The following is a 47,648-nucleotide window of genomic DNA, read 5'->3' as shown; positions in this document are numbered from 1 at the left end:
AGCAGTCGTTTCCAACTGTTATCCCCCTCGACTGGGCAGATCCCTAGGCATTACTCACCCGTCCGCCGCTCGTCAGCGAATTAGCAAGCTAATTCCTGTTACCGCTCGACTTGCATGTGTTAGGCCTGCCGCCAGCGTTCAATCTGAGCCATGATCAAACTCTTCAATTAAAGTTTTGTTGAAACAACCACTCTTATAAATAAAAGCTTCGTTTCGGCTCAATGAATTCTGATTTCGATTTAAAGACTCGGAAGAATCTCTAAAACGTTTGTTACATATTGCTATGAACACTCATCGTTACATTGAGTAATAATTTTGATTGCTTCACTCTTTACGAGAAAGAATGAGCAATTTCGATTAACTCAACACCTGTGAGTGTCCACACAGATTACTTGATAAATTGTTAAAGAGCGTGGAATCAATTTTTCAGACTCCGCCGTTAGACGCTAGGTCGTTGGCTTGGGATGCGTATTTTACGCAATTCCTTTTTCGCGTCAAGTCATTTTTAAACTTATTTAAAAACAATTTTCAGCGTCACTTTACAGTGAACTGATTTGGCGTGTAACCCATGCTACTGCGTGGTTTGCCGTGTCAGTGGATGCGCATTATAGGCAGATTCTGAATTGGTGCAAGGGCTTTTTAAAAGTTTTTCGCATTATTTGCGATCTTTTTTATTAATCACACGTTACCCAGATTTTATCCCCAGTGTTATCCACAAAAACACTTGAGGCGACTGTTTTTTATACTATTTATTAGGTACAAAAAAGGCAGCTAAAAATAGCTGCCTTTTAAATTATTAAATATTGCGGTGTTTTAGGTCAGTTTACCGTGACACTGCTTGTACTTCTTACCTGAGCCACATGGACAAGGGTCATTACGGCCAACTTTCTCACCGTCTCTAATCACAGTTCTTGGCGTTGCTGCTTCAGCTTCTTTATTCTCTGTTAGCGATTCTGATGCTGCATGCTGGTATTCGCGTTGGATCTTGGCTTCTTCGTCACGACGACGCTGCTCCATATCATCAACATCTGATTGTGCTTGAACCTGTACCTTAGAGAGTACACTGATGACATCGTGTTTTAGTGACTCCAACATTTGTTGGAATAACTCAAATGATTCACGTTTATACTCTTGCTTTGGATTCTTTTGTGCGTAACCACGTAAATGAATACCTTGTCGCAAGTGATCCATTGCTGCTAAATGCTCTTTCCACAGACCATCTAATGTTTGTAGCATGACTGCTTTTTCGAACTGACGTAGCACTTGCTCACCAACCATCTGCTCTTTAGCTTTATATGCTTCGCTCCAGCTTGATACAATACGCTCACGTAAAGTTTCTTCGTGAAGGTCATCTTCTGTATCTAACCATTGTTGAATGGTTAGTTGAAGACCAAACTCTTGGGCAAGACGCTGCTCTAGACCTGGTACGTCCCACAATTCTTCTACAGACTGCTGTGGAATATATTGATCAATCACACCACTAACGACATCTTGTTCAATATTTGAAATGGTGTCTTCAATGCTTTCTGCGTCCATTAACTCATTGCGCTGAGAATAAACAACTTGGCGTTGATCGTTAGCGACATCATCATATTCAAGTAATTGCTTACGAATATCGAAGTTACGCGCTTCTACTTTACGTTGCGCATTTTCAATTGCACGAGATACCCAAGGATGTTCGATGGCTTCGCCTTCTTCCATACCCAGTTTTTTCATCATGCCAGATACTTTTTCAGATGCGAAGATACGCATTAAGCTATCTTCCATTGAAAGATAAAAGCGCGATGAACCCGCATCACCTTGACGGCCTGCACGACCACGAAGCTGATTATCGATACGACGTGACTCGTGACGCTCGGTGCCTAAAATGTGTAAACCACCCGAAGCAATAACTGCATCATGACGAACTTGCCATTCTGCTTTAATGCGAGCGATTTGATCTTCAGTTGGATCCTTTAATGCATCAACTTCAACTTTCCAGTTGCCACCTAACACGATATCGGTACCACGACCGGCCATGTTAGTTGCGATAGTCACTACTCCAGCGCTACCTGCTTGAGCAACAATGTCTGCTTCTTTTTCATGGAACTTGGCGTTCAATACTGAATGTGGGATCTTAGCTTGCTTTAATAAGGTCGCTAATAATTCTGATTGCTCGATTGATACCGTACCCACAAGCACAGGCTGACCACGTTCGCGACAACCTTTAATGTCTTCAATGATGGCATTGTATTTTTCTGTTGCTGTAAGATAAACCAAATCAGGCATATCATTACGTACCATTGGCTTATTAGTTGGTACCACGACGGTATCAAGTCCATAAATATGTTGGAACTCGAATGCTTCAGTGTCAGCTGTACCTGTCATCCCTGCTAGCTTCTCATATTGACGGAAGTAGTTCTGGAATGTGATTGACGCTAATGTTTGGTTTTCATTTTGAATGTTGACTGCTTCTTTTGCTTCAACAGCTTGATGTAAACCTTCTGACCAGCGACGACCTGGCATGGTACGGCCAGTATGTTCATCAACAATAATCACTTCACCGTCTTGAACAATGTAATCAACATCACGTTCAAATAAGGTATGCGCTCTTAATGCTGCATTTACGTGATGCAGTAATGAGATGTTAGCTGCTGAATACAGTGAATCACCTTCATTGAGCACACCTAGCTCAACTAACAGTAATTCAACTTTTTCTTGGCCACGCTCTGTAAAATGAACTTGTTTGGCTTTTTCATCGATACTGAAATCACCTTCACCAATCTCATCTTCTGTATCTTCTTTCTCTTGAACGATAAGGTTAGGAATAAGGGTGTTTACTTTGATATATAGCTCAGAGCTATTTTCTGCTGCACCAGAGATAATCAATGGTGTACGCGCTTCATCAATTAAGATTGAATCAACTTCATCAATCAGTGCGTAATGCAGCGGACGTTGAACTCGCTCTTGAGGAGAGAACGCCATGTTGTCACGCAGGTAATCGAAACCAAACTCGTTGTTAGTCCCGTAGGTAATATCAGAGTTATACGCTTCTTTCTTTTCTGCTTGACCAAGGCCTGCCACGTTAATACCAACGCTAAGCCCTAGGAATTCAAATAATGGACGGTTATTTTCCGCATCACGACGTGCAAGGTAATCATTCACGGTAATGACGTGGACGCCTTTACCAGTAATACCATTTAAATATGCTGGCAGAGTTGCGGTTAAGGTTTTACCTTCACCGGTTCTCATTTCAGCGATGCGGTTACTATCAAGTACCATACCACCGAGTAATTGCACATCGAAGTGGCGCATTTCGAAAACACGTTTAGATGCTTCACGCACTGTGGCAAATACTTCTGCCATAAGCGCATCTAAGGTTTCACCATTTTCAATACGCTGACGGAACTCGTCTGTTTTTGCTTTTAGTTGTTCATCTGTCAGCTTTTCATATTCAGCTTCTAATGCATTAATTTTAGTTACAACTTTACCTAAACCTTTCAAGGTACGGTCGTTACGACTGCCGAATACTTTTGTCAGTAATTTGCCTAACATCTTAATCACTTATCTCTTGTAGGTTGAGCTCAAATGAGCGACTTAACCGAAAATGTTATTAACTCGCTTTGCGATAGACGAACTTTCTTGGATCTATTTGCTGTCCGTTTCGCAAAACTTCGTAATGCACGTGGGGACCAGTTGAACGGCCTGTGCTTCCCATACTGGCAATTTTATCGCCTTTGGCAACGACGTCACCTAGGTTTACTGACATAGATTTGTTGTGTCCATAGCGGGTTCGAAGACCATTTCCATGATCAATTTCGACTAACCCACCATATCCAAGCATATTTCCAGACCACGTTACTACACCTGCAGCAGTTGCAATAACATCGCCGCCTTCAGTGCCCGCAAAATCAATACCTTTATGCATTGTTCTACGACCATTAAAAGGGTCATTCCGTAAACCGTAGGGCGAAGATAACCAACCTTTTACGATTGGCCGCCCTGATATATAACGTTCTTCATCTATATGGAGATTAGTTGACACTGTTTCAAGTAGAGACAGCTGAACATTATTATTATCAATTCTTGATACCAACTGGGTCATATCATTTAACAGTTGGTTTATTTCCACGCCTGTGCCTATTTCACTCAATCCTCCGACACCCACTTCTGTGGCAAAGTCGAATTGATCTTCGAGTAAATTATTTTCAGCAACTTGCTGACCGAGGGCTTCGAGGCGGGTAATTTTTGCTTGCATAGAGGCGACATGAGTCACCAATGTGGCTAATTGGGTTTCTGTTGCTTGTTTGAGGCTAATGACTTGCTGCTTTTGTTGCTCGCGCAACTTTTTATTTTCATCAACTTTGGTTTGTTGCTCAGCAAAACGATCGGCACTTTGTTGATAGATGCCGGTTCCCGCTACAACTAATAGGATAGGTAGAAGTAACCAACGCTTGCTAGGATGCCAGCGAGTTACTCCGTTTCGACCTTGGATAAAAACTGTTACACTCATAGCCTAACTCAGCCATCTTATTATCATATGAAAAAGTCCCCGCAAGATCTCAGTAGCTTACTACATCAATCTGGACAATTACCGGCATTGGCTGAAAAAGCAGAACTATTAAATCAACTTAATAATTACGTAAAGCAGAGTTTAACAGGTCCTGTTGTTGAACAGCTTAAAGTCGCTAATCTTCGGCAGGGTGTTCTTGTAATTGAAACTACATCGGCTGCTTGGGCTGCTAGAATAAACTTCCAAAAGACCAAATTACTGCAACAACTTAAGGAAGAAACCCTTCCAATGCTTACCGCTATAGAGGTTAAAGTTAACCCAGGGTTAGCAATATCACCAAGCAAAAACTCAACTAATTACGCAACTATTAGCCCTGTCGCGGCAGAACATTTACAAACGTTGGCTGATCATGTTGAAGGGTCACTAGGTGAAAAACTAAAACGGCTGGCTGCATTGGCCAGCCGTAATAGGCAATCTTAACTATATTATGCGAAAGACGCTGCGCCGGGTACCATAAAGCTTAACGGTACATCGACTTCATTTTCAAAGCTGACTAACTCCCACGCTTCTTGTTGGGCTAATAACGCTCTAACCAATTGGTTATTTAAAGCATGACCCGTTTTATACGCACAGAACTCACCAACAATGGCATGCCCTGCGACATATAAATCACCAAAAGCATCAAGAATTTTGTGCTTAACAAATTCGTCCTCATAACGCAGACCATCAGGGTTAAGGACACGATATTCATCAAGCACGACGGCATTTTCCATGCTGCCACCCAGTGCTAAGTTATTGGCTCGAAGATATTCAATATCTCGCATAAAACCAAATGTTCTTGCACGGCTGATATCTTTCACAAATGCAGATGTTGAAAAATCCATAACCATATGCTGTTGACTACGAGAGATTTCTGGGTGATTAAAGTCGATTTTAAAATCCACTCTAAAGCCTTTAAATGGCTTTAACTCTGCCCATTTATCGCCGTCTTCAACACGCACAGTTTTATTGATTTTGATATATTTTTTAGCGACTGCTTGCTCTTTAATACCTGCACTTTGCAGTAAAAAAACAAACGGACTTGCACTGCCATCCATAATCGGGATTTCAGGAGCATCAACTTCAATAACTGCGTTATCAATGCCAAGGCCTGCAAGTGCTGCAAATAAATGTTCGATAGTTGAAATGCGAACACCTTCATCATTAACTAATGCCGTACACATAGTTGTTTCACGCACAAGATGAGCCTTAGCAGGAATTTCCACTGCAGGGCTTAAATCTGTACGACGAAGTACGATACCAGTATTGACAGGTGCGGGCATAATGCACAGAGTGACCTTGTTGCCGGAATGAAGCCCGACACCAGTACTCTTCACCATCTTTTGAACAGTTCTTTGAAAAATCATTCAGTTACCCGTTTTAATCACTTTAAAATAAACATTCATGCGCTATATATACTGAGTTTACCCAGCAAGCTGAGGCGGTATACTACCATAAAATTGCCTTTTCACAAAAAAAGTACCATTTAGTGGTTTTTAATACGCCTCTACTTACACAAGCAACATTTTATCAACATCTTATGCATTCAACATTCTAACTTTACTACCAAACTGTAATTAATCAGCTTGTTTACGTAAAAATGCTGGGATATCTAAATAGTCACCATCTGCGCGAGCTGTTGGCTGTGCTACTGGTTGCTGAGCAGGAACAGCATTACCTGTTGGTGCAACATAATTTGTTGCCGCAACTTGCTCTTCAACTGGCTCAGCTTTAACTTCAATTGGTGCAGGCTCTGGGCGTGAAACTGGTTTTGTCACTAATTGAATATCAGGCTTTTTCTCTGCGCCGATACCTGTAGCAACTACAGTTACGCGTAGCTCTTCGCTCATTTCAGGATCAATTACTGCACCGACTACTACTGTTGCGTTATCAGATGCATAAGCTTTAACGTGGTTACCCACTGTTTCTAGCTCTTCAATACTGATATCTAAACCAGCGGTGATATTCACCAATACGCCACGAGCGCCAGCAAGATCAATATCTTCTAGTAATGGACTAGCCACAGCAGCTTCTGCCGCTTCTTCAGCGCGATCATCACCAGTTGCAACGCCTGTACCCATCATGGCATTACCCATTTCAGACATAACCGTTTTAACGTCGGCGAAATCCACGTTGATTAAACCAGGACGAGTAATTAACTCAGCAATACCCTGCACTGCGCCTAGCAATACGTTATTAGCTGCAGCAAATGCATCTAATAATGATGTACCACGGCCCAATACTTTCAATAACTTTTCGTTAGGTATAGTAATCAATGAATCAACATGCTTTGCCAGCTCTGCAATACCTTGCTCAGCAAATAACATGCGTTTTTTGCCTTCAAATGGAAAAGGCTTTGTGACTACAGCAACGGTTAAAATGCCTTCTTCACGGGCAATTTCAGCCACAACAGGGGCTGCACCAGTACCGGTACCACCGCCCATACCTGCGGCAATAAAGATCATGTCAGATCCTTTGATTGCTGCACGAATGTTTTCTTTATCTTCTTCTGCCGCTTGACGACCAACATCAGGGTTTGCTCCAGCACCTAAACCTTTGGTGACATCACGCCCCAATTGAATAGTTGAACCAGCACCTGACTTACGTAATGCCTGAGCATCCGTGTTAGTTACGATAAATTCAACACCTTCGATGCTGTGCTTTACCATATGTTCGACTGCGTTACCGCCGCCACCACCGACGCCGATGACTTTAATCACCGCTTCGTCGTTATGAGTGTCCATGATCTCAAACATAGTCTGATCTCCGTTTGTCTGCGTTATTAAAATTCACCCTTAAACCAGCTTTTGACCCGATTCAAAAGACTGGTAACCCCTTGACGTTCAGGACGTTCGAACTGACGTTCGATTACGCGTCTGGCGCCGTAATGAAGCAAACCTATTCCTGTAGCGTAAATAGGTTGATCTACATATTCATTTAATCCTTTAACTGGTAGCGGTGATGCAACCCTTACTGGCATGCCAAATGTTGCTTCAGCAATATCCACCGCGCCGGTAATCATTGATGTACCGCCTGTTAACACGATCCCTGCAGCAATTTGATCTTCTAAACCACTGTCAGTTAATTCTTTAAGCACTAATTCAAATAGCTCTTGATACCTTGGCTCGACAACCTCTGCTAACGTATGACGTGACATACTGCGAGAAGGTCTGCCACCAACTGAGGGGACTTCAATGCTATCTTCGCGACTAACCATAGCGCTTCTGGCGCTGGCAAACTGTACTTTGATTTGCTCTGCATGGGTCAGCGGTGTTCTAAATATTTTAGCTATGTCACTACTGACTTGATTGCCTGCGACTGATATCACTGCGCAATGCCTTAGTGCACCGTTGGTATAAACCGCAATATCTGTGGTGCCACCACCGATATCAACAATACACACGCCTAAATCTTTTTCATCATTGGTCAGCACTGAGTCAGCTGATGCAATACCTGCAAACACCAAGTCATCAACAGTTAGGCCGCAGCGCTCAACGCTCTTAGTGATATTTTTCGCCATGTCGTTAGCACAAGTAACGATGTGCGCTTTGGCTTCCATTCGCATACCCGACATACCAATTGGGCTTTTTATCCCGTCTTGAACGTCAATTGAGTATTCCTGTGGTAACACATGCAAAATTCTTCGCTCTGTCGGGATTTTCACCGAACGAGCTGTATGGATGACATTGTCCACATCTTCTTGGGTAACTTCTTCGTCATTAATTGACACCATGCCGTTTTCGTTTTGGCAGGCGATATGTTTACCTGAAATACTTAAATACACTGATGATACTTGGCAATCGGCCATCAATTCAGCTTGGTCTAATGCACGTTGTACACTTCTTACAATCGAATCCAGATCATTTACGCCGCCCTTGTCCATACCACGAGAAGGGTGATTACCTAAACCAACCACGCTTATCTCGCCATCTGGCAGTACTTCGCCAATAATAACTGCGACCTTAGATGTACCGATATCTAAGCCTACGATAAGATTTCTTTCCTGATTCTTGGTCATTAATGTCGACTCTCTGTTTTAGTATCATCCCAGCCAACTGCGACACCTGTGTCATAGCGCAAATCAATTGTCGCTATTGGCTTTTTATTTTGTATTATTTCAGGGTAAACATTTATAAATCTTTGTATTCTAGACATCTTATCTTCTCGACCTAATTCAAGAAGAATGCCGTTATCTAATGTTGCATGCCAAGCATGGCGTGGGCTTAAACTTAAACTTGCTAAGGTAAAGCCATTAATACTTAATAAATCTGCTAATTGCTGATAGCTAGTTAACACTTCAGCTGACATATCCTCAGGACCTGACAACATAGGCAAGGCATTAATCATGGGATGGGCCTGGGCTTTAAACGCTTCACCGTCCACATTAAGCCAATCATTGCCATTCCAATGCGCTACCGCTTGTTGCTCTTGCAAGTTCACTTTCAACTTAGCTGGCCATTCGCGTCTGACTGAGGCGCGATATACCCAAGGTAAAGCCTCTAAAGCGTGCTGCACTTCAACCACATCGGCACTAAAAAAGCTGCTCTGCATCAAGGCCTGTAGCGCCGCTTGAATATCTGCGTCACTGGTATATAAACGCTCGCCGTGAATTGCTACGGCCTCAATGGGCAAGGCATCTGCATCATTAAGCAGCGTATTTAACTTTAAACTGGCCCAGACAATGGTCATTAACACCATGAGCAAAAACAATAACCCGGTATACAAGTACCAGTTGATTTCACTCAAATGGCTTCGTAACTGACGGGCTTTATCACTCCACGCCACGGTTACTGTAACTCCACAATGTACAATGTCACTTTCATTGGCCAATTCACCATTATATCTAGCATACCGATTGTAATAAAGTATCTATTTTACAATCATTTATAGTGCAAAAATTACTCACCACTTTTAGCATTGTTTAAATTATCAAAACCTAAATTGGTTGTAGCTAGCAATTTGGACAAAGCGCCGATATTACCTGCACCTTGGGTTAGCAATAAATCACCCTCTTGCAATACGTCAGGCAATACATCGGTTAATAGCTCAGGTGAAGCCACAAATATCGGTTCCACTTGACCTCTTAAACGGATAGAGCGACATAAAGCGCGTCCATCTGCACCAGGAATGACACTTTCGCCAGCGGCATAGACATCCAGTAATAGCAGTCCATCTACCTGTGACAGCACCTCGATAAAGTCATCATATAAGTCGCGAGTACGGCTGTAACGATGAGGCTGATAGGCCATCACTAAACGCTTATCTGGCCAACCTGCTCTAGCGGCTTTAATCGTTGCCAATACTTCACTTGGGTGATGACCGTAATCATCAACTAGCATCACCTTGCCATTAGCGGTATCAAACTCGCCAAGATGCTGAAAACGTCTCCCAATGCCTTCAAAGTCAGCAAGGGCTGTTACAATCGCTTCATCATCTATTTCATCTTCTGATGCCACTGCAATAGCAGCAAGCGCATTAAGTACATTGTGTTCGCCAGGTAGATTTAACACGATATCTAAATCATCACGGTTTTTACGGCGCACGCTAAATTGGCTTTGATGACCAACTTGCTTAAAGTTAAGCGCCTGTACATCTGCTTGCTCACTGAAACCGTAAGTCACAACCTGACGGCCAACTCTTGGCATAATCTCTTGGATCACTTCATCATCAATACACATCACCGCAACACCATAAAAAGGCAGGTTATGTAAAAAGTCGACAAAGGTTGTTTTCAATTTTTCAAAATCGCCGCCATAGGTATCCATATGATCAGCTTCAATATTGGTGATTACACTCACCATTGGCTGCAAATGCAGAAAGCTGGCATCACTTTCATCGGCTTCTGCAATCAAATAACGACTAGTGCCTAAACGCGCATTAGTACCAGCACTATTTAATAAGCCGCCAATCACAAATGTCGGATCGCGCTCAGCTTGGCCATAAACACTGGCAATTAAGCTAGTTGTAGTGGTTTTACCGTGCGTGCCTGCAATGGCTACACCATGGCGATAACGCATTAACTCAGCAAGCATTTCAGCACGGCGCACTATAGGAATGCGGCGCTGCTTCGCTTCAATGATTTCTGGGTTCTCGTTGTTAATAGCCGTTGACACGACCACCACATCCACATCAACCACGCTTTGCGCCTGATGGCCAATAATAATCTTAGCGCCTAAACTGGCTAACCTTTGTGTCACTGTGTTTTCAGCGATGTCAGATCCACTGATGTGGTAGCCTTCATTCACTAATACTTCTGCAATTCCACCCATACCAGCACCGCCAATACCGACGAAATGGATTTTCTTAATCCGTCGCATTTCTGGGATCATGGTGCGTAATTGGGCGTACTTTTCAGTCTTGGTCATGTCAATCCTTTCGTGCTAATTCAGCACAAATACTCGCGACTCGTTGGGTTGCATCTAATACAGCAACACTTCTGGCTTGATGTGCCATCTGTGAAACAACTTGTCGGTTTTCAGCAAAGAGGGTTAACTTCTCAGCTAAATTATCTGCATTTAATATGGTTTGCGGTAATAAAAATGCCGCTCCCGCTTCAACTAATACTGAAGCATTTTTAGTTTGGTGATCATCCACAGCATGTGGATAAGGCACCAAGATACTGCCGCGTCCTACGGCTGCCAGCTCTGATACGGTTAATGCACCAGAACGGCAAACAACCACATCTGCCCAGCGATAAGCCGCTTCCATATCATCAATAAACTCAGCTACATTGACGCTAGCAGCTTGACCTTTATCTTGATAAAGCGCTTTTACTTTCGCTTCATTGCCTTTGCCCACCTGATGCCAAACGGTCACCGAATGATGCAGGCTAATATGCGCCACAACAGCTGGCATAACATCGTTAAAAATTTTGGCGCCTAAACTGCCGCCCACCACTAATACTTTTAAGGCTTCATCTTCAGCAAATTTGGCGCTTTGTCCTAACTCAAGTAACTCTTGACGAATAGGGTTACCGACCACCTCCGCTTTAACTGCGGGCAAAAATGTATTGGGAAATGCACACAATACTTTGCTGGCAATCTTAGATAACAACTTGTTGGTCATTCCTGGGATGGCATTTTGCTCATGCAGCACCAGTGGAATGCCTGATAATTTAGCCGCAACCCCGCCAGGGCCACTGGCAAAGCCACCCATGCCTAAAATAACATCGGGCTTATATTCATTAATAAAGGCTTTTGCCTGAATGATTGAACGTAAAATTTTAAAAGGCGCGGCTAATTTTCGAATAATGCCATTGCCTCGCACCCCTTTAATATCGATAAACTCAATATCAAACCCATGCTGAGGCACTAACCTTGCCTCCATTCTGTCGGCCGTCCCTAACCAACGAACTTGCCAACCTTTATCTGCTAACGCTTTAGCTACCGCTAATGCAGGGAACACATGTCCACCTGTACCGCCCGCCATTACCAATAATTTCGGTGCGTTGGTCATATTAGGGCTCATTTTTTTACTCTCCCTTGCACCGCTTGAATCAAACTTATTCGCCGTTCATGGTCGATGCGGATCAATAACATCGCTGCCGCTGTCATCACCCACAAACTACTGCCACCATAACTAATAAAAGGTAACGTCAAGCCTTTAGTCGGTAACATACCGATACTGGCGCCAACGTTAACCACTGTTTGGAAACAAATCCAAATACCAATACCGTAGGCTAAATAACTTTCAAACGGGCGTTGAATACTCAAACATAAATTGCCCAATCGAATGGCTCTAAATGCCACAAAAAACAATACTGTTAATACACAAACAATACCTACGAAGCCTAACTCTTCACCAATCACGGCAAAGATAAAGTCGGTATGCGCTTCAGGCAGGTAAGATAATTTTTGAATACTATTACCTAAACCTTGACCGAATAAGTCACCACGGCCATAAGCCATTAATGACTGAGTCAACTGATATCCGCTACCAAATGGGTCTTCCCACGGGTCCATAAATGAGGTTACCCGCCGCATCCGGTAAGGCTCAAAAATCACCAAAAAGATAAACGAGCCAATACCAAAAAACATCAACACTAAAAAGTCTAAAATCCGTGCACCAGCAAGAAATAACAGACTTACAGTGCAGACGAACAATACCACTACGGTACCTAAATCTGGTTGCGCTAAAATCAATACTGCGAATAAGGTAAATACGATAATAGGCTTAATAAAACCCCTACTGTTCTCCCTTAATTCACCATGACGACGGACTAAATATCCCGCCATGTAAACAATAAACACAAACTTTGCGATTTCAGCCACTTGAATTCGCACCGGTCCAACACTTAACCAGCGCGTCGCGCCATTAACTGTGGTTCCGACAATCAAGACTGCAACCAGCATCAGTAACACAGCCAGCACCAAATACGCGCTATAGCGTTCCCAGGTTTTCATTTCTATATTGAGCACAGCGTAAGCAATCACGCCACAACCCATTAAATACGCCACATGACGATAAATAAAATGAAATGGGTTATCTGTCAGTTTTTGCGCTTCTGGCATTGAGGCAGACATCACCATCACAAAACCAAATGCAATCAAGCCCATTACCGCAACCAATAAACTGCGGTCATATAGCTGCTCACTAGGCCCACTCTCAGACAAGATATTAGGCCACGGCCGCTTGAGGACTTGTTGGAATAAGCTAAGTTGCTGCTCAGCCTTCGCCATCGGCAATTTGCTCCACTAATTGCTTAAAGTCATTGCCGCGTTCCATAAAGTTTTTGTACATATCAGTACTCGCACAAGCTGGTGACAACAATACGATATCGCCTGAGAACGTTATTTCTACGGCTTTATTGACCGCTGCAGCAAGATCGCTGACCTGAATACTATCAGCCTTTAAAGCTGCGATTTTTGCACCATCTTTACCAAAGGTAATTAATTGAGTGACGTTATTGAGCGACTCCCTCAGCTCTTTAAAGTCTGAGCCTTTACCGTCTCCGCCAGCAATCAGTACTAAGTCACCTAAATGATCACTTAAGCCATTTAATGCCGCTACAGTTGCACCAACATTAGTCGCCTTAGAGTCATTTATATAGGTAACGCCTTGCTTAATACCCGCCATTTCACAACGATGTTCAAGACCTTTAAAGTTGCTGGCAACCTCGGTCATAAACTTTTTATCAATACCGCAAGCATCGGTTAGTGCCATAGCAGCAAGTAAATTGGCGTGATTATGACTGCCGATTAAACTGACCTCATGCAGATTCATGATTTCACTTTCACCGTGGAAAATCTTGCCATCAGCAATCCCCCAAGCATCGCCTTCAGGTACACCTAAACCAAAGGTATTTTGGTTTGTTGGCTCATCAGGAAATGTCAGTGGGTCATCACGGTTAAACATCACAAAGCGGCTTTGTGGATATAAGCGTAACTTAGCTTCTCTATAAGCATGCAGATCATGATATCTATCCATATGATCTTCACTAATATTAAGGCAGGTTGCCGCCACACAATTTAAGCTAAAAGTGGTTTCCAGCTGAAAGCTAGATAGCTCCAATACAAAAATATCCGCATCGGTTGCCAGTAAATCTAATACAGGAATACCAATATTGCCGCCAACAGCGACCTTTTTACCGGCTGCTTTTAATATGTCGTAAACCAAGGTAGTCACAGTGGTTTTACCATTTGAGCCAGTAATCGCTACCACGCAAGGTGACTTTTCAGCAACCGCACGGGCAAACAGCTCCACATCGCCAATCACTTCAATACCCATGTCCATCGCCGCGCGAATTTCCGGCGTATCAATAGCGATGCCTGGACTGACAATAATTTGCTGCGCCTGCACTAAAGAGCGGCACATAAAGCCACCAGTAATTAGTTCAACCTCAGGGAACTCTGCTGCCAGAGTATCGCTTCCAGGCGGCGTTCTGCGGCTATCCATCACCAGTGGGGTAATACCTTGGGACATTAAGTAGCGCACAACAGAAATACCTGTTGCGCCTAATCCCAATACGATGTGTGAATAGCATGTTTGCATTGCTAACTACCTTAACTTAAGCGTTGCCAGCCCTAGCATGACTAGGAATAGTGAAATAATCCAAAAGCGCACAATCACTCTTGGCTCCGGCCAACCTTTTAATTCGTAATGGTGGTGAATAGGTGCCATTCTAAAAATCCGCTGACCGCGCAATTTATATGAACCCACCTGTAAAATCACCGACACCGTTTCCATCACAAAAACGCCGCCCATAATCACCAATAACACTTCTTGGCGGACTAACACTGCAATGGCGCCCAATCCTGCACCTAATGCTAATGAGCCTACATCACCCATAAACACTTGCGCTGGGTAGGTGTTAAACCATAAAAACCCTAAACCAGCCCCGACTATCGCGGTACATACAATCACTAGTTCACCAGCATCCGGCAAGTGTGGAATATGTAAATAACTCGCAAACTGTGCATGACCTGATAAATAGGCAATCAATGCAAATGCAGCTGCTACCATAACAGTTGGCATGATAGCTAAACCATCAAGACCATCGGTTAAGTTAACCGCGTTACTGGCACCCACTATGGTGAAGTACGCAAGGACAATATAAAGCAGTCCAAGTTGCGGCATCACATCTTTTAAAAATGGCACCACTAGCTGGGTTTCACCCGGCAGCGTTGCCGAGCTATATAAATAGATGGCTACCGCTAATGCCGCTATGGATTGCGATGCATATTTCCAGCGAGCAATCAGACCTTTAGAGTCTTTTTTTACCACTTTCAAATAATCATCTAAGAAACCAATCGCGCCAAAAGTACCTAATACAAATAGCATGACGATGACATATCGATTTGATAAATCACCCCATAATAAAACACTGACAAATATGCCTGCCAAGATCAGCAAACCACCCATTGTAGGGGTGCCACGCTTACTAAAATGTGACTCTGGGCCGTCATTTCTGACCACTTGGCCAATTTGTAATAACTGCAAACGTTCGATCAATTTAGGACCAAACCACAAGCTGAAAATAAGCCCTGTCATCAAACCTAAGATCGCTCTAAACGTTACATATGAAAAAACATTAAACCCGCTATAAAATTGGGTTAAATACTCAGCTAAATAAGCCAGCATCTACACAAACTCCCCACGCCCATTGGCATCCAACAACACTTCGACTACAGTTTCCATTGCTGCGCTTCGTGAACCTTTAACTAAAATAGTTACCTCACCCGATAACTGATTTACTTTTTTAATCATTGCCTGCGCGACGGATTTTGAATCACTAAAGTGTTCAGAACCAAAGGCTTTGCTGGTTTCAGCGCTTAGCTGTCCGCAACAAAACAAGGCATCAATACCCGCTGATTTGGCTTGTTGGCCGACCTCGGCATGCAAAAGGGCGCTATTGTCGCCCAATTCACCCAAATCTCCCAGCACTAAACATCGAAAACCTCGAGTTTGTTTTAACCAGTTAATCGCAGCGTCCACTGATGTTGGGTTGGCATTGTAACTATCATCAACCAGTAAAATACGCCCCAGCTTGTGCGGCACCATTCGCCCTTTTACTGGCGTTAGGCTTGAAAGCCCGTTAATAATATCTTTGAGGGCGACGCCTAATGCAGTACAAATGGCGCTGGCAGCTAAAGCATTACTGACCTGATGCTCTCCTGCTAAAGGAAGCTGCACAAAATGGGACTGGCCAGAAACTTCTAAATTAAAGGCATAACAACCACTTGCATCAGCTTTAAGCGCTAATGCTTTAATATCTGCATCTGTGGTGGCTACTTTAGAAAAACGCAGCTGCTTAAATGCGGCTGATTTTTGCGCCATAAACTCAGCAAAGTCATCATCGGCATTGATAATGGCGGTGCCATCTGCGCTGAGGTGGTTAAAGATTTCCGACTTGGCGTGAGCCACGCCTTCAATTGAACCAAAACCTTCTAGGTGTGCATGGCCGATATTATTTACCAGCGCCACCTGAGGCATCACCAAAGATGAAGTATAGTTAATCTCGCCTTGATGATTGGCGCCCAGTTCAAAAACGCCATATTCATGCTCTTGGGTTAATCGCAATAAGGTTAACGGTACCCCGATTTCATTATTAAAATTACCGGCGGTATAAAGCACGCTATGATGCTGGCTTAAAATAGCTGCCACCATTTCTTTTACTGTAGTTTTGCCATTTGAGCCCGTCAAAGCGATGGCTTTAGGGTTTACTTTAGCGCGCACTAACGCGCCGATTTCGCCCATGGCTATTTGGCTATTTGCCACTAAAATTTGCGGAATATCAAGCTCAAGCTGACGTTCAACCAATAAGGCTTTAGCGCCATTATCAATGGCGGTTTTTGCAAAGCTATGGCCATCAAAACGTAAGCCTTTTAACGCCACAAATAAGGTATTGGCTTGCATCGCTCGGCTATCACTGCTGACATCATCAATACAAATGTCATCGCCCACGAGCTTGCCACTAAGGGTTTGCGCCAACTGTGAAAGCATCAGGGCAATCATAAGCGCTCCTTTAATGCCATGTTAGACGTTGGCTGAGTGAGTTCGATAGCCAGTGCTCTTTCATCATATTCAGTTCTGATGCCATTGGCCTCTTGATAGGTTTCATGGCCTTTACCTGCAAGCAACACAATATCGCCTGTTTGAGCCAGTGAAGCCACGGTGTTAATTGCCTTAATGCGATCAACTTGTGTGAGTGCACGCTCAGGAAATGCCAAACCCGCTAATACATCCTCAATAATGGCCGCAGGATCTTCACTACGAGCATTGTCACTGGTGACCATCACAGTATCAGCAAACTGCTCGGCCGCTTGGGCCATTAAAGGCCGCTTGCCTTTATCTCTATCACCGCCACAACCAAAGACACACCAAAGCTTGCCTTTACAATGAATCCGCAGCGCTTTTAACGCTTGTTCGATAGCATCCGGAGTATGGGCATAATCAACTACCAAGGTGGGCCCCTTTGGCTGATTAAAGCGCTCCATGCGACCAGCAACGGGCGTTAATAGTGGCACTAATTCAAGTAACTCTTGCATGTCATAACCTTGCAAATACAAGCCACTTAGGGCTGCCACAAGGTTTGCTAAGTTAAAGTCACCCAATAAAGGCGAAACAATGCGTCCGCGTAGTGCTAAAGTCGTTTTTTGGCCGCTGTGATTATCCAGGTGTGGGTAAACAAAATCACACTGCACACCAGCATCATTGAACTGCATATTGTCAGTATAAAATTGCGCCGTTTTATTGGCGCTAATGCTAAAGCCATAGATGGAATCTGTTGTTAGCTCATCGAACCATTGCTGACCAACACCATCATCAAGATTAATCAAACCATTTTTGACGCAGGAAAAGGTGAACAGACGCTTTTTAGCTGCGCCATAAGCATCCATATCACCATGGTAATCAAGGTGATCACGACTTAAATTAGTAAAAATAGCAGTATCAAAAGGCACGGCTTCCACTCGGCCTTGCACTAAGCCATGACTGGAGACTTCAATGGCGCACACATTGACCCGTTCGGCTTGAAATTGGTGTAATTGACGGATCAAAGTAATGGCATCAGCAGTGGTATTGCCACTATCGATTAATTGACCCCAAACACCATTGCCCAATGTACCCATGACTGCAGCTTTTTGCTGTTTAAGTGATACCAATTGCGCAATAAGCTGGCTAACAGAAGTTTTACCATTAGTTCCCGTAACCCCAATAATCGCCATTGGTGAATGATTAACCGGATACAACTGCGCTGCAACAGCCGAAAGCTGCCGAGTTAATTGAAAAAACGATATCAGCACCGCGCCATTATCTTGGTATTCAACTTGACCATGTTCATCAGGGTTATCGGTATGAATTAACGCCCCCACTGCACCACTTTCAATGGCTTTACTGATAAATTTACGGCCATCAACCTTGTGGCCTGGCAAGGCGACAAATAAACCACCTTGGGATACTTGGCGGCTATCAAGGCTCAGCGTATCCACTGACTCAACGCCAGCATAATGAAACCAGGGTGCTAATAAATCACTAAGCAGCATTATTCAGCCCTCTTAGCAATGGCGGCCAATTTAACTTTTTCTTGTTCATTTAATGGTTCTACATTCAGCATCTGTAACGCACCAGACATAATTTTTGCAAATACGGGGCCTGCCACATCGCCACCGTGATAACGGTCGCCTTTGGGTTCATTAACCACAATAGAAATAGCTAAACGGGGATTATGCACTGGCGCAACCCCGGCAAACAGTGCGACATAATCATCACCGTAACCACCGGCGACAGACTTACGACTAGTACCCGTTTTACCCGCAATAGGATAACCATCAATATGGGCTTTGGTGGCGGTGCCGCCACGTTCAGTTACCCCTAGCATCATTTCCATGACATCTTGGGCGACTTGCTGTGAAATAACTTGTTCACCTTTAGGTGCTTGTTTTAGCTTTAAAATTGATACTGGATACAAGACACCGCCGCTACCTAAAGTGGCATACATTCTGGCTAATTGCAGTGGGGTGGCCGTTAAACCATAGCCATAAGATAAGGTCGCGCGTTCAAAGTCAGACCAACGACGACGATCATGGATAAGGCCGGCGCTTTCACCTGCTAAGTTAATTCCTGAATAATTACCCAAGCCCATTGACTGGTAAGTCCCCAATAATTCTTGCACGGGCATCGATAAAGAGACTTTACTGATCCCCACGTTACTAGACTTAACCAAGATTTTATCTAAGGTCATATTGCCGTAATTAACCGTATCACGCACTTGACGGCCACCAACACGCATCCAGCCTGGTGAGGTGTTAATCATATCATCACGTTCAACAGTGCCCGCTTGCAGCGCAGCTGCGACCACAAAAGGTTTTACAGTGGAGCCCGGCTCAAAAGTATCGGTTAAGGCGCGGTTGCGCATGCGGTGAGATTGTAAGTTTTCTCGAGAATTGGGGTTATATGACGGTGTATTCACCATCGCCAGTACTTCGCCGGTGTGTACATCAAGTACCACCACTGAGCCTGAAGTGGCTTGGTTTATTTCTGTGGCGCGTTTTAATTCGCGATAAGCTAGCTGCTGAATGCGTTGATCGATACTCAAGACTAAATCATTTGAGCTCTCGCCTTCTTCCACCATATCTAAACGCTGTACTACTTTACCATCGCGGGATTTACGGACTTTTTGTTTTGAAGGGGTACCAGTAAGCCAGCTATCGTAAGCACTTTCGATGCCTTCAATGCCTACATCATCAATATTAGTTAAACCCACTAGCTGGGCGGCAGTTTCACCTGCGGGATAATAGCGGCGTGATTCAGACTTTAAATAGATGCCAGCAATTTTCAGTTGCTTGATGTATTCCGCTACCGCAGGGGTCACTTGACGCTTAAGGTAAATAAAGCGCCTTTTAGGGTCGCGCTGCACCTTACTCACAATCTCATCAACTGGCTCATGTAAAATATCTGCCAGCGCTTTCCAGCGGCGCATATCTTTAAATGCATCTTTATCGTGGGAAATTTTAGGATCAGCCCACACAGCTCGTACTGGCACACTCACTGCCAGCATTTCACCATTTCTGTCGGTGATTAGGCCGCGCTGTACTTGATTACTGGTGGTGCGTAAGGTGCGCATGTCACTTTCGTGACGTAGTTTTTCAGGCTCAATAATTTGAATATAGGCGGCACGGGCAATTAACGCAGTAAACAGCAGCAGCACAAAACCCACCACAACGAATAGTCGCCATGGGATCAGTTCAGGGTTTAATTTACGTTTAGCTTGTCTGCTCATTATTCCTTTCTCATTGCAGCCTTATAACCACTTCTTCTTTAGGTAGTGGTCGCACCATTTTTAAATCTTTAGTGGCGATCCTTGTCACTCGACTGTGTTCTGACTTAGATTGCTCTTCCAGCAACAAGTTGCGCCATTCAATATCTAAACGATCACGTTCTTGTAATAGCTGATCTAATTGCGAGGTCTGTTTTCGGGTCGCATAGCTGGTATACACCACACTCATCGCATTGCCGACTACAATTAGCGTCAGCAATAATATCCACTTGTGCTGCCAAATATCGGCTAACACAATGCGGGATAAATTGATTGATGACGGTGCCAATATAACCTCAGTAATTAATAATCAAGTCGCTGCGCAACGCGCAACACCGAGCTTCTTGCTCGTGGGTTTTGTTCAATTTCGACATCAGAAGGCTTCATCGCCTTACCAATGGCTTTTAACTTTTTAGATTTATTAATTTCAGCTTCAGTGATGGGCAAGCCATGAGGTACGCTTTCACCTTGGCTATGGCGACGAATAAAGCGCTTCACCATACGATCTTCTAATGAATGGAAACTGATCACCGATAAACGCCCTTCTGGGGCCAGTACCGACACAGCACCTTCAAGGGCTTGATCAATTTGCTCTAATTCACTATTGATATAAATTCTAATCGCCTGGAACACCCGCGTTGCAGGATGCTTATTACGCTCTTTATTTTTAGTAATTCGGGCAATAAGGTCAGCTAAATCTTTGGTTCTTAAAAAGGGTTTTTCATCTCGATCAGCAGCAATACAGCGAGCGATGTGACGCGAGTTTTTCTCTTCGCCATAGGTTTTAAATACCCAAGCCATATCTTCAATTTCAGCTCTCGCTAACCACTGAGCGGCCGTTTGACCCTGGCTGTTATCCATACGCATATCCAATGGACCATCACGTAAAAAACTAAAACCACGCTCAGCATCATCTAATTGCGGTGAAGACACACCTAAATCCAATAACACGCCATTGATTTTGCCTTTCAAACCTAACTCAGTAACGTATTCGGCCAACTGACCAAAGCCACCATGCACAATTTGAAAGCGAGGATCATCGGCGAACTGTTTAGCCGCTTCAATGGCTTGCGGATCTCTATCGATGGCAATCAAGCGGCCGTTTTCACCGAGCTGACTCAGCACATGCCTTGAATGACCACCACGACCAAAGGTGCCATCAATATAGATGCCATCCGCTTGGATATTTAAACCATCAACGGTTTCTTGTAGCAGTACAGATAAATGGGCAAATTCTTGGCTCATCAGACTCTTCTTAATTAATTATTTATAATGAAAAATTAGCTAATCTTTCATGGCTAGTGAGATCTTCTGCTTGAATTAGCTGATGACTTTCGTCCATCTGCAACTGCCAAGCGGCTTCATCCCACAACTCAAACTTATTCAGCAAACCCACCAGCATGGTTTTCTTTTGCAGGCTGGCAAATTGTCTTAATGCGGGGGGAACGAGCGCACGACCATTACCATCTAACTCACATTCATGAGCGTGGCCTAATAATCTTCGTTTCATGGATCGTTCAATGTGATTGGTGTCTGACAGCTGCATTAGTTTTGCTTCTATCAGTTCCCATTCATGGATTGGATAAATCAATAAACAAGCTGATTGGATATCAACGGTGATGACGACAATGCCACTGTGCTCAACACGCAAGGATTCTCGGTATCGCATTGGTATTGCGATCCGTCCTTTTGCATCCATATTTATCGCACTGGCGCCCCGAAACACGATCATTAATCCCTATGATTTGTTATTAAAATTCCCACAAAAATCCACAATTCCCCACAACCCTTAAGTTTAGGGACACAACACAAGTATTGTCAAGGGATGAGAAGATTAATTAAATCCAGTTCTGAAGCGGGTTCGCAGCAAATTTGATTTAATTTGTTCTAGGTGGAGGAAAGTGGATTTTATGGGGCTAAATGAACGAAACCATACACATAACAACGACTCTATCGAGTAAAATGTGACTAAAATGTGCTAAAAATTGACCATTATCATCTTAAAATGACAATGCCCACTGTATCAAAGTTATATCTTGTATAATAAATATTCGCTCACGATGTGAGAAAAACCAGTTCAACAAATTTTATTGCTGCCTTGCGCTTTTAAACCTAAGCAAATTCCAAACTTTTAATATTGCCTTTACGCTAAAACATCCTCAAACAAGGATGACTGCTGGCGTCATATATTCAAACCAATAGCCGCTCAATTTACAATCAAAACGGCCGATAACAAGATATACTGAATACAGCCTTGAAGGAGGTAATAATGAACCTAGATATTCTCTATGCTGTGACTGCCAGACCGCCAAGGCAGGTTACCACGCCTAAAAAAGAGGTGAAAAAAGTCACTGACTCAGCTGTTATCAGTGCTGATAGCCATGAAGCGCCGCAAGCACAATTGCCACCAGCACCATTAACCAGAAAACAGCAGGCCCAAGCTAGCACCAGCGCTGATGCAAAGCAGGCCACTAGTGACAATACCAACTTCACACATATTGATATTGAAATTTAATCGTTTACCAGTGATTTAAAAATGCCCTTTAGCCGATGGTTTTCCTCACCGCCTTTTTCCATCCGCGATACAAATCCTGACGACAGCTATCATCCATTGCTGGTGAAAAATGCTTATCAGCCACGGCAATGTTTTGTAACTCTTCTGTAGACTGCCAAAAGTTAACCGCAAGACCTGCTAAAAAGGCTGCTCCCATGGCTGTGGTTTCAGTCACTTGCGGACGGATCACATCAACATTGCTGATGTCGGCTTGGAACTGCATTAAAAACTCATTTGCCACTGCGCCACCATCAACGCGGATTTGTTTAAGTTCGACCCCTGAGTCTTGTATCATTGCCTCGAGTAAATCCTTGCTTTGATATGCAATGGCTTCTAACGCTGCGCGAATAATATGGCTACGATTAACCCCGCGGCTAAGTCCGACAATCGCGCCTCTGGCATCCGCTTCCCAATACGGAGCGCCCAAGCCGACAAAGGCTGGTACTAAATATACCCCATTGGTGTCGTCCACTTTATTGGCAAAGTATTCAGTGTCATGAGCATCTTGGATCAAGCCCATTTCGTCCCGCAGCCATTGGATCACCGCGCCGCCCATAAATACTGCCCCTTCAAGGGCATAGTTAACCTTTAAATCAGCGCCTATAGCAATGGTGGTTAATAGGCCATGATCCGATACCACTGCCTTATCACCGGTGTTCATCAGTAAAAAACAGCCTGTGCCATAGGTATTTTTGGCCATTCCAGGTTCAAAACATAATTGACCAAATAATGCCGATTGCTGATCCCCTGCCATACCCGCCACGGTAATATCGCCACCGACAATGCTGGTTGAACCGTAGACCGCACAAGAGGGTTTCACTTCAGGTAACATCGAAGCCGGAATACCAAAGGCCGTTAATAACTTGTCATCCCACTGCTGCTGATGGATGTTAAACAACATGGTCCGTGAGGCGTTGGTGGGTTCAGTAACATGTACTTTGCCTTTTGTGAGCTTCCACACCAGCCAGGTATCTATGGTGCCAAATAACAACTCACCGGCCTCGGCCTTTTCTCTTGCACCTTCAACATTATCTAGAATCCACTTGATTTTTGAGGCGGAAAAGTACGGGTCGAGCACCAAGCCTGTGGCGGATTTAATATAAGCTTCATAACCATCGGCTTTGAGTTGCTGGCATATACTTTGGCTGCGACGACACTGCCACACAATGGCGTTATAAATCGGCTTGCCGGTTTTTTTATCCCACACTACGGTGGTTTCACGTTGGTTGGTGATGCCCATAGCGGCAACATCATCACCGCTAATACCTGCTCGAGATAGCACTTCAATCAATGATGAACTTTGAGATGACCAAATCTCCATTGGATCATGCTCGACCCAACCGGCCTGAGGATAAATCTGGGTAAACTCACGCTGCGCTACCGCAACCATGTTGGCTTTATGGTCAAATACAATGGCACGAGAGCTGGTTGTGCCTTGATCTAATGCAATAATGTATTTCTTAGCTTGCATATCACTATCTCATATTATTTATTTTAGTTTGTTCACATAAACTGAAAGTAGTGAATCAACTACCCGTTTATTTATGTGATTTATCATGCTTTACATTGCAATGCTTGTGCTGTCATCACAGTTATAAGGGTTTATTCTACCTAGACATGCTATGTCACTTTGGGGTAAAGCCAGTAAGCACCTAATAACTTAGCATATGACGATGGCTTTACTTCATACTTTGGCTTGTCAAATATAGCTGGCGTATCGATATTAGTCTTATGATTTTCAAATAACAAAAAGCCCCGCAATTGCGAGGCTTTAAATGTATTAATAATACTGTCGACTACATTTTGTAGCTAAACTGCACACCTGCTAACCACACATCGGCTTCAACATCACCGCTGTAGTTCACAGACGCTAAACCTAATAAGTCTTGAGTCTCATCAATTGGTGCATCACCAATGCCTTTGATGTAAGTGATGGCAAAATCAACCGTAAGGTTTTTACTGGCTTGATAACCCGCACCGGCACTAAACCATAAACGATCTGAATCTGGGATTGTTGTTGAACGGTATTCGTCTTGCGCAGCACCTTGATCTAGTGCCATACCGCCACGAACTAACCACTTGTCGTTAAGTTGGTATGTAGTACCGACAGCAAAGCGCCAGTTATCTTTGAAGTTTTCTTCTTTAACTAAATCAGACTCCAATGGTAAACCCGTTGTTGAGTCAATTGGCTTAGTTTCGCCAGGGAAGTATGCTACCAACTCATCAAAAACACTCCACTGAGTCCAGTTAACGCTGGCGTGCATGGCCCAGTTTTCAGTTAATTGGTGATGAGATGCAAGCTCTGCAAATGCAGGGATCTCAATCGGTAAGTAACCTTCAATACTAACATTTTGACCACCGTCATAAAGTAGCCCAGACGCATGGCCGTCCAGTTCTAGCTCTACCCCACTGTGATAAGCAAAACCTAAACGGTGCTTGTCATTAATCTGCCAGCTAGAACCAATTTTCCAACCGATGGCGATATCATCACCTTCCATGTATTTAAGACTTGTGCCAGCAGCCGGAAGCATAGGTGCTAAATCAGGCAACTGAGCTTTAATACCATCAATCCAACCTGGCATTGATGCGCCAACATTACCTTCACCGTAAACAATACGCAGACCCGCACCAATGCTAACCGCATCATTGATTTTATAGCCAATGTTTGGGTTAAATTCTACGGTGGTGATTGCAGTATCATCACCAAATATCGCTGCTGAATGAGTTGCATCCAATTCTGTCGCTAAGCCGTAATTTGAATGAAAAGCCAGGCCCCAAGTCCAGTTATCGTTTAACTGATTCGAGTAATAAAAATTTGGGATAAGCGCATCACCGGCAAAATCGATGGCGTTGCTTGGGATAACAATTGGATCAGCCCCTAATAAAGGCGATGAAATACTGGTTTCACCCAGCACATCAACATTAGGCATAATATAAATAGCACCTGCAGACAATTGGCGACCTTCAAGGTAAGTCAACATGGCAGGGTTTTTAGTTTGGGCGCCAGCATTATCCGCCATCGCAGCTTCACCAGCAAAAGCACGGCCTAAACCTGTAGAAGAATATTCAGCTAATTGAAAGCCTGCTGCACTTACTTGAGTCGTTGCCCCTAACAGCATGGCGCTTACTGCCACGGTTAATAATTTCTTTTTCATCATTTGTCCCCGGGTATGCAAATTTATTATTTGCTTAATCTCTTACATCATTAGAGCAATAGCTCAATTTGAAATCGGGGCAAGTGTACTGATGCAGAATATATTTACAACTAAATGCCTAAAAACAGAAGAAATAACTACCTTTTCGGTGTTTGCAATATTTTTAAGTGATAAGGATCACACACCAAGCGAGAAAAAAGCGTCAATTACACTAATTGATTCGCTGAAGCATATTAAAAATAGTTAACCAAAATATTTTTAATATTGATATTCAATAACTTACTAAAGAATATATAACTCACAAACCTGCGCTGAATTTTATAGTTTTTTTAACTACCGATATAAACCGCCAAATCTTATGAATAAATAAACCAATAAATACAATGTGATATATAGTAAATTATTATTGAGACACATAAAAAAGCCTTCTAGGGTTAGCTAGAAGGCTTTATTTAATACCACGTTGGTACAAGTGTAAGCTTAAATGTTAATCGCCAATGTTGAACTTACAATTGACTCGTCACTCTTACATCAGCCACGCCAAGCAGGAATATTGGCTTCATAGTCGCTAATTGCCGCAGCAAATTCCAGCGTTAAGCCGATGGCATCTAAACCATTAAGCAGCTTGTGCCTTGCTGACTCTGCCAATGAAAAGCTAAATGTACTGCCTTGTGGTGACGTTACAGTAAGAGCTTGCAAATCAACACTGATTTCAGCTCCTTCTTGAGCATCAACTTCACCCATTAATTGGCTCACTTCCGCTGCGGTTAACTTCACAGGTAATAAGCCATTGTTAATGGAGTTACCGTAAAAAATATCTGCAAAACTTGGCGCGATAATCACCCGTAGCCCAAAGTCAGCTAATGCCCACGGTGCATGTTCTCGACTTGATCCACAGCCAAAGTTTTCTTGTGCTAGCAATATAGACGCGCCTTTATAGCGCGGTAAGTTAAGTGAAAAAGTCGGGTTAGGTTGCTCGCCCGCATCATCTAAATAACGCCAATCATGAAATAAGTGCACTCCAAAACCATCACGAGTGACCTTTGATAAAAACTGCTTAGGGATAATTTGGTCGGTATCAATATTTGCGCTATCTATTGCAACCGCTAAGCCCGTATGTGCTGTAAAAGCTTGCATCTGTTTCTCCTAGTGGGTTGGCAATTAATAAGGCTTACGGATATCAACAAAGTGACCGGCAATGGCAGCAGCTGCTGCCATAGCTGGGCTCACTAAGTGAGTTCGGCTACCACGCCCTTGGCGACCTTCGAAGTTACGATTACTGGTAGATGCACAGCGATCGCCAGCCTCTAGTCGGTCATCGTTCATTGCAAGGCACATTGAGCAACCAGGCAAACGCCATTCAAAACCTGCGTCTAGGAATATCTTATCTAATCCTTCCGCTTCTGCTTGCAGCTTCACCTGTCCAGAACCTGGTACCACAATCGCGACAACACCCTCTGCCACTTTACGGTCTTTAGCATGATGGGCTGCTGCACGTAAATCTTCGATACGAGAGTTAGTACATGAACCAATGAAGACTTTGTTGATGGGAATATCAACCATGTTTGTCCCAGAAGTCAGTCCGATATATTCAAGCGCTTTTTCGATACTGCCACGCACGGTTGGATTGGACTCAGACTCAGGGCTAGGTACTTGTGCATCAATGGAAACCACTTGGCCTGGATTGGTGCCCCAGGTTAACTGAGGTGCAATATCTGCAGCTTCAAGTACCACTTCTGCATCAAAAGTTGCTTCAGCATCGGTTTTAAGTGCGGTCCAATCTGCAACTGCTTGCGTCCAAGCATCAGCTTTAGGGGCAAATTCACGCCCTTCAAGATAATCAAATGTGGTTTGATCTGGTGCTACCATGCCGGCTTTAGCACCCATTTCAATGGCCATATTACACAAGGTCATACGACCTTCCATTGATAATGCTTCAATGGCTTCACCGCAAAACTCAACTACGTAACCGGTACCGCCATCCATACCTAAACGGCCGATGATAGCCAATACGATATCTTTAGCCGTAATGCCTTCAGCAACATGTCCACGCACTTCAATTTTCATGTTTTTTGCTTTTAGCTGACGTAAAGTCTGGGTGGCTAAAACATGTTCAACTTCAGAGGTGCCAATACCAAATGCTAACGCGCCAAATGCGCCATGGGTTGCTGTATGTGAATCACCACAAACAATCACAGTGCCGGGTAAGGTAATACCCAGTTCAGGCCCCATTACATGGACAATACCTTGGTTAGGATGATGAATATCATATAGCTTTACGCCAAATTCTTTACAATTTTGCGCTAAGGTTTCCACCTGAATACGCGCCATTGGGCTCATTGCATCAAGGCTTGCACTCAAAGTTGAAATGTTATGATCCATGGTCGCAAAGGTTTTTTCAGGGGCACGTAATTTACGGCCTGCTGTTTTCAAACCGCTAAACGCTTGCGGCGAAGTCACTTCATGGACTAAATGACGGTCAACATAAATAATCGGCGCTTCTGAGTCAGGTGATGCGACAATATGTGCATCCCATACTTTTTCATATAACGTTTTTGCTGCCATTAGACACCTTCCTTAATAGCATTAGCGATATAGTCACCCATTTCACTGGTTGATTTCGCGTTATGACGCTCATCGCTACTTAATAGCTCACCAGTTAAGTAACCCGCTGACAAGGCTTTACCCACTGCGCGCTCTATCGCACTAGCGGCATCTTCAAGTTTTAAGCTATGACGCAGTAATAAGGCTGCAGATAGAATTTGCGCCACAGGGTTAGCAATGCCTTGGCCTGCGATATCAGGTGCACTACCACCAGCAGGTTCATACATACCAAAACCGCTGCTGTTAAGGCTTGCTGAAGATAATAGCCCCATTGAGCCGGTTAACATGGCAATTTCATCTGACACTATGTCACCAAATAGGTTCGAACACAGCATCACATCAAATTCATTTGGACGACGTAATAACTGCATGGTCGCGTTGTCGATGTAGATATGTTCAAGTTCTACATCAGCGTAGTCTTTAGCCACCTCTTCAACCACTTCACGCCATAACACTGAACAGGCTAATACGTTAGCTTTATCCACTGAAGTGACTTTTTTACTGCGACCTTGAGCCGACTGAAAAGCAATATGGGCAATACGTTCGATTTCACGGCGGCTATAGCGCATGGTATCAAAGGCTTCTTCATCCTGGCCTTCGCCTTGACGACCCTTTGGCTTACCAAAGTAAATGCCGCCAGTTAATTCACGTACACACAACACATCAAAGCCACGCGAAGAAATATCACTTCGCAATGGTGACATATGTTCAAGCCCTGCGTGTAATTTTGCCGGACGTAAATTACAAAACAGTTCAAAGTGACCACGTAGCGGTAATAATGCGCCACGCTCTGGCTGATCATTGGGGGCTAAGTTTTCCCACTTAGGCCCGCCAACACTGCCGAATAAAATGGCATCTGAGGCTTCACAGCCTTTTAAGGTTGCATCAGGCAGCGGGCAACCATGGTTATCAATGGCAATACCACCCACATCGTACTCAGCATATTCAATGTCGAGAGCAAATCGGGCTTCAACTTCATTAAGCACTTTACGTGCCTCAGCCATGACTTCTGGCCCAATACCATCTCCGGCCAATACAGCTATTTGATAACTCATACTCCACCTAACTCCCTTTCTTTATGAATCTGTTGTTTAAAATCAGCCACTTTATCGGCGCGATAGGTTAAGTTCATTACATGAACTAACGCTTGAGCCGATGACTCGACAACATCTGTTGCCAAGCCGACACCATGGAATGTTTGCTGATTGTATTCAGCTGTAATATCCACTTGGCCTAAGGCGTTTTGCCCTTCGCCTTTAGCGCTTAATTTGTAATTAGTAATATTGATGCTGCGACCAGTTGCACGGGCAATAGCATTGTATGCCGCATCGACTGGGCCATTACCGGTTGCCGCTTCGGTTATTTCTTTGTCATCAACCACTATACGCACCGTGGCAGTGGCTACACCTTCAGTTGAATCTGAGTGCACCATTAAATGTTGCAGTGAGTACTTATCATCATCTTGAGATTGCGCTTCGATAAACACTAAGGCTTCAAGATCATAATCAAATACCTGGCCTTTTTTATCTGCCAATTTCAAAAACTGATCGTAAAGACTATCCATATCATAATCGGTTTCTTTATAGCCCATTTCTTCCATGCGGTGCTTAATCACGTGGCGACCTGAGCGCGAAGTCATATTCAAGTTATTACGATTAAGGCCAATGCTTTCAGGCGTCATGATCTCATAGGTATTTTTAGCTTTTAGCATGCCATCTTGGTGAATACCCGATGAATGCGAAAATGCATTAGTCCCCACTACCGCTTTATTAGCCTGAATCGGCATATTACATAGCTGGCTTACAAGGGATGAAGTGCGGTGAATTTCTTTGGCATTAATGTTGTTTTCAAGCCCGAGTAAATTCTTGCGGGTTGCCAAAATCATCGCTATTTCTTCTAATGAACAATTACCAGCGCGCTCACCAATACCATTAACCGTACATTCAATCTGGCGAGCACCATGCTCAACAGCAGTAATTGAGTTCGCTACCGATAAACCTAAATCATCATGACAATGCACCGAAATCACCGCTTGATCGATATTCGGCACTCGGTTAAATAAGGTTTGAATAATGCCGCCAAACTCACTTGGGACGGTGTAACCCACGGTATCTGGGATATTAATGGTTCTAGCACCCGCTTTAATAGCTTCTTCTACCATACGGCAAAGGTTATCAATGGGGGTACGCCCAGCATCTTCACAAGAGAACTCAACATCGTCAGTAAAGCGGCGGGCATATTTAACCGCACTCACTGCCATTTCTAATACGTCATCAAATGAACGCTTTAATTTGCTTTCAACGTGAATGGTTGAGGTTGAAATAAAGGTATGAATTCGAAACTGATCAGCAACAGATAATGCTTGCGCTGCGGCATCGATATCTTTTTCTAATGCACGAGATAAGGCACACACTCGGCTATTTTTAATGGTTTTTGCAATGGTTTGCACTGACTGAAAATCACCAGGCGATGACACAGGAAAGCCCACTTCCATAACATCAACACCTAAACGCTCAAGAGCCAATGCAATTTGCAGCTTTTCTTTAACCGTTAAACTGGCTGCTAACGCCTGCTCGCCGTCTCTTAATGTGGTATCAAATATTATGACTCTATCGGACATCTTTTTCTCCATCGAACCTGGTTATTCACGTTAAAGTTTGTTCGCTTTGCTAATGGATTTGAGTGCTTTGCTCATTTAGTTCATTAGACTTTTTGTTTGTTATATAAATCAATCAGAGGCAGAAACAAAAAACCCCGCGGCTATTAGCGCGGGGTTTGTGAATACTAGTAAACTTATTTAGCTTGTAACACAAAGGACTCCGCGCAAATATTGCGTAAGAGAAGAAGGAGACCCAGTAAAATGTTACCACTATAAATATTCATTTTATTTAACTAATTATTCTGCGATTAATTTATCTATACCCACTTTTTATCCTGACCAGCTGGCTGTGTCAACCCCAATTTATTCATCTTTTGTGCAACACTGCAGCTTAAAAGCCTGATTTACTCATCGCTTTTAAGCACAAATAAATCCCCACATGCCCGTACACTGCTGTTTACACGTAATTTATCGTTTATTTTTGACTTTATTAATATGCAAAAAAATGGATTTGAAATTTCTAATATTAATCTGTTTAAAGGAAGGCTTTAGTTATATCTAAGCACAAAGAAGCTTAGCTCTTTACGAGGCTAAGCGAGGAAGATAAACCATGACATGCTTGTTTTAAAATGCAAACAGACTAGGGCAATCAAAGCCATCAAATGATTAGGTAGGAGTGTTTATAAGGAACTAGAACCAGCATTAGCGGCTAAGTAGTCACCGCCAATGCTGCAGATAAGCAGGTTAAGCTAAAGCAATTAACATAGCCTTGAAGGCGAGTGAGTTAATTCTCAATCAAATACTGACTAATTTCATCAAGAAAATCACCGCCGAAGCGACTTAGCTTTCGCTCACCGACACCATTTACTGCCAGCATTTCACCGGCACTGGTGGGCACCATCGCCGCCATTTCCGCTAAGGTGGCATCATTGAACACCAAGTATGGTGGCACATCATGTTTTTCAGCCAGTTCACGGCGCAGTAGCTTGAGCCTGGCAAACAATTTACGATCATATTGCTGCGGTGCACGTGATGAACTGGTGCGGCGCTTAGTAGTCACTAATTGAATGCGAGGTTCAGCTAGCTGTAAGCTGGCTTCCCCGCGTAATATTGGTCGTGCTGATTCATTTAGCTTTACTGAAGAGCCGCGAGTAATATCTTGGCTAGCTAAACCTAAATGAATAAGTTGCCTAATCACACTGAGCCAATATTCATGACTGTGATCTTTACCAATGCCCCAAGTGGACAGCTTGTTATGGCCGCGATCCATCACGTTGGCAGCTTTTGAGCCCCGCAATACATCAATGACTTGGTTAACACCGAAATATTGATTGAGTCTAAAAATGCACGACAGCACTTTTTTGGCATCTTCGCTGCCATCATAACGCTTAGGAGGGTCGAGACAAATATCACAGTTACCACAAGGTTTTGAGCCACTTTCATCAAAGTAATGCAGTAATACTTGTCGACGGCAGGTTTGCGCTTCAGCAAAGGCTGCCATGGTATTCATTTTATGTAATTCAACGTCTTGCTGTGGGCCAGGTTCTGATTGCTCAATCAAGTGCTTAACGCGGCCTATATCGGCAGGATCAAACAACATATAAGCTTCGGCATCTAAACCATCACGGCCGGCACGGCCTGTTTCTTGATAATAAGACTCTACACTTTTGGGGATATCGTAATGCACCACAAAGCGGACGTTGGATTTGTTAATCCCCATACCAAATGCCACAGTGGCGACCACAATATCGATTTTGTCTTTTAAAAACTTATCTTGAATCGCGCCGCGCTCTTCTTGGGTCATCCCCGCATGATACGCCGCTGCACTAAAGCCTTGCAGTTTTAAGCGATCGGCAACTTCATCGACTCGCCTACGGCTACTACAATAAATGATGCCATTACTGCCCTTTTGCAATTGTAAAAACTGTTTGAGCTGGTTAGCGGCATTAAGTTTTTCAACCACGGTATAGCGAATATTGGGACGGTCAAAACTGGAGAGTAAACAAAAAGGACTGATTTGAAGGCGCTGACAAATACTTTCACGGGTGGCCTGATCGGCCGTCGCGGTTAACGCCATCAGTGGCACATACGGGAACAACTGTTTCAGTTGGCCAAGGGCGGCATATTCAGGTCTAAAATCATGACCCCATTGACTAATACAGTGAGCCTCATCAATGGCAAAAAGTGAGATTTGTAACTCATGCATCCGCTCGATAAAGTCAGGCCGCAGCAAACGCTCTGGTGATACATAAAGCAGTTTAATTTCGCCTTTGTGTAAGCGTTTTAAAATCTCAACGGTTTCATCGCGGGGTAAAGAGGAATTCAAATATGCGGCGGCAACACCTGACTGAGTCAAGCTATCAACTTGATCTTTCATTAACGAAATCAGCGGCGAGACCACAATGGTTAATCCCGGGAGGATCAATGCTGGCAACTGATAACACATACTCTTACCGCCACCGGTTGGCATAATCACTAGGGTATCTTGGCCACTTAAGGTCTGCTCAATGATCTCACGCTGACCTTCGCGAAAGTCACGATAACCAAAGATTTGCTGTAATTGCTGTCCAAGCACATCTTCCACAACTGGGGTTGCTGAGACAATCGCTTGCGCTGGAACTTGAGACTCGACTGGGCTAGAAATAAGATTATCCATTAATAGGGCTTGAGATCAGATGCAGCATTTTAAAGCACTGAGGCGAAGATGTCTGCACACAAACCGCAACAGCTCAAATATGCAGCATTGATTTTACCAAAGGGATTAGGCTAGATTAAATGCTCTACAATAATAACGATAGAAATTAGGCTGCATATGACTACGGATGTCCAACTACAAGCATTAAAGCAAGTCGCTGAAATATTTGACCAACATGTGCCATTTCATAATTTACTCGGCTTAGAGATAAAGCGCTATGACGAAAATGGTGTCGAAGTGGTGATAAAAATGAAGCCTGAGCTTATTGGTAATATTCATCAAAATATTTTACACGGCGGAGTGACGGCAACCTTGCTCGATGTAGTTGGCGGGCTGACCTGTTTTGCCGGATTAGTATCAAGCAGAGACGACTGGACCTTGGAGCAATTACAACAACGTCTAACCACCTTAGGCACCATTGATATGCGGGTTGATTTTTTGCGCCCTGGACGTGGAGAAATATTTACTGGCACTGGCTGCGTCATTCGTTCAGGTAATCGGGTGTCAGTCTGTCGCATGGAATTACATAACGAACAAGGTACCCATATCGCCTTCGGTACTGGGACCTATATGGTAGGTTAACTCATTAGGACTAAATCCATAAAAACCAACACAAACATAAACTTAAAACATCTTAGTTTGCCGCTTTATACCAACTGCGATAATGCTGAGGCTAATTAGTGGATCTTATTGAAAAATGATCCAGCGATTAGCTTGAGAGATCGACAAAGGCAACCTACAATCGCCCTCTCTTTGTCAGTTGTTTGTGGAAATTCATGCAAGATATTGAAACACGTAAAGGCATTATCCTCGCCATTTGTGCTTATTGCTTATGGGGCATAGCACCACTGTATTTTAAATTACTGGCTGATGTGTCAGCCTTCGAAATCTTGGCTCACCGCGTGGTGTGGTCCTTTATCTTTATCATCATTTTAATGCAGTTTATTGGCGGATTTTCACGCCTAACACTGTTATTGAAAAAGCCAAAACAATTACTGGTGTTGGCGCTGACCTCGGTACTGATTGCACTTAATTGGCTGATTTTCATTTGGGCGATCAACAACGGCCACATGCTCGATGCCAGTTTAGGTTATTTCATTAATCCACTATTTAACGTATTGCTTGGAATGGTATTTTTATCTGAGCGGTTACGAAAATTACAGTGGTTTGCGGTGGCGCTTGCCTGTATCGGGGTGCTCATCCAGCTCATCTCCTTTGGCTCTATCCCATTGGTGTCTTTAGCGCTGGCAGCATCATTTGGTTTTTATGGTTTATTACGTAAAAAAGTCAACATTGATGCTAAAGCGGGTTTATTGGTTGAAACCGCTATTTTACTGCCTGTGGCATTAGCTTATTTAGCCCTAACGCTTGATACCGCATCGGCAAATATGCTCACTAACGATATTGGAATGAACTTAACCTTAGTGGCCGCAGGTATTGTTACCACCATTCCACTATTGTGCTTTGCAGGGGCAGCCATTCGTATCCCATTATCCATGCTAGGTTTTTTCCAGTATATTGGCCCAAGTATCATGTTCATGTTGGCAATATTTTTATTCAAAGAGCCTTTTGATATTGAAAAAGGGGTCACATTTGGCTTTATTTGGAGTGCATTAGTGTTGTTTACCGCTGATATGGCGCTGCAGCGCCGTCGCCGTTTAAAGCAAAGCTAATAGCTATCGCCTTTTCAATGCTTCATTGCCGCAATGGCTTTCATTGCGGCCTCGTTATCCTCTAGGGTTACTAGCATTACATAGCCTCTAGTGGTTGGCAGTAGCAAGGCATCGTCCCTTGTGAGTGACACCAGCGCCTTATCGCCGTTTTTAAGGGTAAACCATCCTAGTGAGTATCCGGCAATGCCTATGCCGTTTGTACGCCACTGTGGCGTTAATTCTAATTCAGTTGTTAAGTCCACTACTCTCGCTTGCTGCCAAAGTAATTCATCCGTGTTGAAATCCTGACTGTAAAGGGGGATCGATAACGTCAAAGGCTTATTGTCAGGCTTTAGCGTCAACTGGCTATTATTGGTTTGATACAGGGTCCATGAGAACAGCATAAACAGGAATAAAATAATCCCGTAGCTAACATACAACGCAGTGCTCGGTAATTTCTTTACCCAAATCAGCGCCGTTAGCCCTACTAACCCAACCAGCACCCCGACAAAATTGAACATGCCGTGACTGCTTAATCCTGCTAATGCTATTTCAGTCATTTTTCCTACTTAGTGATGTGTTTTTATAAGGATACATCTTTATTCATTTTTCAATATTATCACAATCTTCATAACATGCTGACCGGCATAGTTTTATCACCCCAAATCTTGCCTAAAAATCAGTAACCATGATGAGTTAACATCTGAAATACACAAAAATGCCACCGTAAAGTAACCTCCACGGTGGCATTGCTATAACGGCACAATCGCAATACAGCTTACAAGTCCAACGCCAGAACTTTTGAATTGCGTTGGAAGTTATACAGCTTCTTTTTTGCGTTAGGCAGCTGTTCAACATCAACAATATTAAAGCCGAACTCCAAGAACCAATGAATACTGCGGGTGGTTAAGGCAAACAGTTTCGAATAACCTCGAACCCGTGCTTGGCCAATAATATTGTTCAGCAACACACTGCCTCTGTCAGCATCACGATAGTCTTGATGCACCACTAAACAGGCAAACTCACCAGCATTGTCTTCTTCAAAGGGATATAACGCCGCGCAGCCAATGACTAAGCTATCGCGCTCAATCAACATAAACTGCTCAATTTCCATTTCCAGCTGCTCACGGGAGCGGCGCACTAGCACCCCTTGCTCCTCTAATGGGCGAATAAGGTCTAATACTCCACCGATATCGCCAATGGTGGCGCGTCTTAAGCGCTCAGCGCTTTCAGTAACAATTTGGGTACCAATACCTTCACGGGAGAACAACTCTTGTAGCAAAGTGCCATCTTCAAGGTAGCTCACCAAGTGACAACGTGGAATGCCATTACGACAAGCATCAATACTGGCCTTTAAAAATGCCATGGTGCCCACACAGGATTTACCCGCCGTTTGCATTTCATCCAAGATGGACTGCGCGCCATTTGGCATCAGCTCAGCAATCACCTCGCCGTCTTTGCCCAAAATGCCGTGGGTATTACTAAAACCAATAATTTTGTCGGCTTTAAGCTTTATAGCCACTTTGGTGGCCACTTCTTCGGCAGTTAAGTTAAAACATTCGCCAGTGACAGAAACCGCAATAGGCCCCATCAATACAATACAATTTTTTTCCAGCTGGCGTTCAATACCTTGAGTATCAATACGGCGCACTTTGCCCGTTAGGCAAAAATCCACCCCGTCATCGACTCCCAAAGGCTGAGCAATAACAAAGTTGCCACTGACAAGGTTGATTTGTGCATTTTGCATTGGGGTGTTGCCAAGGCTCATTGACAGCCTTGCTGTAATATCAAATTGCACTGAGCCTGCAACTTGTTTAATCACTTTTAATGAGTCTTCATCAGTAATGCGCACGCCGTTGTGATAACTCGGTTCAATACCCGCACTGTGCATGGCGCTATCAATTTGCGGCCTTGCGCCGTAGACCAACACCACTTTAATCCCTAAGGAGTGCAACAAGGCGACATCGTTTAAGATGCCTCTAAATTGATTATGCAGCAGGGCTTCGCCGCCAAGCATGACAACAAAGGTTTTTCCGCGATGAACATTAACGTATGGCGCTGAATGGCGGAAACCATCAACCAGCTCTGTGGTTCTTAAAGGCACATTAACCCCTAAACAAATAATCAATCAGAACAGTCAGTGACAAAACCACCAACAAATATAATTACGCAATAATATTGCATTTAAATTCACTTTAAAAGCATTTTATCGCATTAGTAATAGTTTTAGACCATAAATAGTGCCTATAAAGCAGTAAATAAGCTCACATAACCGCCAAATAGTTCAAATGGCGTTTATGCATAAGGCGGCAATATAGCGTCAATAAGTGAATAATGAAGACAAAATAAGCGTAACGACCTCTATCACTGTAAGGCGTTGTTTATAAAGCAAGAGAAAAGCATAACTGATTGAAATTGATAACGCGGAGATCTGGATTACATTTTTGACAGGCAAAAAAAAAGCCCCATAAAGGGACTTTTTTAAAAGAACAAAATCAATTACTTGATTTTAGCTTCTTTGTACATAACATGCTGGCGAATAACTGGATCAAATTTCTTGATTTCCATTTTTTCAGGCATGTTACGCTTATTTTTTTCAGTAGTGTAGAAGTGACCAGTTTTAGCACTAGATACTAATTTGATCTTCTCACGATTACCTTTAGATTTAGCCATTTTCTATTATACCTTCTCGCCGCGGGCACGAAGTTCTTTAACAACAACTTCAATACCTTTTTTGTCGATGATACGGATACCTTTGGTAGATACACGTAGTTGCACGAAGCGTTTTTCTTCTTCTAACCAAAAACGGTGGTTTTGTAGGTTAGGTAAAAAACGACGACGAGTCGAATTTTTAGCGTGCGAACGGTTGTTACCAACCATAGGCTTCTTGCCAGTAACTTGGCATACTCTTGACATGTCAATCTTCTCCAAAAACAATTTTAAAACGCTCGAGCATTTATGTGCCTCGTGTGGCCGTCGCCCGAGGCACAAAGAGGGCGCATTTTATACACGATAACAAAAATAAGGTCAAGCGTTGTTTAATTTATCCACCCGCGTTCAGCAAAAGAAACTATCTCCTGATCGCCTACAACCATATGATCTAAAAGAGAAACATCGATAGTAGATAAGGCTTTTTTTAATCTGTCAGTAATTTGCCGATCTGCCTGACTTGGCTCTGCAATGCCAGACGGGTGATTATGACACACTATGACTGCCGCAGCTTTTTTTTCCAACACCAAGCTCACCACTTCACGTGGGTAGACTGATGCAGAATTAATCGTTCCGCGGAATAATTCTACAAATTGAATCACTCTATGTTGGCTATCCAACAATAGTAATGCAAACACTTCATAGGATCGGTCTGATAATTGTCTCATTAAATAGTCCCGAGTTAAATCAGGATTTACCAAAATTTGCCCTCTACGCAGATTTTCTTGCGAAATTCGCTTAGAAATCTCCGATGCCGCCTGTAATTGGGCATATTTTACCGGCCCAACACCCGACAATTGGCAAACTTGACTACGCGGTGCACAAAATAAAGCCCTTAATCCGCCAAACTGACCAATCATATCTCGGGCAAGATCGACCGCATTTTGACCTGCTATGCCATTTCGCAGTAAAACCGCCAGTAACTCGGCATCCGATAAATGCCCTGCACCTAAATGTAATAATTTGTCTCTTGGCCCTTCTCCTTCAGGCCAGTCTTTAATCGCCATAAACACTCCTTGTTTAATGTCATCCGTGATGGGGGCACTCATACTTGTATGAGTAAGTTATAGATAGTGGGTAGCAATAACTTTTTGTAAATAGCGAGTTGTGACCCTTAGTTGTTGTGACCCTTAGCACATCATTATGGTCTATATTTTTAATTTCGGATCATCATCCTTATTTAGATTGTGATATCTTAGCCGCAATATCGCGATGAGCAGGATTGAGCAAAACATGCTGACAAATAAAAAAGTCCTTCTAGGCATAGGTGGTGGTATTGCTGCCTATAAAAGTGCCGACTTAATACGCCGCCTTAAAGAGCGCGGTGCTGATGTTCGTGTGGTCATGAGCCAAAGCGCCATGGAGTTTATTACCCCACTGACAATTCAAGCGCTATCAGGTCATCCTGTGGCCTCAGATTTACTCGATCCAGCAGCTGAAGCCGCAATGGGTCATATTGAGCTCGCCAGATGGGCTGATGTGGTTATCGTCGCACCAGCGACAGCTAACCTCATTGCGCGTATTAATGCAGGTATGGCAGATGAACTGTTAACCACCACCTGCCTTGCTACTGAAGCGCCAATTATCGTTTGCCCAGCCATGAACCAGCAAATGTATCGCAACCTTGCAACCCAAGAGAACCTTGCCAACATTAAACGTAAAGGCATCACCGTTTGGGGCCCTGCCAGTGGCGATCAAGCTTGTGGCGAAGTCGGCCCAGGTCGAATGCAAGAGCCCTTGGCCATTGCTGAGCAACTGGTGCAGTATTTCGCCCCAGCTGAAAAACCATTAAACGGTTACAAATTGATCCTGACTGCGGGCCCAACCCGTGAAGCAATCGATCCGGTTCGATACATCTCTAACCATAGCTCAGGTAAAATGGGCTTTTCATTAGCCGCAGCCGCAACCCAAATGGGCGCTGAAGTCACCCTCATTAGCGGCCCTGTTAATCTGGCCACACCTTCAGGCGTTAAGCGCATCAATGTCGAATCAGCACAACAGATGTTAGATGCCGTCATGGAAAACATTGAAGACCAAGCTATTTTTATCGGCTGCGCTGCAGTGGCCGATTACCGCATCGCCACCGTCGCTGAATCTAAAATCAAAAAGTCGGCTGAGCATATGCAACTTGCGCTCGTTCGCAATCCTGATATCTTAGCCAGCGTTTCAGCGCTAAAAAATCGACCTTTCACTGTAGGTTTTGCTGCAGAGACCGATAACGTAGAAGAATATGCCCGTGGCAAGCTTGAACGCAAAAAATTAGATCTTATTGCTGCCAATGACGTATCAATTGCAGGTCTAGGGTTTAACGCCGATAACAATGCGCTGCAGGTGTTCTGGAAAGACGGTAGTGAAAAACTACCCGCAACAGACAAACTGACACTGGCAACGCAATTACTTACTTTGATAGCAGCAAAGATTAAAACATCATGAAAACACCTGTAGAACTTAAACTTCTCGACTCGCGTATTGGCAGCGAGTTTCCTTTACCTGCTTATGCCACCCCAGGCAGTGCAGGTATGGACTTACGTGCCATGATTGATACCACCATGGTTATCGAGCCAGGTGAAACCGTATTAATCCCAACTGGCATAGCTGTACATGTTGCCGATCCAAGCTTAGCTGCCGTGATCTTGCCTCGCTCAGGCTTAGGTCATAAACATGGCATCGTATTAGGCAATTTAGTCGGCTTAATTGATTCAGACTACCAAGGCCCCTTAATGGTGTCTTGCTGGAACCGCAGCGATAAAGCCTACAGCATCGAAATAGGCGATCGTTTAGCGCAGTTAGTTTTTGTGCCTGTAGTACAGGCGCAGTTTACCTTAGTCGATGAGTTTGATACCTCAGAACGTGGTGAAGGTGGATTTGGTCATTCTGGCACCAAATAACCTTTACAAGTAGTCACAATCCTAGGAATAAATAATGGCGGCTAGCCCAAAAATAAATCGTCGTGAGCACATTTTACAGTGCCTTGCGCATATGCTGGAAACCAGCCCTGGTCAACGTATTACCACTGCTAAGTTGGCAGCTGAAGTTGGTGTTTCAGAAGCGGCGTTATATCGCCACTTCCCAAGTAAAGCGAGAATGTTTGAAGGCTTGATCGAGTTTATTGAAGATGCGATTTTATCACGCTTGAATATCATCATGGATGAAGAAAAAGACACCATGAAACGTTGTGAGCTGGTACTGCAACTCTTACTGGTGTTTTCAGAGCGTAACCCGGGGATCTCACGGGTGCTCAATGGTGATGCACTTTTAGGTGAAAATGAACGTTTACGCAGCCGCATTAGCGCACTGTTTGCCAAAATTGAAACCCAAATCAAACAAATACTGCGTGAAAAAACCCTCCGTGAAGGCAAAGGTTTTAATATCGACGAAGCCATACTTGCCAACCTACTGCTTGCAGTAGCAGAAGGGAGAATCGCTCAGTTTGTGCGTAGTGAGTTCAAACAAAAGCCCACTAAGCACTTCGATGAACAGTGGCAGTTTATTCAGCAGCAACTGTTGAGAAGCTAACCTATTAGCATTGCTAATATCGCTTATTATGGTCGTTGAATTAACACAAAACAACAACATATCTAAAACGCACTTCGGTGCGTTTTTTATTGCCGATAAATTGTATTTGTTAATTAAATGTCGTACTTTGGCTTTAGTTTATCGATAGCTATCGATAAATATTACCACTACAAAAATTAACAAGGATGTTTATGAAACACACTGCTGTTATTGCAGCCTGTCTGCTGGCCTTTATTCCCTCAATATCTCATGCGGCATCATTATCTGATGCGAGCCTTTTCAGTAAAGGGGCAAAGTTTAGCGATGTCAAAATTTCTCCAGAAGGTGATTACCTCAGTGCATTAACTAGCCACAATGGCAAAAAAACCTTAGTTATTTTAGAAACAAAAACCAAAAAGCTGCTCAATGCGCTCAACTTTCCAGGTAATGCCGAAGTCGGCAATTATGTATGGGCAAACCATGAACGTATTGTGCTACAAAAAGTCTATTTAAAAGGTTGGTCCGACATTCCACAATATTATGGCGAATTATTTGCTATTAACGCTGATGGCTCACGCAAAAAATACTTATTTGGCTATAACAGTGGCGAGCAACAAACCGGTTCCCATATAAAGAAAAACACCGCTATTAATGCCACTGCATTCATACTTGATCCAATGCCAGAAAACAATAAACACATGCTGGTCAATGCGATACCATGGAGCAGTGCGCTTTCGAGAGGTTATGATAGCCTTCAAGATGTATATCGTGTCGATCTCTATACTGGTAAAAGACGCAAAATCGTTACCTCTCCCATAGGTAAAGCTAGCTTTTTAACCAATCATACAGGCGAAGTAAAATTTGTAGCTGGTATAGATAGTCAAAATAAAACCCAAATATTTTATCGCCATGAAGGCGATTGGCTGAACAGTAGCAAGCTTAATCTTGGTTTGACTGATTTTTATCCCATTTCATTCGCCAATAACCCTGACACCATTTTTGCCGCAGGCAGAGAAGACAATCACACCTTGGGGGTGTATAAAATTGATTTAACTAGCGGCGAAAAGCAACTGGTTGTTCAAGATGAAGATGTTGACCCAAGCAACTATTGGATTAATAAAAAAACCAAACAGCTTTATGCCGTCGAATTCGATAGCGGATATCCAACTTATGCCTTTGTAGATAAACAAGATCCCCACTCCAAACTAGTTAAACAATTGCTGGCATCACTACCTGGACATCAAATCCAAATAGTCAGTGAAACTAACGACGCTAAACTCGCTATCATTAAAGCCTTCAACGATCGCAACCCTGGTGATTACTACTTATTTGATACCGAAAACACCAAACTTGAATATCTTTTGTCTGAAAAAAGCTGGCTAGACCCTGATGCCATGGCTGAAGTGAAACCTATCAGCTTCACCAGTCGTGATGGCAAAACGATTTCTGGTTACCTCACCTTGCCCGCAGGTAAAGAAGCCAAAAACCTACCACTGATTGTTAACCCCCATGGCGGCCCACATTATATCCGCGACAATTGGGGTTTTGACCCACAAAATCAGTTACTGGCGAATCAAGGCATGGCGGTATTACAGGTTAACTTTCGAGGTTCAGGTGGTTTTGGTGGACAATTTCAACAAGATGGTTATCAAAAGTGGGGCTCTGAGATTCAATACGACATCATTGATGGCACCAAATATGTAGTTGACCAAGGTTTTGCAGATAAAGATCGCATTTGTATTGTGGGCGGCAGTTTTGGCGGCTACAGCGCCCTACAAAGTGCCATTATTGAGCCTGATTTATTCAAGTGCGCCATTGGCTTTGCCGGTGTTTACGATTTAGAAATGATGTTTGAAGAAGGTGATGTACAAGAATCTCGAAGTGGCACTAGCTATTTAAAAGATGTGCTTGGGGAAAACCCTCAACAACTTAAAGCCATGTCACCCGCCTTTAATACCGATAAGCTTAAAGCCAGCTTATTACTCGTTCATGGCGGCAATGATGAGAGAGCACCCATTGAGCAGTTAGAGTCATTAGAAAAAGGCTTAAAGCAGCACAAATACCCTTATCAAAAACTAGTCATGGATGATGAGGGTCATGGCTTTTATAATGATGAACATAGAGCCAAATACTACAATAAGATGTTGAGTTTTTTGAAAGATAATCTCAAGTTGTAATTTTGTCGCCTCACACCAAAGCCGATACTTGACTAAAAAGGTCGGCTTTTTTTATTTCAATAATATTAATTTGACCTAAATCACGTTATTATCCCGTCCCTGATCTTTGATGCAGCGCTTGCCCATAAAGCGTTAACGTCATTTTTAGCATACACTCATTAAGTATTACCCCTGTGGTTGGAGGATAAGATGGCACTAAGTGAAGCCGCGTTGAAAGTTAAAGCAGCACTAACTGAACAAGGGCTTGAAACCCCAATGCTGCCTCAAACTTACACAGCAGAAGAGCGTAAGCAGAAAATTGAGCATCATATGAAAGAAATCCTGACATTAATGTCGCTGGATTTATCGGATGATAGCTTGATGGACACCCCACGCCGCATTGCCAAAATGTATGTTGATGAGATTTTCTCTGGGCTTGATTACCAGAACTTCCCTAAAATCACCGTCATCGATAATAAGATGGGCGTTGATGAAATGGTGCGAGTGCAAGATATCAGCCTCACCAGTACCTGTGAGCACCATTTAGTGACTATTGATGGCTTTGCCACCGTTGCTTACTTGCCACGCACTAAAATCATCGGTTTATCAAAAATCAACCGCATTGTGCGCTTTTTTGCCCAGCGTCCACAAGTGCAAGAAAGACTGACCCAGCAAGTGTTAGTGGCATTACAAACCTTGCTTGAAACCAAAGATGTGGCGGTAAAAATGGATGCAGTGCATTACTGCGTTAAATCTCGCGGCGTGATGGACTCAACCAGTTCAACCACCACCACAGCGTTAGGTGGGGTGTTTAAATCAAATCCTGCTACCCGCGCTGAGTTTTTACATCAGTCTAAGTGCTAATTAAATACTATTGATTAGAAGATGGTAATTGCACAACCAAACACAAAAAAGCCAGACATCATGTCTGGCTTTTGCTTTCTCGCTATTAATACAAAACAGATTAAATACCGTATTGCGCTCGATAAGCACTCACTGACGCTAGCTCTTTTTCCATGCCAGGTTTTTCAGATAAATAGCTAATCAAGTCAGACAGCTTAACGATAGAAACGATGTCACAGCCAAAGTCACGCTCAACTTCTTGAATAGCTGATAACTCGCCTTTGCCTTTTTCTTGTCTGTCTAGGGCAATCAATACGCCTGCAAGGCTTGCATCATGGGCTTCAATGATTTCCATCGATTCACGAATTGCGGTGCCCGCGGTGATCACATCATCCACTAACATCACTTTGCCAGCAAGTTCACTACCCACTAATGAGCCGCCTTCACCATGAGTTTTCGCCTCTTTACGGTTAAAGCAATATGGCACATCTTTATCATGATGATCGCACAAGGCAACCACTGTGGTCGTTGCAATTGGAATGCCCTTATAAGCAGGGCCAAACACTAAATCGTAATCGATACCAGAATCAACTAATGCAGCAGCATAAAAGCGACCAAGACGTGCTAAATCACGACCCGTATTGAATAAACCCGCATTAAAAAAGTATGGGCTAGTACGGCCTGATTTCAGGGTAAACTCACCAAAGCGTAATACCTGACGCTCAAGCGCAAATTCAATAAACTCACGTTGATATGCTTTCACATTATCTCCTTTATACTGTTATCATTTTTTGTAGAATACATTTTAAAAAAGGGCCCTAATGGGCCCTTAATTCAAATCAATTTTTAGCTTAATGCCGCTTTCTGAATGTCCACGATTTCGCGGATGCCGTGCTTGGCTAACTCAAGTAAGCTTAATAGCTCTTCATGACTGAATGGCTCGCCTTCAGCAGTACCTTGGATCTCAATCATCTTACCGGTTTCTGTCATAACAACGTTCATGTCAGTTTCAGCAGCGCTATCTTCGATATATTCTAAATCGCAGATTGGCTCACCTTTATAAATACCAACACTAACAGCAGCAATAAGGAACTTAAGCGGGTTAGTTTTTAAAATACCTTTACCACGAGCCCAGTTCAGCGCGTCAACTAATGCAACACAAGCACCAGTAATCGCTGCAGTACGTGTTCCGCCGTCAGCTTGAATCACGTCACAATCGATAACGATAGTGTTTTCACCCAATGCTTTCATATCAACAGCTGCACGTAATGAACGGCCGATTAAGCGTTGGATTTCTTGAGTACGACCAGACTGCTTGCCACGAGCAGCTTCACGTTGCATACGGCTATGAGTCGAACGCGGAAGCATACCGTATTCAGCAGTTACCCAGCCTTGGCCTTGGCCTTTAAGAAAACGTGGTACGCCTTCTTCAAAACTGGCAGTACATAAAACTTTTGTGTCACCAAATTCAACCAACACCGAACCTTCAGCGTGAGCTGTAAATTGACGAGTAATCGTAACTGGACGAGATTGTGCAGGTGTTCTGTCGCTTGGACGCATATGCATTTCCTATAGTGTGGAATTGATGACTTAATTTCGCAGCATATTATAGTGACTTGTTTCAGTGGATGCCACGCTTAACAAAACCCTTATTGGATTTTTATTAACAAAACGGCACACTGAGGGATTAAATATTGTTTAAATGATGTGAGACACATGAAAATTGCCATCTTTGGTGCCGGCTCAACAGGCTGTTTTTTAGCAGGCGAACTCAAGCTCGCTAAGCTTGATGTCAGTGTTATTTGCCGGCCACGGATTAAACACAGCATTATTGAAAATAACGGTATTCGGCTTACCGACTATCAAGGCTTAGATCAACGCGTCATGCCAGATGCACTGATGACCGATATCAACCAGTCTGTTAATAAGAGCCGTAATAAAAGTGATAATAATAGCGGCGATAATGAGCAAATAACGCAATTCGATGTCATCTTTGTCACCCTAAAATGCCACCAACTCACCAGCATCATCGATGACTTATTAGCAATATCAACCCAGCAAAGCGCCATCGTATTAATGCAAAATGGCCTAGGTAGCCTTGAAATTCTTCAGCAAGCCTTTAAAAACCGCAATCAAGTAAGGCAAATCTTTCAGGGCATCACCCCGTTTAATGTATTGCAGCAAGACAACGCCAGCTTTCATAAAGGCACTGAAGGGGTATTTACCTTCGAAACATGCCCGCAAACTCACGCCATTGACACCGCGATGAACAATGCACAGGCAAATATCAGCTGCACATTAGCAACCGATATGACGGCCATTATTAATGGTAAATTACTGCTCAACCTCAATAACGCCTTAAACGCCATATGTGATGTACCGATAAAGCAGCAATTAAGCCAGCGCAAAACCCGAAAACTGCTGGCCATGGCAATGCAAGAGTGGCTTAAGGTCTGCAAACAAGCACACTTACCACTGGCCCAATTCACCAAAGTTAAACCCCGCTTGCTACCGCTGATTTTATCGCTACCTGATAGCTTATTTACCTTGATAGCAAAACCCATGTTGGCAATCGACCCGCACGCACGTTCATCGATGTGGCAAGATATACAAGCACAGCGCCCCACAGAAATTGATTACCTAAATGGCGCAGTCGTAAAGCTTGGGCTCAACCACCAAGTGGCAACCCCAGTAAACAGCGCCATAGTCGCAGGAATTAAAAAATTAGAGCAAGGCAAGACAATCAGTATCGATGAGATTTACCTCATGATCCGAGCTTAACTCGCACCTATATAGCGCCAGCACTTACAGAAAGTTAGCCCTGATATACCGCTAGCATTGCTTTCAGCTAGATACAAAAAAGCCGAGCTCATCACTGCATGCAGCAACCAACTCGGCTTT

At 43.5% G+C, this 47,648-nt stretch carries 41 protein-coding genes and 1 rRNA gene; 10 read left to right on the top strand and 32 right to left on the bottom strand.

Translation table 11 applies throughout. The annotated features are described in order from the left end of the window. The 3 genes from Q4533_RS05780 to Q4533_RS05770 form a co-directional block, all read right to left on the bottom strand. Window positions 1-170: ribosomal RNA gene (locus tag Q4533_RS05780) — 16S ribosomal RNA — on the bottom strand; the annotation flags it as partial. Between the two features lie 643 nt (window positions 171-813). Next, a complete protein-coding gene (secA, locus tag Q4533_RS05775; protein WP_102440221.1) occupies window positions 814-3,534 on the bottom strand; it encodes a preprotein translocase subunit SecA in 2,721 nt (906 codons plus the stop codon). Window positions 3,535-3,592: 58 nt separating this feature from the next. Next, window positions 3,593-4,492, bottom strand: a complete 900-nt coding sequence (locus Q4533_RS05770) for a M23 family metallopeptidase (RefSeq protein WP_102440220.1) — start codon at window positions 4,490-4,492, stop codon at window positions 3,593-3,595. Window positions 4,493-4,519: 27 nt separating this feature from the next. Between Q4533_RS05770 and Q4533_RS05765 the strand changes: the two genes are divergently transcribed. Beyond that, window positions 4,520-4,972, top strand: coding sequence for a DUF721 domain-containing protein (locus Q4533_RS05765; protein ID WP_303502264.1), 453 nt, complete (start codon window positions 4,520-4,522; stop codon window positions 4,970-4,972). Between the two features lie 5 nt (window positions 4,973-4,977). Here the strand turns inward: Q4533_RS05765 and lpxC are convergent, their stop codons facing one another. From lpxC to mraZ, 15 genes are all read right to left on the bottom strand, one after another. Beyond that, window positions 4,978-5,898: a UDP-3-O-acyl-N-acetylglucosamine deacetylase gene (gene lpxC, locus Q4533_RS05760; protein ID WP_076537968.1), complete on the bottom strand. Its 921-nt coding sequence runs from the start codon at window positions 5,896-5,898 to the stop codon at window positions 4,978-4,980. Window positions 5,899-6,108: 210 nt separating this feature from the next. Further along, window positions 6,109-7,287, bottom strand: a complete 1,179-nt coding sequence (gene ftsZ, locus Q4533_RS05755; protein ID WP_102440219.1) for a cell division protein FtsZ — start codon at window positions 7,285-7,287, stop codon at window positions 6,109-6,111. Window positions 7,288-7,313: 26 nt separating this feature from the next. Beyond that, window positions 7,314-8,549: a cell division protein FtsA gene (gene ftsA / locus Q4533_RS05750; RefSeq protein ID WP_076537973.1), complete on the bottom strand. Its 1,236-nt coding sequence runs from the start codon at window positions 8,547-8,549 to the stop codon at window positions 7,314-7,316. Next, the gene (locus Q4533_RS05745; RefSeq protein WP_076538400.1) at window positions 8,549-9,277 is read right to left on the bottom strand and encodes a cell division protein FtsQ/DivIB; all 729 of its coding nucleotides are present in this window, start codon (window positions 9,275-9,277) and stop codon (window positions 8,549-8,551) included. Before Q4533_RS05745 ends, ftsA begins: the two co-directional genes overlap by 1 nt. A gap of 152 nt (window positions 9,278-9,429) precedes the next feature. After that, window positions 9,430-10,896 carry a UDP-N-acetylmuramate--L-alanine ligase gene (gene murC / locus Q4533_RS05740; protein ID WP_303502261.1) on the bottom strand — a complete coding sequence of 489 codons (1,467 nt, stop codon included), beginning with the start codon at window positions 10,894-10,896 and terminating at the stop codon, window positions 9,430-9,432. 1 nt (window position 10,897) lies between these two features. Next, window positions 10,898-11,986, bottom strand: coding sequence for an undecaprenyldiphospho-muramoylpentapeptide beta-N-acetylglucosaminyltransferase (murG, locus tag Q4533_RS05735; protein ID WP_102440225.1), 1,089 nt, complete (start codon window positions 11,984-11,986; stop codon window positions 10,898-10,900). Between the two features lie 8 nt (window positions 11,987-11,994). Then, window positions 11,995-13,209, bottom strand: coding sequence for a cell division protein FtsW (gene ftsW, locus Q4533_RS05730; protein WP_102440216.1), 1,215 nt, complete (start codon window positions 13,207-13,209; stop codon window positions 11,995-11,997). Further along, window positions 13,196-14,521 (bottom strand): UDP-N-acetylmuramoyl-L-alanine--D-glutamate ligase, encoded by a 1,326-nt coding sequence (murD, locus tag Q4533_RS05725; protein WP_102440215.1) that lies wholly within the window; start codon window positions 14,519-14,521, stop codon window positions 13,196-13,198. Before murD ends, ftsW begins: the two co-directional genes overlap by 14 nt. A 6-nt stretch (window positions 14,522-14,527) precedes the next feature. Then, on the bottom strand, window positions 14,528-15,610 hold the full coding sequence (gene mraY / locus Q4533_RS05720) for a phospho-N-acetylmuramoyl-pentapeptide-transferase (protein WP_102440214.1): 1,083 nt from the start codon (window positions 15,608-15,610) through the stop codon (window positions 14,528-14,530). Continuing rightward, window positions 15,611-16,984 (bottom strand): UDP-N-acetylmuramoyl-tripeptide--D-alanyl-D-alanine ligase, encoded by a 1,374-nt coding sequence (murF, locus tag Q4533_RS05715; RefSeq protein WP_102476550.1) that lies wholly within the window; start codon window positions 16,982-16,984, stop codon window positions 15,611-15,613. Beyond that, on the bottom strand, window positions 16,981-18,516 hold the full coding sequence (gene murE / locus Q4533_RS05710) for a UDP-N-acetylmuramoyl-L-alanyl-D-glutamate--2,6-diaminopimelate ligase (protein WP_102476551.1): 1,536 nt from the start codon (window positions 18,514-18,516) through the stop codon (window positions 16,981-16,983). The genes murF and murE overlap by 4 nt, the downstream gene beginning before the upstream one ends. Further along, window positions 18,513-20,249: a penicillin-binding protein 2 gene (locus Q4533_RS05705; RefSeq protein WP_102440211.1), complete on the bottom strand. Its 1,737-nt coding sequence runs from the start codon at window positions 20,247-20,249 to the stop codon at window positions 18,513-18,515. The genes murE and Q4533_RS05705 overlap by 4 nt, the downstream gene beginning before the upstream one ends. A 10-nt stretch (window positions 20,250-20,259) precedes the next feature. Next, the gene (gene ftsL, locus Q4533_RS05700) at window positions 20,260-20,574 is read right to left on the bottom strand and encodes a cell division protein FtsL (RefSeq protein WP_102440210.1); all 315 of its coding nucleotides are present in this window, start codon (window positions 20,572-20,574) and stop codon (window positions 20,260-20,262) included. Window positions 20,575-20,588: 14 nt separating this feature from the next. Next, window positions 20,589-21,530, bottom strand: a complete 942-nt coding sequence (gene rsmH / locus Q4533_RS05695) for a 16S rRNA (cytosine(1402)-N(4))-methyltransferase RsmH (protein ID WP_102440209.1) — start codon at window positions 21,528-21,530, stop codon at window positions 20,589-20,591. Between the two features lie 22 nt (window positions 21,531-21,552). Then, the gene (gene mraZ, locus Q4533_RS05690) at window positions 21,553-22,011 is read right to left on the bottom strand and encodes a division/cell wall cluster transcriptional repressor MraZ (RefSeq protein WP_102440224.1); all 459 of its coding nucleotides are present in this window, start codon (window positions 22,009-22,011) and stop codon (window positions 21,553-21,555) included. A gap of 543 nt (window positions 22,012-22,554) precedes the next feature. Between mraZ and Q4533_RS05685 the strand changes: the two genes are divergently transcribed. Next, on the top strand, window positions 22,555-22,800 hold the full coding sequence (locus Q4533_RS05685; RefSeq protein WP_303412500.1) for a hypothetical protein: 246 nt from the start codon (window positions 22,555-22,557) through the stop codon (window positions 22,798-22,800). 28 nt (window positions 22,801-22,828) lie between these two features. On the opposite strand, the gene glpK is transcribed toward Q4533_RS05685, so the two are convergent. The 7 genes from glpK to recQ all read right to left on the bottom strand — a co-directional run bounded on the left by glpK (window position 22,829) and on the right by recQ (window position 33,853). Then, window positions 22,829-24,310 (bottom strand): glycerol kinase GlpK, encoded by a 1,482-nt coding sequence (glpK, locus tag Q4533_RS05680; protein ID WP_102440207.1) that lies wholly within the window; start codon window positions 24,308-24,310, stop codon window positions 22,829-22,831. A gap of 325 nt (window positions 24,311-24,635) precedes the next feature. Next, a complete protein-coding gene (locus Q4533_RS05675; RefSeq protein WP_102476553.1) occupies window positions 24,636-25,994 on the bottom strand; it encodes an outer membrane protein transport protein in 1,359 nt (452 codons plus the stop codon). A 531-nt stretch (window positions 25,995-26,525) separates the two neighbouring features. After that, complete coding sequence (leuD, locus tag Q4533_RS05670) at window positions 26,526-27,131, bottom strand: 3-isopropylmalate dehydratase small subunit (protein ID WP_303502252.1); 606 nt, start codon at window positions 27,129-27,131, stop codon at window positions 26,526-26,528. A 24-nt stretch (window positions 27,132-27,155) separates the two neighbouring features. Then, window positions 27,156-28,559, bottom strand: a complete 1,404-nt coding sequence (gene leuC, locus Q4533_RS05665; RefSeq protein ID WP_303502251.1) for a 3-isopropylmalate dehydratase large subunit — start codon at window positions 28,557-28,559, stop codon at window positions 27,156-27,158. Further along, window positions 28,559-29,653 (bottom strand): 3-isopropylmalate dehydrogenase, encoded by a 1,095-nt coding sequence (gene leuB / locus Q4533_RS05660; RefSeq protein ID WP_303502249.1) that lies wholly within the window; start codon window positions 29,651-29,653, stop codon window positions 28,559-28,561. The genes leuC and leuB overlap by 1 nt, the downstream gene beginning before the upstream one ends. Further along, window positions 29,650-31,218: a 2-isopropylmalate synthase gene (gene leuA, locus Q4533_RS05655; RefSeq protein WP_102440202.1), complete on the bottom strand. Its 1,569-nt coding sequence runs from the start codon at window positions 31,216-31,218 to the stop codon at window positions 29,650-29,652. The genes leuB and leuA overlap by 4 nt, the downstream gene beginning before the upstream one ends. Window positions 31,219-31,981: 763 nt before the next feature. Next, window positions 31,982-33,853 (bottom strand): DNA helicase RecQ, encoded by a 1,872-nt coding sequence (gene recQ / locus Q4533_RS05650; protein ID WP_102440201.1) that lies wholly within the window; start codon window positions 33,851-33,853, stop codon window positions 31,982-31,984. A gap of 156 nt (window positions 33,854-34,009) precedes the next feature. On the opposite strand from recQ, the gene Q4533_RS05645 reads away from it, so the two are divergent. Beyond that, window positions 34,010-34,474 carry a thioesterase family protein gene (locus tag Q4533_RS05645; RefSeq protein WP_102440200.1) on the top strand — a complete coding sequence of 155 codons (465 nt, stop codon included), beginning with the start codon at window positions 34,010-34,012 and terminating at the stop codon, window positions 34,472-34,474. A gap of 194 nt (window positions 34,475-34,668) precedes the next feature. After that, window positions 34,669-35,565 (top strand): EamA family transporter RarD, encoded by an 897-nt coding sequence (rarD, locus tag Q4533_RS05640; RefSeq protein ID WP_102476562.1) that lies wholly within the window; start codon window positions 34,669-34,671, stop codon window positions 35,563-35,565. A 14-nt stretch (window positions 35,566-35,579) separates the two neighbouring features. Here the strand turns inward: rarD and Q4533_RS05635 are convergent, their stop codons facing one another. The 5 genes from Q4533_RS05635 to radC all read right to left on the bottom strand — a co-directional run bounded on the left by Q4533_RS05635 (window position 35,580) and on the right by radC (window position 39,260). Then, on the bottom strand, window positions 35,580-36,104 hold the full coding sequence (locus Q4533_RS05635) for a PH domain-containing protein (RefSeq protein ID WP_303502248.1): 525 nt from the start codon (window positions 36,102-36,104) through the stop codon (window positions 35,580-35,582). Between the two features lie 218 nt (window positions 36,105-36,322). Then, window positions 36,323-37,648, bottom strand: a complete 1,326-nt coding sequence (gene argA, locus Q4533_RS05630) for an amino-acid N-acetyltransferase (RefSeq protein ID WP_102440197.1) — start codon at window positions 37,646-37,648, stop codon at window positions 36,323-36,325. Window positions 37,649-38,043: 395 nt separating this feature from the next. Next, entirely contained in the window at window positions 38,044-38,217 is a 174-nt protein-coding gene (rpmG, locus tag Q4533_RS05625) for a 50S ribosomal protein L33 (protein WP_011494790.1), read from the bottom strand. A 6-nt stretch (window positions 38,218-38,223) separates the two neighbouring features. Next, on the bottom strand, window positions 38,224-38,460 hold the full coding sequence (rpmB, locus tag Q4533_RS05620; protein ID WP_055025225.1) for a 50S ribosomal protein L28: 237 nt from the start codon (window positions 38,458-38,460) through the stop codon (window positions 38,224-38,226). A 122-nt stretch (window positions 38,461-38,582) separates the two neighbouring features. After that, window positions 38,583-39,260: a DNA repair protein RadC gene (gene radC, locus Q4533_RS05615; RefSeq protein ID WP_303502271.1), complete on the bottom strand. Its 678-nt coding sequence runs from the start codon at window positions 39,258-39,260 to the stop codon at window positions 38,583-38,585. Between the two features lie 226 nt (window positions 39,261-39,486). On the opposite strand from radC, the gene coaBC reads away from it, so the two are divergent. From coaBC to folE, 5 genes are all read left to right on the top strand, one after another. Continuing rightward, window positions 39,487-40,686 carry a bifunctional phosphopantothenoylcysteine decarboxylase/phosphopantothenate--cysteine ligase CoaBC gene (gene coaBC / locus Q4533_RS05610; RefSeq protein WP_102476564.1) on the top strand — a complete coding sequence of 400 codons (1,200 nt, stop codon included), beginning with the start codon at window positions 39,487-39,489 and terminating at the stop codon, window positions 40,684-40,686. Continuing rightward, window positions 40,683-41,141, top strand: coding sequence for a dUTP diphosphatase (gene dut, locus Q4533_RS05605; RefSeq protein ID WP_076538029.1), 459 nt, complete (start codon window positions 40,683-40,685; stop codon window positions 41,139-41,141). The genes coaBC and dut overlap by 4 nt, the downstream gene beginning before the upstream one ends. Window positions 41,142-41,175: 34 nt before the next feature. Continuing rightward, on the top strand, window positions 41,176-41,769 hold the full coding sequence (gene slmA / locus Q4533_RS05600) for a nucleoid occlusion factor SlmA (protein WP_076538032.1): 594 nt from the start codon (window positions 41,176-41,178) through the stop codon (window positions 41,767-41,769). A gap of 185 nt (window positions 41,770-41,954) precedes the next feature. Further along, a complete protein-coding gene (locus tag Q4533_RS05595) occupies window positions 41,955-43,925 on the top strand; it encodes a S9 family peptidase (protein WP_303446595.1) in 1,971 nt (656 codons plus the stop codon). A gap of 189 nt (window positions 43,926-44,114) precedes the next feature. Next, the gene (folE, locus tag Q4533_RS05590; protein WP_303459391.1) at window positions 44,115-44,768 is read left to right on the top strand and encodes a GTP cyclohydrolase I FolE; all 654 of its coding nucleotides are present in this window, start codon (window positions 44,115-44,117) and stop codon (window positions 44,766-44,768) included. Between the two features lie 100 nt (window positions 44,769-44,868). Here folE and pyrE read toward each other — a convergent pair whose 3' ends face one another. Next, the gene (pyrE, locus tag Q4533_RS05585) at window positions 44,869-45,510 is read right to left on the bottom strand and encodes an orotate phosphoribosyltransferase (protein WP_102440193.1); all 642 of its coding nucleotides are present in this window, start codon (window positions 45,508-45,510) and stop codon (window positions 44,869-44,871) included. Window positions 45,511-45,593: 83 nt separating this feature from the next. Next, window positions 45,594-46,307 carry a ribonuclease PH gene (gene rph / locus Q4533_RS05580; RefSeq protein WP_102440192.1) on the bottom strand — a complete coding sequence of 238 codons (714 nt, stop codon included), beginning with the start codon at window positions 46,305-46,307 and terminating at the stop codon, window positions 45,594-45,596. A 156-nt stretch (window positions 46,308-46,463) separates the two neighbouring features. Here rph and Q4533_RS05575 point away from each other — a divergent pair, with 156 nt between their 5' ends. Then, window positions 46,464-47,528 carry a 2-dehydropantoate 2-reductase gene (locus Q4533_RS05575; RefSeq protein ID WP_303502245.1) on the top strand — a complete coding sequence of 355 codons (1,065 nt, stop codon included), beginning with the start codon at window positions 46,464-46,466 and terminating at the stop codon, window positions 47,526-47,528. Window positions 47,529-47,648 lie beyond the last annotated feature (120 nt).

The sequence above is a fragment of the Shewanella sp. 6_MG-2023 genome, assembly GCF_030547195.1.
Classification (GTDB): Bacteria; Pseudomonadota; Gammaproteobacteria; order Enterobacterales; family Shewanellaceae; genus Shewanella.
The sequence above is the reverse complement of the archived record's forward strand: the minus strand, read 5'-3'. Positions and strand labels throughout refer to the sequence as shown.

Bases quoted from the DNA above. Each gene is read 5' to 3' on its own strand.
- secA (WP_102440221.1), bottom strand. From the start codon at position 3,534: ATGTTAGGCAAATTACTGACAAAAGTATTCGGCAGTCGTAACGACCGT.
- Q4533_RS05770 (WP_102440220.1), bottom strand. From the start codon at position 4,492: ATGAGTGTAACAGTTTTTATCCAAGGTCGAAACGGAGTAACTCGCTGG.
- Q4533_RS05765 (WP_303502264.1), top strand. From the start codon at position 4,520: ATGAAAAAGTCCCCGCAAGATCTCAGTAGCTTACTACATCAATCTGGA.
- lpxC (WP_076537968.1), bottom strand. From the start codon at position 5,898: ATGATTTTTCAAAGAACTGTTCAAAAGATGGTGAAGAGTACTGGTGTC.
- ftsZ (WP_102440219.1), bottom strand. From the start codon at position 7,287: ATGTTTGAGATCATGGACACTCATAACGACGAAGCGGTGATTAAAGTC.
- ftsA (WP_076537973.1), bottom strand. From the start codon at position 8,549: ATGACCAAGAATCAGGAAAGAAATCTTATCGTAGGCTTAGATATCGGT.
- murC (WP_303502261.1), bottom strand. From the start codon at position 10,896: ATGACCAAGACTGAAAAGTACGCCCAATTACGCACCATGATCCCAGAA.
- murG (WP_102440225.1), bottom strand. From the start codon at position 11,986: ATGACCAACGCACCGAAATTATTGGTAATGGCGGGCGGTACAGGTGGA.
- ftsW (WP_102440216.1), bottom strand. From the start codon at position 13,209: ATGGCGAAGGCTGAGCAGCAACTTAGCTTATTCCAACAAGTCCTCAAG.
- murD (WP_102440215.1), bottom strand. From the start codon at position 14,521: ATGCAAACATGCTATTCACACATCGTATTGGGATTAGGCGCAACAGGT.
- mraY (WP_102440214.1), bottom strand. From the start codon at position 15,610: ATGCTGGCTTATTTAGCTGAGTATTTAACCCAATTTTATAGCGGGTTT.
- murF (WP_102476550.1), bottom strand. From the start codon at position 16,984: ATGATTGCCCTGATGCTTTCACAGTTGGCGCAAACCCTTAGTGGCAAG.
- Q4533_RS05705 (WP_102440211.1), bottom strand. From the start codon at position 20,249: ATGAGCAGACAAGCTAAACGTAAATTAAACCCTGAACTGATCCCATGG.
- rsmH (WP_102440209.1), bottom strand. From the start codon at position 21,530: ATGAGCCAAGAATTTGCCCATTTATCTGTACTGCTACAAGAAACCGTT.
- Q4533_RS05685 (WP_303412500.1), top strand. From the start codon at position 22,555: ATGAACCTAGATATTCTCTATGCTGTGACTGCCAGACCGCCAAGGCAG.
- glpK (WP_102440207.1), bottom strand. From the start codon at position 24,310: ATGCAAGCTAAGAAATACATTATTGCATTAGATCAAGGCACAACCAGC.
- Q4533_RS05675 (WP_102476553.1), bottom strand. From the start codon at position 25,994: ATGAAAAAGAAATTATTAACCGTGGCAGTAAGCGCCATGCTGTTAGGG.
- leuD (WP_303502252.1), bottom strand. From the start codon at position 27,131: ATGCAAGCTTTTACAGCACATACGGGCTTAGCGGTTGCAATAGATAGC.
- leuC (WP_303502251.1), bottom strand. From the start codon at position 28,559: ATGGCAGCAAAAACGTTATATGAAAAAGTATGGGATGCACATATTGTC.
- leuB (WP_303502249.1), bottom strand. From the start codon at position 29,653: ATGAGTTATCAAATAGCTGTATTGGCCGGAGATGGTATTGGGCCAGAA.
- leuA (WP_102440202.1), bottom strand. From the start codon at position 31,218: ATGTCCGATAGAGTCATAATATTTGATACCACATTAAGAGACGGCGAG.
- recQ (WP_102440201.1), bottom strand. From the start codon at position 33,853: ATGGATAATCTTATTTCTAGCCCAGTCGAGTCTCAAGTTCCAGCGCAA.
- Q4533_RS05645 (WP_102440200.1), top strand. From the start codon at position 34,010: ATGACTACGGATGTCCAACTACAAGCATTAAAGCAAGTCGCTGAAATA.
- rarD (WP_102476562.1), top strand. From the start codon at position 34,669: ATGCAAGATATTGAAACACGTAAAGGCATTATCCTCGCCATTTGTGCT.
- Q4533_RS05635 (WP_303502248.1), bottom strand. From the start codon at position 36,104: ATGACTGAAATAGCATTAGCAGGATTAAGCAGTCACGGCATGTTCAAT.
- rpmG (WP_011494790.1), bottom strand. From the start codon at position 38,217: ATGGCTAAATCTAAAGGTAATCGTGAGAAGATCAAATTAGTATCTAGT.
- rpmB (WP_055025225.1), bottom strand. From the start codon at position 38,460: ATGTCAAGAGTATGCCAAGTTACTGGCAAGAAGCCTATGGTTGGTAAC.
- radC (WP_303502271.1), bottom strand. From the start codon at position 39,260: ATGGCGATTAAAGACTGGCCTGAAGGAGAAGGGCCAAGAGACAAATTA.
- coaBC (WP_102476564.1), top strand. From the start codon at position 39,487: ATGCTGACAAATAAAAAAGTCCTTCTAGGCATAGGTGGTGGTATTGCT.
- dut (WP_076538029.1), top strand. From the start codon at position 40,683: ATGAAAACACCTGTAGAACTTAAACTTCTCGACTCGCGTATTGGCAGC.
- slmA (WP_076538032.1), top strand. From the start codon at position 41,176: ATGGCGGCTAGCCCAAAAATAAATCGTCGTGAGCACATTTTACAGTGC.
- Q4533_RS05595 (WP_303446595.1), top strand. From the start codon at position 41,955: ATGTTTATGAAACACACTGCTGTTATTGCAGCCTGTCTGCTGGCCTTT.
- folE (WP_303459391.1), top strand. From the start codon at position 44,115: ATGGCACTAAGTGAAGCCGCGTTGAAAGTTAAAGCAGCACTAACTGAA.
- rph (WP_102440192.1), bottom strand. From the start codon at position 46,307: ATGCGTCCAAGCGACAGAACACCTGCACAATCTCGTCCAGTTACGATT.
- Q4533_RS05575 (WP_303502245.1), top strand. From the start codon at position 46,464: ATGAAAATTGCCATCTTTGGTGCCGGCTCAACAGGCTGTTTTTTAGCA.